42 protein-coding genes and 2 pseudogenes are annotated in these 46,559 nt (G+C 69.7%); 11 read left to right on the top strand and 33 right to left on the bottom strand.

The features are described from left to right. Positions 1-140: 140 nt before the first annotated feature. Positions 141-1,328 carry a transaldolase gene (gene tal, locus FNH04_RS04855; RefSeq protein ID WP_152780655.1) on the top strand — a complete coding sequence of 396 codons (1,188 nt, stop codon included), beginning with the start codon at positions 141-143 and terminating at the stop codon, positions 1,326-1,328. Positions 1,329-1,411: 83 nt separating this feature from the next. Here tal and FNH04_RS04850 read toward each other — a convergent pair whose 3' ends face one another. From FNH04_RS04850 to FNH04_RS04805, 10 genes are all read right to left on the bottom strand, one after another. After that, entirely contained in the window at positions 1,412-2,152 is a 741-nt protein-coding gene (locus tag FNH04_RS04850; protein WP_322722592.1) for a FadR/GntR family transcriptional regulator, read from the bottom strand. A gap of 22 nt (positions 2,153-2,174) precedes the next feature. Beyond that, entirely contained in the window at positions 2,175-3,221 is a 1,047-nt protein-coding gene (gene denD, locus FNH04_RS04845) for a D-erythronate dehydrogenase (RefSeq protein ID WP_152780649.1), read from the bottom strand. Further along, complete coding sequence (otnI, locus tag FNH04_RS04840; RefSeq protein WP_152780647.1) at positions 3,218-4,021, bottom strand: 2-oxo-tetronate isomerase; 804 nt, start codon at positions 4,019-4,021, stop codon at positions 3,218-3,220. The genes denD and otnI overlap by 4 nt, the downstream gene beginning before the upstream one ends. 33 nt (positions 4,022-4,054) lie before the next feature. Beyond that, positions 4,055-5,356: an MFS transporter gene (locus tag FNH04_RS04835; protein WP_228031140.1), complete on the bottom strand. Its 1,302-nt coding sequence runs from the start codon at positions 5,354-5,356 to the stop codon at positions 4,055-4,057. Positions 5,357-5,411: 55 nt separating this feature from the next. Beyond that, positions 5,412-6,146, bottom strand: coding sequence for a class II aldolase/adducin family protein (locus tag FNH04_RS04830; protein ID WP_152780644.1), 735 nt, complete (start codon positions 6,144-6,146; stop codon positions 5,412-5,414). Then, a complete protein-coding gene (gene otnK / locus FNH04_RS04825; protein ID WP_152780642.1) occupies positions 6,143-7,423 on the bottom strand; it encodes a 3-oxo-tetronate kinase in 1,281 nt (426 codons plus the stop codon). Before otnK ends, FNH04_RS04830 begins: the two co-directional genes overlap by 4 nt. 1 nt (position 7,424) lies before the next feature. Beyond that, positions 7,425-8,342 carry an L-threonate dehydrogenase gene (gene ltnD / locus FNH04_RS04820; RefSeq protein ID WP_152780640.1) on the bottom strand — a complete coding sequence of 306 codons (918 nt, stop codon included), beginning with the start codon at positions 8,340-8,342 and terminating at the stop codon, positions 7,425-7,427. Positions 8,343-8,572: 230 nt separating this feature from the next. After that, positions 8,573-9,340: a hypothetical protein gene (locus tag FNH04_RS04815; protein ID WP_152780638.1), complete on the bottom strand. Its 768-nt coding sequence runs from the start codon at positions 9,338-9,340 to the stop codon at positions 8,573-8,575. A gap of 253 nt (positions 9,341-9,593) precedes the next feature. Next, complete coding sequence (locus FNH04_RS04810) at positions 9,594-10,388, bottom strand: IclR family transcriptional regulator (protein ID WP_152780636.1); 795 nt, start codon at positions 10,386-10,388, stop codon at positions 9,594-9,596. 45 nt (positions 10,389-10,433) lie between these two features. Then, positions 10,434-10,703, bottom strand: coding sequence for a hypothetical protein (locus FNH04_RS04805; protein ID WP_228031139.1), 270 nt, complete (start codon positions 10,701-10,703; stop codon positions 10,434-10,436). A 918-nt stretch (positions 10,704-11,621) separates the two neighbouring features. Here FNH04_RS04805 and FNH04_RS04795 point away from each other — a divergent pair. Continuing rightward, a pseudogene (locus FNH04_RS04795) lies at positions 11,622-11,945 on the top strand (WCX domain-containing protein); the annotation flags it as partial. Between the two features lie 43 nt (positions 11,946-11,988). Here the strand turns inward: FNH04_RS04795 and FNH04_RS04790 are convergent. The 6 genes from FNH04_RS04790 to FNH04_RS04765 form a co-directional block, all read right to left on the bottom strand. After that, complete coding sequence (locus FNH04_RS04790; protein ID WP_152780634.1) at positions 11,989-12,855, bottom strand: bifunctional methylenetetrahydrofolate dehydrogenase/methenyltetrahydrofolate cyclohydrolase; 867 nt, start codon at positions 12,853-12,855, stop codon at positions 11,989-11,991. A gap of 87 nt (positions 12,856-12,942) precedes the next feature. Then, positions 12,943-13,797, bottom strand: coding sequence for a formyltetrahydrofolate deformylase (gene purU, locus FNH04_RS04785; RefSeq protein WP_152780632.1), 855 nt, complete (start codon positions 13,795-13,797; stop codon positions 12,943-12,945). 10 nt (positions 13,798-13,807) lie between these two features. After that, positions 13,808-15,187, bottom strand: a complete 1,380-nt coding sequence (locus FNH04_RS04780) for an L-serine ammonia-lyase (protein WP_152780630.1) — start codon at positions 15,185-15,187, stop codon at positions 13,808-13,810. Continuing rightward, on the bottom strand, positions 15,184-15,414 hold the full coding sequence (locus tag FNH04_RS04775; protein ID WP_152780627.1) for a sarcosine oxidase subunit delta: 231 nt from the start codon (positions 15,412-15,414) through the stop codon (positions 15,184-15,186). The genes FNH04_RS04780 and FNH04_RS04775 overlap by 4 nt, the downstream gene beginning before the upstream one ends. Before the next feature lie 289 nt (positions 15,415-15,703). Next, positions 15,704-17,032 (bottom strand): serine hydroxymethyltransferase, encoded by a 1,329-nt coding sequence (glyA, locus tag FNH04_RS04770; RefSeq protein ID WP_152780625.1) that lies wholly within the window; start codon positions 17,030-17,032, stop codon positions 15,704-15,706. Between the two features lie 151 nt (positions 17,033-17,183). Further along, positions 17,184-17,978 (bottom strand): FadR/GntR family transcriptional regulator, encoded by a 795-nt coding sequence (locus FNH04_RS04765; protein ID WP_152780624.1) that lies wholly within the window; start codon positions 17,976-17,978, stop codon positions 17,184-17,186. 173 nt (positions 17,979-18,151) lie between these two features. Here FNH04_RS04765 and FNH04_RS04760 point away from each other — a divergent pair, with 173 nt between their 5' ends. After that, a complete protein-coding gene (locus tag FNH04_RS04760; RefSeq protein WP_152780622.1) occupies positions 18,152-18,667 on the top strand; it encodes an aldehyde dehydrogenase family protein in 516 nt (171 codons plus the stop codon). 115 nt (positions 18,668-18,782) lie between these two features. Here the strand turns inward: FNH04_RS04760 and FNH04_RS04755 are convergent, their stop codons facing one another. The 4 genes and pseudogenes from FNH04_RS04755 to FNH04_RS04740 all read right to left on the bottom strand — a co-directional run bounded on the left by FNH04_RS04755 (position 18,783) and on the right by FNH04_RS04740 (position 21,739). Then, the gene (locus FNH04_RS04755) at positions 18,783-19,580 is read right to left on the bottom strand and encodes an IclR family transcriptional regulator (RefSeq protein WP_152780620.1); all 798 of its coding nucleotides are present in this window, start codon (positions 19,578-19,580) and stop codon (positions 18,783-18,785) included. 532 nt (positions 19,581-20,112) lie between these two features. Further along, positions 20,113-20,541: pseudogene (locus tag FNH04_RS04750) on the bottom strand (ATP-binding cassette domain-containing protein); the annotation flags it as partial. 101 nt (positions 20,542-20,642) lie between these two features. After that, positions 20,643-21,440, bottom strand: coding sequence for a maleylpyruvate isomerase family mycothiol-dependent enzyme (locus FNH04_RS04745; RefSeq protein ID WP_152780618.1), 798 nt, complete (start codon positions 21,438-21,440; stop codon positions 20,643-20,645). 65 nt (positions 21,441-21,505) lie between these two features. Continuing rightward, positions 21,506-21,739 carry a nuclear transport factor 2 family protein gene (locus FNH04_RS04740; RefSeq protein WP_152780616.1) on the bottom strand — a complete coding sequence of 78 codons (234 nt, stop codon included), beginning with the start codon at positions 21,737-21,739 and terminating at the stop codon, positions 21,506-21,508. A gap of 349 nt (positions 21,740-22,088) precedes the next feature. On the opposite strand from FNH04_RS04740, the gene FNH04_RS04735 reads away from it, so the two are divergent. After that, positions 22,089-22,670 (top strand): TetR/AcrR family transcriptional regulator, encoded by a 582-nt coding sequence (locus FNH04_RS04735; protein ID WP_152780614.1) that lies wholly within the window; start codon positions 22,089-22,091, stop codon positions 22,668-22,670. Positions 22,671-23,019: 349 nt separating this feature from the next. After that, positions 23,020-23,646, top strand: a complete 627-nt coding sequence (locus FNH04_RS04730) for an NAD(P)-dependent oxidoreductase (RefSeq protein WP_152780612.1) — start codon at positions 23,020-23,022, stop codon at positions 23,644-23,646. A gap of 249 nt (positions 23,647-23,895) precedes the next feature. Here the strand turns inward: FNH04_RS04730 and FNH04_RS04725 are convergent, their stop codons facing one another. The 5 genes from FNH04_RS04725 to FNH04_RS04710 all read right to left on the bottom strand — a co-directional run bounded on the left by FNH04_RS04725 (position 23,896) and on the right by FNH04_RS04710 (position 27,773). Continuing rightward, positions 23,896-24,693 carry an ABC transporter ATP-binding protein gene (locus FNH04_RS04725; protein WP_152780610.1) on the bottom strand — a complete coding sequence of 266 codons (798 nt, stop codon included), beginning with the start codon at positions 24,691-24,693 and terminating at the stop codon, positions 23,896-23,898. Positions 24,694-24,732: 39 nt separating this feature from the next. Beyond that, positions 24,733-25,839 (bottom strand): aliphatic sulfonate ABC transporter substrate-binding protein, encoded by a 1,107-nt coding sequence (locus FNH04_RS04720; RefSeq protein ID WP_322722591.1) that lies wholly within the window; start codon positions 25,837-25,839, stop codon positions 24,733-24,735. A 222-nt stretch (positions 25,840-26,061) separates the two neighbouring features. After that, the gene (locus FNH04_RS48925) at positions 26,062-26,163 is read right to left on the bottom strand and encodes a putative leader peptide (RefSeq protein ID WP_322722590.1); all 102 of its coding nucleotides are present in this window, start codon (positions 26,161-26,163) and stop codon (positions 26,062-26,064) included. A 138-nt stretch (positions 26,164-26,301) separates the two neighbouring features. Continuing rightward, complete coding sequence (locus FNH04_RS04715; RefSeq protein WP_152780607.1) at positions 26,302-26,760, bottom strand: RrF2 family transcriptional regulator; 459 nt, start codon at positions 26,758-26,760, stop codon at positions 26,302-26,304. 104 nt (positions 26,761-26,864) lie between these two features. After that, positions 26,865-27,773: a TauD/TfdA dioxygenase family protein gene (locus tag FNH04_RS04710; RefSeq protein ID WP_152780605.1), complete on the bottom strand. Its 909-nt coding sequence runs from the start codon at positions 27,771-27,773 to the stop codon at positions 26,865-26,867. A 287-nt stretch (positions 27,774-28,060) separates the two neighbouring features. Between FNH04_RS04710 and FNH04_RS04705 the strand changes: the two genes are divergently transcribed. Continuing rightward, a complete protein-coding gene (locus FNH04_RS04705; protein ID WP_152780603.1) occupies positions 28,061-29,599 on the top strand; it encodes a carboxylesterase/lipase family protein in 1,539 nt (512 codons plus the stop codon). A 447-nt stretch (positions 29,600-30,046) separates the two neighbouring features. Here FNH04_RS04705 and FNH04_RS04695 read toward each other — a convergent pair whose 3' ends face one another. From FNH04_RS04695 to FNH04_RS04675, 5 genes are read right to left on the bottom strand one after another with little or no spacing between them, the layout of a single operon-like run. Then, a complete protein-coding gene (locus FNH04_RS04695; RefSeq protein WP_152780601.1) occupies positions 30,047-30,703 on the bottom strand; it encodes a CoA transferase subunit B in 657 nt (218 codons plus the stop codon). After that, the gene (locus FNH04_RS04690) at positions 30,700-31,455 is read right to left on the bottom strand and encodes a CoA transferase subunit A (RefSeq protein WP_152780599.1); all 756 of its coding nucleotides are present in this window, start codon (positions 31,453-31,455) and stop codon (positions 30,700-30,702) included. Before FNH04_RS04690 ends, FNH04_RS04695 begins: the two co-directional genes overlap by 4 nt. Further along, the gene (gene fahA / locus FNH04_RS04685) at positions 31,455-32,651 is read right to left on the bottom strand and encodes a fumarylacetoacetase (RefSeq protein WP_152780597.1); all 1,197 of its coding nucleotides are present in this window, start codon (positions 32,649-32,651) and stop codon (positions 31,455-31,457) included. Before fahA ends, FNH04_RS04690 begins: the two co-directional genes overlap by 1 nt. Next, positions 32,648-33,547 carry a hypothetical protein gene (locus tag FNH04_RS04680; RefSeq protein WP_152780595.1) on the bottom strand — a complete coding sequence of 300 codons (900 nt, stop codon included), beginning with the start codon at positions 33,545-33,547 and terminating at the stop codon, positions 32,648-32,650. Before FNH04_RS04680 ends, fahA begins: the two co-directional genes overlap by 4 nt. Then, a complete protein-coding gene (locus FNH04_RS04675) occupies positions 33,544-34,725 on the bottom strand; it encodes a homogentisate 1,2-dioxygenase (RefSeq protein ID WP_152780593.1) in 1,182 nt (393 codons plus the stop codon). Before FNH04_RS04675 ends, FNH04_RS04680 begins: the two co-directional genes overlap by 4 nt. Before the next feature lie 272 nt (positions 34,726-34,997). On the opposite strand from FNH04_RS04675, the gene FNH04_RS04670 reads away from it, so the two are divergent. Then, positions 34,998-35,669, top strand: a complete 672-nt coding sequence (locus tag FNH04_RS04670; RefSeq protein WP_152780591.1) for an IclR family transcriptional regulator — start codon at positions 34,998-35,000, stop codon at positions 35,667-35,669. Positions 35,670-36,085: 416 nt separating this feature from the next. Here the strand turns inward: FNH04_RS04670 and FNH04_RS04665 are convergent, their stop codons facing one another. Further along, positions 36,086-36,601 (bottom strand): Lrp/AsnC family transcriptional regulator, encoded by a 516-nt coding sequence (locus FNH04_RS04665; protein ID WP_152780589.1) that lies wholly within the window; start codon positions 36,599-36,601, stop codon positions 36,086-36,088. Between the two features lie 166 nt (positions 36,602-36,767). Between FNH04_RS04665 and hppD the strand changes: the two genes are divergently transcribed. Next, positions 36,768-37,973: a 4-hydroxyphenylpyruvate dioxygenase gene (hppD, locus tag FNH04_RS04660; RefSeq protein WP_152780587.1), complete on the top strand. Its 1,206-nt coding sequence runs from the start codon at positions 36,768-36,770 to the stop codon at positions 37,971-37,973. A gap of 138 nt (positions 37,974-38,111) precedes the next feature. Here hppD and FNH04_RS04655 read toward each other — a convergent pair whose 3' ends face one another. After that, on the bottom strand, positions 38,112-39,728 hold the full coding sequence (locus FNH04_RS04655) for a PucR family transcriptional regulator (protein WP_152780585.1): 1,617 nt from the start codon (positions 39,726-39,728) through the stop codon (positions 38,112-38,114). Positions 39,729-39,881: 153 nt separating this feature from the next. Between FNH04_RS04655 and FNH04_RS04650 the strand changes: the two genes are divergently transcribed. The 3 genes from FNH04_RS04650 to FNH04_RS04640 all read left to right on the top strand — a co-directional run bounded on the left by FNH04_RS04650 (position 39,882) and on the right by FNH04_RS04640 (position 45,502). Continuing rightward, complete coding sequence (locus FNH04_RS04650; RefSeq protein WP_194236557.1) at positions 39,882-41,216, top strand: MFS transporter; 1,335 nt, start codon at positions 39,882-39,884, stop codon at positions 41,214-41,216. Between the two features lie 215 nt (positions 41,217-41,431). Continuing rightward, positions 41,432-44,356: an FAD-binding and (Fe-S)-binding domain-containing protein gene (locus FNH04_RS04645; RefSeq protein WP_152780581.1), complete on the top strand. Its 2,925-nt coding sequence runs from the start codon at positions 41,432-41,434 to the stop codon at positions 44,354-44,356. 132 nt (positions 44,357-44,488) lie between these two features. Further along, positions 44,489-45,502 carry an EcsC family protein gene (locus FNH04_RS04640; protein WP_152780578.1) on the top strand — a complete coding sequence of 338 codons (1,014 nt, stop codon included), beginning with the start codon at positions 44,489-44,491 and terminating at the stop codon, positions 45,500-45,502. 88 nt (positions 45,503-45,590) lie between these two features. Here FNH04_RS04640 and hpaD read toward each other — a convergent pair. Continuing rightward, positions 45,591-46,559 (bottom strand): 3,4-dihydroxyphenylacetate 2,3-dioxygenase (hpaD, locus tag FNH04_RS04635; RefSeq protein ID WP_152780576.1); only part of this gene is annotated, 969 nt, incomplete at its 5' end.

The following is a 46,559-nucleotide window of genomic DNA, read 5'->3' as shown; positions in this document are numbered from 1 at the left end:
ACGTCGGGGACGCGGGCCGCATCGTCTCGCTGGAGCACTTCGGTGCCTCGGCCGACGGCAAGGTCCTCTTCCGCGAGTACGGCTTCACTCCCGAGAACGTGGCCGCCGTTGCTCGGGAATCCATCGCCGCCGCCCAGGAGTTGGCCCTCGCTGGAGAAACAGGAACCGCACCATCAACGAACGGCGCCCCCCTCAGGCGCCTCTCCGAGGAAGGCGTGGCGATCTGGCTGGACGACCTGTCGCGCAAGCGGATCACGTCCGGCAACCTCGCCGGGCTGATCGACCAGCAGCACGTCGTGGGCGTCACCACCAACCCGACGATCTTCCAGCAGGCGATCGGCGACGGTGGCGACTACGCCGATCAGCTCCACGACCTGGCGCTGCGCGGGGCGACGGTCGCCGAGGCGGTCCGCGTGATCACCGCGGCGGACGTGCGTGACGCGGCCGACATCCTGCGCCCGGCATTCGACGCCACCGGCGGCCGGGACGGGTGGGTCTCCATCGAGGTCGATCCTCGGTTCGCACACGGCACGGACGCGACGATCGCCGAGGCCAGGCATCTCTCCTGGTTGATCGACCGCCCCAACGTCATGATCAAGATCCCGGCCACCCGGGCGGGCCTGCCGGCCATCACCGAGGTCATCGGCATGGGCATCAGCGTGAACGTGACGCTGATCTTCTCGCTGGAGCGCTACCACGAGGTCATGGACGCCTACCTGGCCGGTCTGGAGAAGGCCAAGGAGCGCGGCCTGGACCTGTCGAAGATCCACTCGGTCGCCTCCTTCTTCGTCTCCCGCGTCGACACCGAGATCGACAGGCGGCTGGACGCCGTGGGCACCCAGGAGGCCAAGGCACTGCGCGGCAGGGCAGCCATCGCCAACGCACGCCTCGCCTACCAGGCTTACGAGGAGGTGTTCGGCTCTGCCGACAGTTCGACCCGGTCGTCCGACCGCTGGAGCGCACTGGAGCGCGAGGGCGCCAACAAGCAGCGACCGCTGTGGGCCTCCACAGGCGTGAAGGACCCGGCGTACGAGGACACGATGTACGTCACCGAGTTGGTCGCACCGGGCACCGTCAACACCATGCCGGAGACCACCCTGCAAGCCGTAGCCGACCACGGTGAGATCACCGGCGACACCATCGCCGGCACCTACGCGCGGGCCCGCGCCGACCTCGACGCCGTCGAGGAAATGGGCATCCCGTACGCCGCTGTCGCCGACGCCCTCCAGACGGAGGGCATCCGCAAGTTCCAGCAGTCCTGGGAGGCCCTGTTGAGCACCGTGCGTGGCGCGCGGTCACCTCGTGGCGACTCCCGGCTGAACGGGTGACCGTGTAGCGGCGGTGCCGGCCAGGCCCATGGACCTGGCCGGCACCGGTCTGTCGTCCACATCGGCGCAGGCGCGCCCGCGCGTCAGGGAGCGGTGTCGAGATCCACGTCGAGGTCCTCGGTCTCGGTCCAGAATCCGTCGTCCGCGTCCCGGAGCCGAGCGGCGGCGTGTTTCATGTGGCGGCGTGCGGCGGTGCGTGCCGCTCTGGCGTCGCCTGCCTCGATGGCGGTGAGGATGGCCTGGTGCTCTTCCCGGACCGCTTCGATGAAGTCGTTCCGGCGTGCCTCGTTCGCGCGCGTGACGCGGATACCGCTGCGCAGCACCTCGCCCAGGTACCGCACCGTCGAGACCATCACCGTGTTCCCGGTCGACTCGGCGATGGACCGGTGGAAGGCGAGATCCTCGTCCACGCCGTCGCCGTCGGCCGCGACCGCCGAGTCGATCGTGTCCAGGGCCTGACGCATCCGCGCGAGGTCGTGGGGTGTGGCCCGGGTGGCGGCGAGGTAGGCTGCCTCGCCCTCCATGGCGCGGCGTACCTCCACGATCTGCAGCACCTTTGACTTGGTGTCGGCGGCCTCGGCTTCGAGGTCGAGCGGGCGTGTGCGTCGCGGCAGGACGAACACGCCGATCCCCTGGCGCGGTTCGACCAGGCCCGCGTTGCGGAGCCTTGAGAGGGCCTCGCGCACGACGGTGCGACTGACACCCAGCTGCCTGACCAGCTCCACCTCGGTCGGCAGCCGGTCGCCCTCAGCCAGCCGCCCCGACTCGATCTCCGCCGAGAGCGTCGCGGCGACCTGGTCCGCGAGCCGGATGGGACCGCTCACCTTAGAAAACATGGTTTTCAGTCTATAGACCCGGGTCCGGCCGTCCCGCTGCGTGCGGTGAGCCGACCAGGATCGCGTCGGGGTGGTCGGCGAGGTAGTCCCGTACCACCGACGCGAAGCTCGGGTCGGGCTCCAGCCCGAGCGTGGCGGCCCGCGTGTTGTCGAAGACGGAGGGCCACGAGCCCACAACGGCCTCGATGTCACGATCGGGGGCAATCGTCACCAGGTCGGCCACGGCGTCGCCGGCCACCTGCCGCAGCGTGGCCAGCATCTCGGCGACCGAGACCGTGAGTGCCGGAAGGTTGACCGGAAGTCCGCCGTCGAGCCGGCCCCTTCCGGTGCCGCGCTCGGCTTCCGCGATGCGGAGGATCGCCTCGACCGTGCGCCGTGGCGAGGCCAGGGCCACCCGCAGGTCGGGACGCACGGGGCAGACCGCGGGGAGGCCCGCGAGCGGCTCGCGGATGATGCCGGACAGGAAGCCGGAGGCGGCCGCGTTCGGCCTGCCGGGCCGCACCGACACGGTCATCAGGCGGGCGACGCGTCCGTCGACGAAACCCCGGCGGGTGTAGTCCGCGACCAGCTGCTCGCAGACGAGTTTCTGGATCCCGTAGCTCGACCGGGGCGTGGGCAGGGTCGACTCGCTGACCACCGACGGGAGGGGCAGCGCCGGGTCCGGACCGTAGACCGCCACGCTGCTGGAGAACACCAGGCGCGGTGTCGGCCCGCCGGTGGCCGACTGCGCCCGGGCGGCTTCGAGGAGCGCGCGGGTGGTGTCCAGGTTGGCGCCCATGCCGAGGTCGAAGTCGGCCTCGCACTCGGCCGAGACGGCGGCGGCGAGGTGGATCAGCACGTCCACCGGCTCTGCGAACACCTCGGCGAGGCTCTCGATCAGGTCACCCCGCACGATCCGCACGAGGGGGTCGGCCGCCTCCGGTGCCCCGGACGGCACGAACCGGTCGGCGAGCACCAGACGATCGATCGGTGCACCGCGATACGTCCGCGTCCTGAGCAGGGTGCTGGTGATCTCGCGTCCCAGGAAGCCGAAACCACCTGTGATGACGATCCTCATGCGCTGTCTCCCCGGTAGTCGTTCAGCCAGCCGAGGCCCTCGCTGGTGCCGGCGCGTGGTCGGTACTCGCAGCCGATCCACCCGTCGAAGCCCAGGTCGTCGACGACTCCGAACAGGTGGCTCACGTCGATCTCGCCGCGGTCGGGCTCGTGGCGGTCGGGCACGCCCGCTATCTGCAGATGACCTACCCGGCCGGTCGGCAGGTCGCGGCGCAGGGTCGTGGTGAGGTCGCCTTCGACGATCTGGCAGTGGTAGAGGTCGAGTTGCACCTTGAGATTCGGGGCTCCCGCATCCTGCACGACCGCGTGGGCCGCTGCCTGCCGGGACAGGAAGTAGCCCGGCATGTCGCGGCCGTTGATCGGCTCGATCAGGATGTCGACGCCCACCGCGGCGGCTCGCTCGGCGGCCCAGACGAGGTTGGCCAGGTAGGTGTCGCGGTGCTCGGCCAGGTCCTTCTCCGTCGCGTCCGGCGGCACGAGCCCGGCCATCACGTGCAACCGCGGGCAGTCCAGTGCGGCGGCGTACTCCAGAGCCCGGGCGATCCCGGAGCGGGCCTCCGCCTCGCGGCCGGGCAGCGCCGCGATCCCCCGTTCTCCGGACTCCCACGCTCCGGGAGGTGCGTTGAAGAGCACCTGCCGGAGACCGTGGTCGTCGAGTCGGTGGCGCAGCTCCGTGGCGCTGTAGTCATAGGGGAAGAGGAATTCGACGGCGGTGAAGCCGTCCGCCGAGGCCGCTGCGAAGCGGTCGAGGAAGTCGTGCTCGGTGTACATCATGGACAGGTTCGCGGCGAACCTCGGCATGCTGGCTCCTGTGTGGGGACCGGGAAGACCCGGTCAGCGGTTGACGACCTGCTTGTCGGTGGTGAGCACCGCGGCGGCGCCGACGACGAGGCTGAGCGCGAGGACGTACATCGGGAGCGACGTCGAGCCGGTGGCGTCCTTCAGCGCGCCGATCATGTAGGGACTGACGAAGCCGGCGAGGTTGCCGACCGAGTTGATCGCGGCGAGGCCGACCGCGGCGGCGGTTCCGCCGAGGAACGCGGTGGGCAGCGACCAGAACAGCGGCGCGCAGGTCAGCACGCCTGCCGCGGCGAAGGACAGCGCGGCCAGGGACAGCGCGGTGGACCCGGCCCAGCCGGCCGCCAGCGAGAAGCCGACGGCGCCCATGAGGCTCGGCACGACCAGGTGCCAGCGGCGCTCACGGCGCTTGTCCGCCGAACGCCCGAACAGGTTCATCGTGACCAGTGCGGCCAGGAACGGCACGGCGCTGAGCACCCCGATCGCGAGGTTGCCCTCGATGCCGGTGGACTCGATGAACGTGGGCATCCAGAAGGTCAGGGCGTACTGGCCCATCACGAAGCAGAAGTAGATGAGGCACATCAGCCACACCTTCGGCTCGCGGACGGCGTCCCAGACCCGGCCGTGCACGGTCTGGTGCGCGGCGTCCTCGGCGATCGCCCGTTCGACGACGGCCTTCTCCTCATCGGTGAGCCACTTCGCGGCGCGCACGCTGTCGTCGAGGTAGAACAGGGTGGCCACACCGATCAGGAAGGCGGGTATCGCCTCCAGCAGGAACATCCACTGCCAGCCCTGCCAGCCGTTCACGCCCTGGAACCGGTCCATGATCCAGCCGGAGAGCGGGTTGCCGAAGATGCCGGCCACCGGGATCGCGGACATGAAGAGCGCGATCACACGGGCACGGCGGTGGGAGGGGAACCAGTAGGTGCAGTACAGGATCACCCCCGGGTAGAACCCCGCCTCGGCGGCACCGAGGAGGAACCTGAGGACGTAGAACATCGCCTCGTTCTGGACGAACATGAACGACGCCGAGACGATGCCCCAGCTGATCATGATCCGGGCGATCCAGGTGCGGGCGCCGACGCGCTGCAGCATCAGGTTCGAGGGGACCTCGAAGAGGAAGTAGCCGATGAAGAACAGGCCGGCGCCGAGGCCGTATGCCGCCTCGCTGAACCCGAGGTCGTCGGACATCTGCAGCTTGGCGAAGCCGACGTTGACCCGGTCCAGGTAGGAGACGACGTAGCAGAGGACTAGGAAGGGGACGATACGCCGTACGACCTTGCGGAAGACGGCGTTCTCACGGGCGACGTCGGGGGCATCGGACGCCGTTATGGACATGGGCATGGCGATCCTTTGTGCGGCTCAGGGGAATTCTCTGACAGGTGAGGAGCGGTCACCACGCGGCGTTGAACGTGGACCTCAGTTCATCGAGCGCGTGATCGGGGAGCGGCTCGGGGCGACGGTCGGTCAGGAGCCAGAGACGTGCCGTCTCCTCGAGTTCTTCGAGGACGGCGAGGGCGGTGGCCGCGTCGGGCCCCCAGACCACAGGGCCCAGCCGGTCGAGCAGCACGGCCCTGATGGGCGTACGGCCCGCCGCGTGCTCGGCGATCCGGGCGGTCACCAGATCGGCCACGCGCGGGTCGCCGGGCCGGTGGTAGGGGATGAGCGGGACGTGCCCGACCTTCATCGCGTAGTACGGCGTGATGGGCGGAAGCACGTCGTCGTGGCTCCACACGCCGGCCAGCGTGAGCGCGACCAGATGCGTGGAGTGGGTGTGGACGACGAACCGGGCCGTGGGGTCGGCGGAACAGATACGTCGATGGAGCGTCAGGGTCTTGCTGGCGCGGTCGCCCGCCGTCTGTTCACCACGGGCGTCGACCAGCGCGAGGCGGCCGGGTTCGAGGAATCCCAGCGCGGCGTCGGTGGGAGTGATCAGATGGCAGTCGCCGACCTTGGCGCTGATGTTGCCGGCGCTTGCGTGGACGTAGCCCCGGGCGAACAGGCTGGTGCCCACGCGGACGATCTCGTTGCGTGCCGCGTCGACGGCCTCGTCGTGCGTGACGGCCTCGTCGTGCGTGACGGCCTCGTCGTGCGCTGCCCCGGCGGTGATGCCCGTCCGTGGGGTCATGCGGCCTCCTCGTCCAGGAGGGCGAACGAGGAGGTGAAGAAGTCGGGACCGCCGAAGTTGCCGGACTTGAGCGTGATGTGGAGGGTGTCTCCGTCGGGAAGGGCCGCCGCGCACCACGGCACACCGGGGTCGATCTGCGGTCCGATCCTCAGCCCGGTGATGCCGAGCGCCTGGACGACCGCTCCCGAGGTCTCACCGCCCGCGACGACGAGCTGGCGGACACCACGTTCCACGAGCCCCTGTGCGACGCGGGCCAGCGTCCGCTCCACGAGCTCACCGGCCTCGGCGGCACCGAGCCGGCCCTGGACGGTGCGCACCGTGTCGGCCGACTCGGTGGAGTAGACGAGGACGGGTCCGTCGTCCAGGTGCGACTCGGCGAAGACCAGGGCCTGCCCGACCACGTCCTCACCGGCCGCCACGCGCAGCGGATCCACGCTGAACGCGGGTCGACCGCTGCGCAGGTACTGAAGGACCTGACGGTTGGTGGCGACGGAGACCGATCCCGAGACGATGGCCCGGTGGCCGCCGGGAGGCGGCAGCTGCGCGGCGGCGCGGGACGGCTTGAACCCCCAGTTCGCGGGCAGGCCGATCGCCAGGCCCGAGCCGGCGGTCACCAGCGGGAGCCCCTGGACCGCCGCGCCCAGGCGCAGGAGGTCGTCGTTGGAGACGGCGTCGACGACGGCGATCTGGAAGCCGTCCTCGCGCAGGGCGTCGATGCGGGCTCGGATCGCCGCGGCACCGTCGGCCACGACCGTGTGATCGATGAGGCCGACCTCGCGCGCGGTCTGCGCGCCGAGGACGGAGACCAGGTTGGAGTCGGTCATCGGGGTGAGCGGGTGGTGGCGCATGCCGCTGTCGCTGAGCAGTGTGTCGCCGACGAAGAGATGGCCCTTGAAGACCGTGCGCCCGTTGTCGGGGAACGCGGGCGTCGCGACGGTGAAGTCGGCACCCAGTGCGTCCATCAGCGCCTCGGTGACCGGCCCGATGTTGCCGGCCGGTGTCGAGTCGAAGGTGGAGCAGTACTTGAAATAGACCTGCTCGGTGCCCATGGAGCGCAACCAGGCGAGTGCTCGAAGGGACACCTCGACGGCTTCGGCGGCCGGGACGGTCCGCGACTTGAGGGCGATGACCACGGCGTCCGCGTCCATCGCCTGCCGGGAGCGGAGCGGTGGTACGTCGATCAGCTGGACGACGCGCATGCCGACGCGCACCAGGTTGTTGGCCAGGTCCGTGGCACCGGTGAAGTCGTCGGCGATGCACCCGAGGCGGATTCCCATGTCAGGCCTCCACCGGCTCGGGCAGCTCGATCCCCGGGAAGATCTTGATGACCGCGCTGTCGTCCTCGGCCCCCAGTCCGGACGCCGACGCCTGGAGGAACATCTGGTGGGCGGTGGCGGCGAGGGGGAGCGGGAACCGTTCCGGCCTGGCGGAGTCCAGCACGAGCCCCAGGTCCTTGACGAAGATGTCGACGGCGGAAAGGGGCGTGTAGTCGCCCGCGAGAACGTGCGCCATGCGGTTCTCGAACATCCACGAGTTGCCGGCGCTGTGCGTGATGACCTCGTAGAGCGCCTCGGCGGGAACCCCGGCCCTGATGCCGAGAGCCATCGCCTCGGCCGCCGCGGCGATGTGCACGCCCGCGAGCAGCTGGTTCACGATCTTCACCTTCGAGCCGAGTCCGGCGCGGTCTCCCAGGCGGTAGACGGTGCTGCTCATGGCCTCGAGCACCGGGTCGGCGACGGAGTACGCCTCGGCGGAACCCGACGTCATCATGGTGAGCTCACCGGCCGCCGCACGCGCGGCGCCACCGGAGATGGGAGCGTCCAGGTAGAGCACCCCCTTCTCGGCCAGGCGTCCCTCGCATGCTGCGGACCAGCCCGGGTCGACCGTGGAGCACATCACGAAGACAGCGCCCGGGCGGAGCCGGTCGGCCGCCCCGTCGGCACCGAACAGCACCGACTCGACCTGCTTCGCGTTGACCACCACGCTGACCAGGACGTCCACCGAGGCTGCCAGCTCGCCGCAGGAGTCGAACGCCGTCCCGCCGTCGCGGGCGAATGCCGCGGCCATGTCCGGCCGCAGGTCGTGGACCCCGACGTCGTAGCCGGCGGTCCGCAGGCTGCGGGCCATCCCGAGGCCCATGGCTCCTAGTCCCACCACGCCCACGCGCGGTCGTGCGGGTTTGTTCTGGTCGCTCATGCCCATCCTCGTGTTGCCGTGTCGTCCAGAGCGGTCGGCTCAACTTCTCCGGAGGAGATCAGGTCATATGATGACCTGAGGACATCGAATGGTGTGCTGTGATGTCCGTCACACGAGGGGAGTGGGTTGTTCTGCTGCGGTTCAGATGGTTCGTGCGTTGTGCAAGGGCCGGATCATCGAGGAGGGCGTGATGACGTGGTGTGGCCGTGCATCGCGTTGTGAGGCCCCGTTCACCCGGAGGTCGGGGCCTCCTCGGCCGCGTCGGTGGAGCGCAGCAGGCGCAGGAACGCCTTCACGCCCGCGATGATCTCCTGGTTGTCGGTGAGGCGGTTCACCGTGGACTCGAACTCCCTGCCCAGCGCGGCGATCCTGCGGTCGGCCTCCTCGGCCCGCTCGTACGTGCTCATGGCCAGTGCGTCGACGGTGCGGCGCAGTTCGGCGAGGGCTCGGTACTGTTCCCCCGCCTTCTCCTCCAGGACCCGCGTTCCGGCCTCGGCGCGGTTCAGCCGGGCGTGCAGCTCGACGACGTCGTCTCGCGGATACGTGACGTCCTTGAGGAGGGTGCCCAGGCGCCGCCGGAGCTGGCCGAAGTAGGCGCCGGCCGGACGGAAGAAGGTGCTCAGCAGGAAGAACGCGGCGAACCAGTAACCCGTGAACTCGCCCGTCGCCCAGGTGACTGCGAGGACGACCGCCGCCGTCAGGACGTGACCCGCGATCGCCGCCCGGAGCATCGTGCGGGCGATGCGCACGGCCTCGGCATCCCGGGCCGGGGAGACCTCCATGCCCTTCTCGCGGCTCACCGCGATCTCGGCGAGCACCGCATGCGCGCGGAAGTACAGGTTCCAGGGCAGCGTGAGCAGGAGCAGCAGCCACAGAAGGCTCAGCACGCCCGCCCCGGCGGCGAACACCACCGTGGGCGGTGCCCCCGCCACGTATGCCAGGACCAGTGCCGCGGCCGCAGCCACGACGGCTGCGACCGCCCCCAGAAACCTGCCCATGCCCCCGCCTCTCGTCCGCACCCCGACACGGCCCATCGTCCCCGTCCCGGGGCGGGTCGGCATGAGTAGGCGTACTCACGAGTGCGCGCGCCGTTCCTCGCCGCAGGGAGGCAATCCAAGCGCACATGGCCTTCCTGACCCCGCCACCGGTCCCTCCACCGAGCAAGGAATTCCGCGTTCCCCCCCCCGACGAGGAATGGCAGGAGTCCCTCGGCGGCAGGGGTGTCTCTTCGCCACCCGCGCGTGGGGTCTCTCAGTCAGCCGCCGCATCCTGCCAGTACCCCTCGGTCAGGCGGTCGATGATCGTCTGCATCCGTTGGAGGGCTTCCGGGATCCGGTCCCGACTGAAGCGGTATCGGGGGCCGTTGAGGGTCAGGATGGCGACCAGGTTCCCGGATGTGTCGCGGACGGGACGGGACAGGGAGAGCAGTTCTTCCTCGAGTTCGTTGTCGATGATCCCGAAGCCCTGCTCACGGATCTGCTCGAGTTCCTTCAGGAGGGCCGTGCGGTCGGTGATGGTGCGCGATGCGTAGGCCTCGAGGTTCTCGGGCAGCAGGGTCAGCACCCTCTCCGTGGGCATCTCGGCGAGCAGTATCTTGCCGGTGGAACTGGCGTGCAACGGCCAGCGCTGCCCGATCATGTGCTGGGCTCTGATGCCGACCACTCGGGATCCGGTGGCCTCGACGACCAGGTCGAGTCCGCCGTTGGAGTCCGGCACCGACAGGGACACCGTTTCGTTGAACCTGTCCGACAGTTCCTGGAGCAGTGGCTGCGCCCGGGCTACCAGACCCGCGTACGGGTCCGCATGGCGGCCCAGCCGCGCGAGCTCCCAGCCGAGGACGTAGTTGTTGTCGACGCGGTCGACGAAGCCGTTCTTCTCCAGGGTGTACAGCAGGCGAAACGCGGTGGGGCGTGAGATGCCGGCGGCCTTGGCCAGAGTGCTGACTGTGGCACCGGTCCTGGGCTGGGTGGCCAGTTCGCGGAGCAGCCCCATGGCCTTGGTCACCGACTTGTTGCCCAGGTCCGGCGCTGCGGATACCTCGCTCATGCCGCCCCCTCTTCGTCGCTACGAGACGCTGCTGCGGCGCACGGCTCAACCTTGCGTCGGGTCATTGATCGGGAACTGGGCGGCGTCGCGCATGGCGGCGTCCGGGGAACCGCCGTAGACGTCGTGGTAGCCGACGGTGTCGGCGAAGAACAGGCCGTCGAACCTGGCCTCTTCGAGCATCTTGGCCGTGTCGGTCCAGTACGACACGTCGGTGTAGCGGAAGCCCTGGTCGGCGGCGTCGCGCCAGGAGCCCGCGGTCAGATGGGCGGGGGCGAAGACGTCGAACGCGAAGATCTTCAGGGGCTGGTTGCTCATGCTGTCCTCCCGGAGCAGAGGCATGGAGTTGTCCCACGGCTCCCGTACTGAACCGCGAGGTCTCTATGGCGTTCATTATCCGAACGTTATGTTCGTATTCTGAGTGCTGGTGGTCGGTGTCAAGAGAGGCCGCGAAGCGATTCCCCGTACGCGCGCCCGCCTGCCCCGGCGCACCTCCCCGTCCGGCCGACATCTGAAATGCTTAGTTCAGGGCACATTTCACGGCCGTGGGCCGACTTCCGGCGGCACTTGAGGTTCAGCGCTCTCATCCTGTGGGCGCCCTTGACCCGGCGGTCGGCTCGTACGAGCTGTCGATTGACCTCTGGACCACGCTTGACCGCAAAGCGAACACCGCGTTTGACTTACGGAGAGATCATCCGGGCTGAGCAGTCCGTCCAGGACTCGGCGACGAGCCCGGGGCAGCTCCGGTGGCGCTCAGAACATGGCGAAGCCAGGGCCACCTGTCCGTCGAAGCGGGCCACGAACCGGGCGCGCACTCACCGGTAGGCATCGTGCCCCCAGTTCAGCCGCAGTCTTCGCCGCTCGGTCTCCGCGTGGAAGGTGTGCCTCGACGAAGCCCGTGATGCAGTGCCACAGGCCCGCGTCGTGTCCGCGGTCTCGCTCATAGTGATCCCTCAGTCCTCGCCCGGGGGTCCTGGGGGCGAGGCACCCGGGGCGTCGGCGACGGCATGGCCGACCGTCTTTGTCGCCGTCGCCGGACGGGGCGCGTCGGCCAAAGGTGACACGGGGCTACACCCGGTGCGGGGCGGAGGTCTCGCTCAGGCACGAACCCGGTGCCGATGCCGCGGATCTCGGTGGGGAAGATCTCGCCGAGGTAGACATCGGTCAGGGCCATGTACATGGCGTTGGCGAAGGCGAAGACAAGGAAGCAGGTCAGCACCACGGCGCCCGGCGCCCCGGGTCTCGCGGGAACGCTGTGCGCAGTTCCTCTCCGGCGACCATATCGCCGTACTGGTACGGGTGAACCCTGAGCGGCGGGAGAACCTGCTGGGCACCGTAGCGGCCGTCCGCGCCGCAGAACCCGACGCAGACGGCTGGCTGCGGCTGGAGGTGACGTTCCAGGATCTGCGACACGCCGAGTGGGCGCTGTGGCAGCTCAGCACGGACGCGGAAGCCTTGGCCCCGGCCTCACTGCGCACTGCCCGTCGTAACCGCGCCGCCGCGATTGCCACCCGCTACGAGGCCACGGTCCTTGACGCGGCCATCGACGAGTCGCTGTGACCAACGTCCCCGGACAGCACACCTAGACGCACCTGGACGTCACCTAGACGCTCTCGGCGGCGGCCTGGCGTTCCGCGGCCTCGACGATGTTCGTGATCAGCATGGCGCGGGTCATCGGTCCCACGCCGCCGACCGGGGGAGCGAGGGTGCCGGCCACCCGGCCGACGTCGGGGTGGACGTCGCCGAGGATGCCCTCCACGGTCCGGGTGAGCCCGACGGACAACACCGTTGCGCCGGGCTTGATCCAGTCGGGTTGGACGAGGTGCGCCACACCGGCCGCGGCGACGACGACATCCGCGGCACGCGTGTGGGCGGCGACGTCGCGGGTGGCCTCATGGCAGAGGGTGACGGTGGCGTGTTCCGTGCGCCGGGTGAGCATCAGACCGAGCGGCCGACCGACGGTCACGCCGCAGCCGATCACGCAGAACTGGGCGCCGGTGATGGGGACATGGTGGCGTCGCAGCAGATCGAGAATGCCACGAGGAGTGCAGGGCAGAGGCGCGGGGATGCCCAGAACGAGGCGGCCGAGATTGGTCGGATGCAGCCCGTCGGCGTCCTTGGCCGGGTCGACGAGCTCCAGCACGGCGTGCATGTCGAGATGCTGGGGCAGGGGCAGCTGCACGATGAAGCCGGTACACGCCGGATCGGCGTTGAGCCGCAGGACGGCGGCCTCGACATCGGCCTGAGTGGCGGTGGCCGGCAGATCGACGCGCAGCGAGGCGATGCCGACCTCGGCGCAGTCCCGGTGCTTGCCGCCCACGTACGAGTGGCTGGCCGGGTCGTCGCCGACGAGGATCGTGCCCAGTCCGGGGACGATGCCGCGCTCGCGCAGTGCGGAGACGCGTCCGGTGAGTTCACGCTTGATGTCTGCGGCGGCTGCGGAGCCGGAGAGTACGGTCGCGGTGGACAAGGTGCACACGTTCCGTTTCGGTAGGGGCCTGGAAAGCTGTCTCTGCTCGGCTGAGCCGTCGTAGCGCAAAGCCGCTGGCGCGCCGGATCAGCTGAAGATGACCGTCCTGTTGCCGTGCAGCAGGATGCGGTTCTGGCAGTGCCAGTTGACCGCCCGGGCGAGGGCGGTGCGTTCGGCGTCCCGGCCGACGAGGACGAGCTGGGCCGCGGAGAGCCGGTGGTCGACGCGGATGACCTCCTGCTCGATGATCGGTCCTTCGTCCAGGTCGGCCGTGACGTAGTGCGCCGTCGCGCCGACGTGCTTCACACCGCGCTGGTAGGCCTGGTGGTAGGGCTTGGCGCCCACGAAGCTCGGCAGGAACGAGTGGTGGATGTTGATCGCGCGGCCTTCGAGGGTCTTGCACAGGTCGTCGGAGAGGATCTGCATGTAGCGGGCCAGCACCACGAGGTCGATGTCGTACTGGTCCACGAGTTCCAGCAGACGCGCTTCGGACCGCGGCTTGGTCGCGGCGGTGACCGGGACGTGTTCGAACGGGATGCCGGCCGCGTCCGCCATGGGCCGCAGATCGGCGTGGTTGGAGACGATGAGTGCGATGTCGGCGTCGAGCGTGCCGCTCCGCCAGCGGTAGAGCAGGTCCGCCAGGCAGTGGTCGAACTTCGACACCATCACGAGGACGCGGGACTTCACCGACGCGTCCCGCAGCTCCCACTGCATTCCATAGGTGTCCGCGATCGCCGCGAAGTCCTCTTTCAGGCCGCCGAGCACGATCGTCTCATCGGTGGTCCTGAACCCGGTGCGCAGGAAGACGCGTCCGTGGTCGGGGTCGTCGAACTGCTGGTGCTCGGTGATGTCGCAGCTGTGCCGGACGAGGAAGCTCGTCACGGCGTTGACGATGCCGGGGCGCTCGGGGCAGCTCAGGGTCAATACGAACTGGGTGCTCATGGCTGTCTCCTCAGCACTCGACCACGTTGAGAGCGAGACCGCCGCGTGCGGTCTCCTTGTACTTGTCCTTCATGTCGGCCCCGGTCTCCCGCATGGTCTTGATCGCCTTGTCGAGGGAGACGTGATGGGTGCCGTCCCCGTGGATGGCCATCCGCGCGGCGGTGATCGCCTTCAGGGAGGCGACGGCGTTGCGCTCGATGCAGGGGATCTGCACGAGCCCGCCGACGGGATCACAGGTGAGGCCGAGATTGTGCTCGATGCCGATCTCCGCGGCGTTCTCCACCTGTTCGGGAGTGCCGCCGATGACCTCGGCCAGCCCGGCGGCTGCCATGGAGCAGGCCGAGCCGACCTCGCCCTGGCAGCCGACCTCGGCCCCGGAGATCGAGGCGTTCTCCTTGAACAGCACGCCGATGGCCGCGGCGGTCAGCAGGAAGCGCACGATGCCGTCCTGGTTCGCGCCGCGCACGAACCGGTCGTAGTAGTGCAGTACGGCGGGGATGATCCCGGCGGCGCCGTTGGTCGGGGCGGTGACGATCCGTCCGCCCGCCGCGTTCTCCTCGTTCACGGCCAGCGCGTACAGCGTCACCCATTCCATCGCGTGCAGGGAGTCGGTTTCGGCCTCCTCGTCCGCGGTCAGGAGTCTGCGATGCAGCGCGGCGGCCCTGCGCCGTACCTTCAGACCGCCGGGAAGCACTCCGTCGGTGGCACATCCCCGCAGGACGCACTCCTGCATGACGGACCAGATGCGCAGCAGCCCGGCCCGGACCTCGGCCTCGGTACGCCAGGCCGTCTCGTTCGCCATCATGATCGAACTGATCGACAGGCCGGTGGCCTCGGCGTGCGCCAGCAGCTGCGCGCCGGTGGTGAACGGATACGGCACCGGCGTGGTGTCCGGGACGATCTGCGGGCCGTTCGCCTGGTCCTCGTCCAGGACGAAACCGCCGCCGACGGAGTAGTAGATCCGCCGCGACAGGCTCCGGCCGGCGGCGTCGACGGCTTCGAACGTCATGGCGTTGGAGTGGAAGGCCAGCCGTTTGCCGCGGTGCAGGACGACGTCGTCGTCGACGCGGAAGGCGACGGGATGCTTGTCGAGCAGGCGCAGGCTTCCTGTCGTACGGACCCTGTCCATGGTCGGTCCGGCCGACGCGGGGTCCACGTGTTCAGGAGCGTGGCCCTCCAGACCGAGCACGACCGCTTTGACGCTTCCGTGACCGTGTCCCGTGGCGCCCAGCGAGCCGAACAACTCGACGTGGACGCCGTGCGTGTCCTCCAGGAGTCCTTCCCGTTCCAAGGCGTGCGCGAAGGAGCCCGCGGCGCGCATCGGGCCGACCGTGTGCGAACTGGACGGTCCGATGCCCACCTTGAACATGTCGAAGACGCTGAGGGTCATCCCGGCCACCGCCGTACTCCGTGGCCGGGCCGACCAGCCACGCCGTCGTGCAGGGGGCGAAGGAGCGCCGGCTGGTCACCCATGCGGTGGACGGCGAGGAGCCGGTGGGTGACGGCGTCGCGCAGGGTGTTGAACCAACGGCGGCATCCCGCTGTGTGCGTCCACCGCTCCGCGAACGGTTCGGCTTCCTCGCGCTCGCCACACCAGGGGCGGGCTATGGGCTGCATCAGGGTCTCCTGAGGTGAGTCGAGGTCAGTGGGCCGCGGCGTTGGGCATCACGACCGTCGGGTGCACCGGCGCCACTCTTCCGGCTGCGATGCGGCCGCGGGTGGTCCGTACGCCCGTCACCCGGCCGTCCGTCATGTCGATGCCCGTACCCCCTCGCAGTTCTGGATCAGATCGATGCCGTTGAGCTGGTCGGCGTCGCCCCGGCGTCTGCTGTCCCGGATGTCCTGCGGGGTGCGCGCGCGGGGTTGCTCCGGAGGAAGTCCGGGTGGTCCGGAAGCGGCGTGCGGGTCATGCCGCGGGTCCGTTCAGCTGGGGGTACAGGGGGAACGCGGCGGCGAGCTTCGCGACCCGGCCCCGCAGCAGGTCGGCCTGTTCACCGCTGAGATGCTCGGGCTTCAGCGTCTGGGCGATGATGTCGGCGACCTCGCGGAACTCCACGTCGCCGAAGCCCCGGGTGGCCAGGGCCGGGGTGCCGATGCGCAGCCCCGAGGAGACCATGGGCGGCCGTGGGTCGAAGGGGACGGCGTTGCGGTTGACGGTGATGCCGACCGCGTGCAGCCGGTCCTCGGCCTGCCGGCCGTCGAGGGGGCTGTTGCGCAGGTCCACCAGGACGAGATGTACCTCCGTGCCCCCGGTCAGTACCGTGATGCCCGCCTCGGCCACGTCATCGGCCAGCAGCCGCCCGGCGAGGATCTTCGCCCCCTTGAGAGTGCGCTGCTGCCGCTCGCGGAACTCCTCGCTCGCGGCCATCTTGAAGGCGACCGCCTTGGCCGCGATCACATGCTCCAGGGGGCCGCCCTGCTGACCCGGGAACACCGCCGAGTTGATCTTCTTGGCCAGCTCCGCCCTGCTCAGGATCACACCACCGCGGGGACCGCCCAGGGTCTTGTGCGTGGTCGTCGTCACCACATCCGCGTATGGCACCGGACTCGGGTGCAGTCCCGCGGCCACCAGACCGGCGAAGTGCGCCATGTCCACCATCAGACGGGCCCCGACGCTGTCGGCGATCCGGCGGAAGGCGGCGAAGTCCAGCTGCCGGGGGTAGGCCGACCAGCCGGCCACGATCAGCTTCGGCCGGTGCGCCAGAGCGAGCTGTTCGACTTCGTCCATGTCGATGCGCAGGTCGGACTCGCGCACGTGGTACGGGATGACGTTGTACAGCTTGCCGGAGTAGTTCAGCCGCATGCCGTGGGTGAGGTGGCCGCCGTGTGCCAGGTCCAGGCCGAGGACGGTGTCACCGGGCTGGAGCAGGGCGAACATCGCCGCGGCGTTCGCCTGGGCGCCGGAGTGCGGCTGGACGTTGGCCGCCTCGGCGCCGAACAGGGCGGTGACCCGGTCGATGGCCAGCTGTTCGATCGTGTCGACGTGTTCGCAGCCGCCGTAATAGCGCTTTCCCGGGTAGCCCTCGGCGTACTTGTTGGTCAGTACCGAACCTTGCGTCTGCATCACCGCCAGCGGCGCGAAGTTCTCGCTCGCGATCATTTCCAGAGTCGACTGCTGGCGCTCGAGCTCCGCGTCGACCGCCGAGGCGACCTCCGGGTCGAACAGGGCCAGCGGTCGGGAGAGAGCGCTTGCGGTGCCCTCCGCCGAGCGTTCCTCCGTGACGTCGAGGCGCATGCGATCCCCTTGGAAGACTAGAAGCGTACGACTGGTATATCAGTTGTAGATGTGGCTGGGGCAAATCGTCAAGAGGCCCTGCTGGTAAACATTTAAAAACGTATGTTATGGTTTGGTGCAGGTGTGGACCGCTACGGACTGGCCGTTGCCCTCATCCGTCGGTCGGGTCCGCCAGGACCAGTTCCAGGTGGGCGTCGACGACGGCCTCGGCGTCCCGCTCGCTGTGTGCGATGGCGAGGGCCTGGGCGCGTTCGGCGTCGCCCGCGGCGATGGCGTCCACGATGCCCAGATGCTCGTCGGCGGCTGTTCCCGTGTGCGCGAGATGCGTGGCAGGAGCCCAGAGCAGGGGCGCGAACTCGCCCTGGACCTGTACGGTCGCCGCGGTGAGCCGGCGCGACTGCGCGGCGACGCCGAGACCGATGTGGAAGCGGCTGTCGGTCCGCCGCAGGGCGTCGAGGTCCGAGGCTTGGCGGAACTCCTCGGCAAGGCTGCGCAGGCGCTGGATGTCCTGGTCGTCCGCCCGCGTGGCGGCGAGCCGGGCCGAGGCGGATGCCACGGCGGCGGAGATGTCACCGAGGTCGCGCAGCTCTTCCGTGCTCATCGCGCGCAGGCGACGCGCGAGGTCCTGGGGTGACCGGACGGCGCCGTCGGAGACGATGCTTCCGCCGCCGCGACCGCGTTTGGTCGTGATGATGCCCCTGGAGCGCAACGAGGCCAGTGCCTGCCGCAGCGTGATGGTGGAGACTCCGAGCCGGCTCGCGAGCTCAGGTTCCGACGGCAGGCGTTCGCCGTCTCGGAACAGGCCGACGGTGATGGCCGTCTCCAGCTGATGCGCTGCCTGGTCGGCGCGGCTGAACCCCTCTGGTTCGGCAGAGCCCAGGAGCGCAGCGAACCTGATGGAGCCCGTGCTCGGAACGGTTTCCGCGTCTTCGGTCCCTTGTGCCACGCCCCAAGGTTACGGGGTGGAACGGTGCTTGACGGGGGGATGTGACGTCACAAACTATAAACAATTAAGTCTAAATCTTTTTCGGTGTGAAGACGCCTTCCCGCAGGTCATGGACACCGTTCCCCCGCCACCGCGGTGGCGATTCTCAGCAGAACTGGTCTCGGAGGCACGAGATGGCCCAGGCAGAATCCTCGATCCAGGCCCGGATCCGTCGTGGTGACGGCTCACCCCTCGTCACCGCGGGTGATCTGGCCCCCGCGGAACACTTCGTCGACGGTGGCTTCCGGCCCGGCAAGTCGGTTCGGACGATGGATGTCGTCAACCCCTGCGATGGCACGCTCTTCGCGCAGGTGCCCGAGGGCTCCGTGGAGGATGTGGACCTGGCTGTCACGGCCGCCCGCGCCGCCAGGGCGACCTGGGGCCGTACCGTCCCGAAGGAGCGCTCCGAGGTGCTCCATGACACGCCCTACGGTCTTTCGGCCTCGGTCTGGACGGAGAACTCCCGACGAGGCCTCGACCTTCCCGACCGTCTCGACTTCGGCACGGTCTGGGTCAACGCCCACCTCGTTCTCGCCAACGAGATGCCCTGGGCCGGATTCAAGGGCTCCGGCTACGGCCGCGACCTGTCCGTCTATGCCCTGGACGACTACTCGCGGACCAAGCACGTCATGCACAACCACTCGCGCTGAGGCCGTCGGCGGGCGGCCACCCCGACGAGCCGCGTGCCGGACCAGAGCAAGCACGCGATGAGGTCAAGGGCCGGAAACGACCCCTCGACGGCCACCGGGCCGGCCCACTACCCGCTCACTCGTCACCTGGGATGTCCTGCCAGAACACGTCGACGATGCGCTCGACGGTCGCCTGCATCTGCTGGAGGGCTTCGGGGATCCGGACTCGGCCGAATCGGTAGCGGGGTCCGTTGAGGGACAGTACCGCCACCAGAATCCCGGACGAGTCCCTGATGGGGCGCGAGAGCGAGAGCAGCCCTTCCTCGAGCTCGTTGTCGATGACACTGAAGCCCTGTTCACGAACCTGCTCGAGTTCCTTCAGCAGGGCCGCGCGATCGGTGATGGTGCTCGACGCGTATGCCTCCAGTTTCTCGGGCAACAGTGCCTTCACCTTCTCCACGGGCATTTCCGCGAGCAGCACCTTGCCGGTGGAACTGGCGTGCAGCGGCCAGCGCTGACCGATCATGTTCTGGGCCGAGAGGCCGATCAACTGCGATCCCGCGGCCTCGGCGACGAGGTCGAGTCCGTCCTGGAGGTTCGGTACCGACAGGGTCACCGTCTCGTTGCACTTGTCCGCCAGCTCTTGGAGCAGCGGCTGCACCCGGGCGACCAGACCCGAGTACGGGTCCGCGTAGCGCCCGAGCCGGGCCAGCTCCCAGCCGAGGACGTAGTTGTGGTCGACCCGGTCGACGAATCCGTTCCTCTCCAGACTGTTCAGCAGGCGGAACGCCGTGGGCCGTGAGAGTTCCGCAGCCTTCGCGAGGGCGCTGACGGTAGCGCCGGATCGCGGCTGGGCAGCCAGTTCGCGAAGCAGGCGGATGGCCTTCATCACCGACTTGTTGGTCAGCTCCACCGGTGAGGATGCGTCGGTCATGCGGCCCCTTGGTCTCTGTAGCGCTGCGCCGTAGGCAGCTCGACCTTGCGTCGACTTTACCGCCTGGGCGTTCAGATAGTGAACGCCTCGACGTGTGCGGTGCGCGATGGGGCCTGATACGGCTGCGGCTGCCCGGCTCTCGGCAGCCTCCGGGGGCGCCCCTGGTCGGAACATCGGGGGTGGTCCCTCCGGTGGTCGTCCGGAGCACCGGGGCAATGACGATGACGCGGTCGCCGCCACGACCGGACAGGTCTCGCCCCAGCCGACAAGCGCGTCACGGTGGCGCCCATATGGACGACCGCGGCGAAAGCGATGGAGGACCGGTCGTGTTCTGGCCCGCTCATCCTGAGTCCGGCGGCACGGCAGATGCCGCGGTGGCGGCGACCCGAGCCAGTCCGCCGGCCTGGGAGATCCGCAGCCCGATTCGGTCGGCCAGGTGCTGCGCCGCGATGAGTGCGACGTCCGCGTCGACGACGAAGAACCCGCCCTGCCCGCAGGGCTCGAAGCCGGGCGCGTCGACTTCCCGCCCGGTCCGCCCGTCGCGCATCATCGCGATTCTGTTCCCGAGGCGCATGGCCTCGTTCAGGTCGTGCGTGATGAAGAGGATGGTCTTGCCCAGCTTGTGCTGGAGCTCGATCAACTGGTCCTGCATCTGGCGCTTGATCAGGGGATCCAGGGCGCTGAACGCCTCGTCCATCAGCAAGATGCTGGTGCCTGCGGCAAGCGCTCTCGCCAGGCCGACGCGTTGCCGCATGCCCCCGGACAGCTGTCCCGGAAGTGAGTCCTCCCAGCCCTTCAGTCCCACCAGGCGCAGTGCTTCCTTGGCGCGCCGCTCCTGCTCGTCCTTCGGGATTCCCTGGACCGCCAGCCCGTAGGCGGCGTTCTCGCCCACGGTGCGGTGCGGAAACAAAGCGAAGTGCTGGAAGACCATGCTGACCTTTTCGCGGCGCATGCGTCGCAACTGCAGCTCAAGCGTTCCCTCTCTCGCCCCCCGGCAAGGAAGCCCGCGCCGACAAGACCGGGATCCCGGCAAAGAACCCCCGTCCGCAAGCCACCCCCTGCTCAGAACCCGGGGAAGACCCGCCGCAGGTCGTCCAGCGTCAGGGCGCCCCCGGTGAGGGTCACGCTCGTCGGCGTGTACGCGGGTGCGTGGCGGCCCGTCGTGAGGCGCAGCCACCACTCGGCGGGCGCGCTCAGCACCGCGTCCGGCTCGCCGACCGGCTCGTCGCCGAGCGTGACCGCCTCGCCGAGGTCGAGCCCGAAGGACCTCTCGGGTGCGGTGGTCCGTATCGCGAGGTGGACCGGACGGCCGTCCACGGCGTCGGCCTTGCCGAGGCGGCCGATGAGCAGGCCGGCCTGGTCGAGCAGTGGTCCGGTCGCGTCGGCCGCCAGGACGGCCGCCGGATCGAAGGCGACTTCGACGTCCCAGGTGTGGAAGGTGGACTCGCTGAGCCGCAGACCCGCCAACGTGGCCACGTCCACGGGCATCGGCAGGAAGCCGAGGTCGATCCGCAGTTCCTCGCGCGTCTGCGCGTCGAGGCTCTCGTAGCGGGCGACCAGCGCCTCGTCGGCGGACGCGAAGCCCGGGGCCCGCTCGTCCGGGGACATCGCGTCCCAGCGTGCCCACACCGACTTGTTGAAGTCCGCGTCCTTGGGGCCGGTGCCGTCCAGAGCGCCTTCGAGGACGGCCAGGGCGATCTCCGCACCGCTGCCCAGGTGGCTGAGCACCTGCGACACGTCCCACTCCGCCGCCCCGGACTTCCGGGTGAGGTCGACGGCGCCCATGTCGCGCACGAGCGAGGCGAGGTGGTCGTGTCCGCTGCGCAGGGCGGCGATGATCCGGTCGGCGCGTTCACTCATGAGTGTCTCCTTGTTCTCGAAGGGCCGGCGGTACTGCAGGCGTGTGTGACGAGGCAGCGGTGCGCTCAGAACATGGTGTTGTCGTTGGCCGAGGTCTCAGGTACTGCCTGGAGTACGTCCAAGTGCTCGACGATCTTGCCGTTCTCCAGCCGGAGGATGTCCGCCGCCGTGCCGTGGTCGGTCGCGGAGGTCGTCACGTGGCTGTGCAGCATCACGAGATCACCGTCGGTCAGCGCGGCCGCGGCGATGATGCCGGCGCTGAGGAACGTGGCACCGCGGCGGAGCACGGGGGTGTTCATGATTGTCTCCAGAGCTGTACCTGGCTGTTGGTCCGTGGTCTGTGGTCTGTGGTCTGTGGTCCGTGGTCTGTCGTGGTCCTGGACCGGCCTTCTGCCACGGATCGGAACGCGCCGGGGCGATCCGGCAGGCAGACGAATCAGGAGCGTGTCCGAGGACGGGGCAAGGCCGGGTAGCGCTGAGGCGGGATACGGGGGACGGACTCCGGTGGCCCACGCCACCGGCCCATGACGCCGAACGATTTCGCCCACTATGGTGAGACGCAAGCGGACAGCGGTCCGGTAGAGGGAACGTAGCGGACGAGTGTCCGGTTAGCAAGGGCTTCGGATGCGAGCCCGGGGAGGAGGGCATATGGAGCCGAGGAGCGATGGGCCCCAGCGGTCGGACGCGCAGCGCAACCGGGAGCGCATCCTGGAGGTGGCGCTGGTCGAGCTGTCGCGTTCCGTGGACGTCCCGATGAGCGTGATCGCCAAGAAGGCGGGCGTCGGGCAGGGCACGCTCTACCGCAACTTCCCCAATCGTGAGGCGCTCATCCTGGAGGTGTACCGCCATGAGGTGCAGCAACTCACCGACCGTGCGGCCGAGTTGCTGAAGACCAGGGAGCCCGACCAGGCCCTGCGTGCATGGATGGACCGCCTCGCCCGCTTCATCATGGCCAAGACCGGACTGGCCGACGCGCTGCGCCAGGCCGCCGTTGCGACGGGAGGGCCGGAGCCGTCGGGGTACTCACTGGTGGTCGAGTCGATCGAGCTCCTGCTCAACGCCAATCATGAGGCCGGCACCATTCGCCCGGGGGTGACCGCCGACGACTTCCTCCTCGCCATCGCCGGCATCTGGCAGATCGACATCCGCGGAGACTGGCACGCCCAGGTCACCCGGCTGCTGGACCTCATCATGGACGGCCTGCGCGCGGGGGCCCCGGGGCGGGGCTGAGGGGGCAGCCAGGCTCCTGTGGGAACGGTGAGCAGCGGCCGGAGGATTCCCTCCGGCCGCCCCGCACTGTTGCCTGCCCGCTCGATTCCACTACGTGACTCCATCCGCCCGGCCCTTCATTCCGCGCCCGGTGCCGGTGCCGGGGCCGGGGCCCGGCGGGTGCCGCCCGGTGCCTGCACTCGACTCGCACCCGGATCCGGCCTTGCTAACCGGACGACCGTCCGCTACTTTCCCAGTAGCGGACAGTTATCCGGTTCGGCTCTCTGCGATCGCGGCTCGTTTACGGCCGACGCCGCGGCAGACCTACGCCCATCCTTGCCCCCACACCCTCACGGAAGATTCCCTTGCCATGAAACTGCTCATCCTCGGTGCAACCGGTCCCACAGGTCGCCACGTCGTCGACCTGGCTCTGCGGGCCGGTGACTCGGTGACCACCTTCGTACGCAACCCGGCGGCTCTCGGTGACCTGGCGGAGAAGGTCACGGTGGTCGCCGGAGACGCCACATCGCATCGCGACGTCCTCGCCGGCGCGGCCGGGCACGACGCGATCGTCTCCGCCCTGGGCAGGGGCACCTCGGTGCGTGCCGACGGACTCTTCACACGATCCTCGGCGGCCGTGATCGGTGCGGCCAAGGAAGCGGGCGTCTCCCGGCTGGTGTGGCTGTCGTCGTTCGGCGTCGGTGAGACGCTCGACTGGTCGAGCACCACACAGAAGGCGATCTACCGCACGCTGCTGCGGTCGATCTACGCCGACAAGGAGATCGCGGACGAACGCATCCGCAACAGCGGGCTGGACTGGACCGTCGTCTACCCCACCCGGCTCACCCACGGCCCCGCGAACGGCACCTACAGCGCGGGGGACCGGCTGCCGATGAAGGGCAACCCGACGATCAGCCGCGCGGACGTGGCCGCCTTCATGTACCAGGCGGCCCACGGAAGCGAATGGATCCACCGCAGCCCCGTCATCACCGACTGACGACCTCCTTCCCGCCCTGACCGACCTCCGGCCGGCGAGGACTCCGCCCGATGGACGCTCTGTACGGCGCGGGAGTCCGCCCACCGCGACCGTGGGCGCCGTGTCCGCACAGCGGGCCACCCGGCGACGTGGTCGAAGTAGCTCCCACGTCGGTCTTCTCGCAGGGGTTCGGTGCCACAGCCGAGGCCGACAGAGCGTAGTCCCGACGGGCCGGTGCTGTGCGCGTCGGTCCTGACGCCGACGCCGTTGTCAGTGCCGGCCATGGCGGCGGATCTCCCCACGCAGTTCCTCGGTGATCTCGGCGGACAGTTCGGCGACCGCGCTGTCCTCGATGCGGCGCGGCTGTGGAATGCCGACGGTCCACTCCCGCGCGATACGGCCCGGGCGGGAGGACAGCAGCACCACCCGCTGCGCGAGCTTGACCGCCTCCCGCACGTTGTGCGTCACGAACAGCACCGACCGTCCCGTCTCCCGCCAGATGCGGGTCAGTTCGTCGTGCAGGACGTCACGGGTGATCGCGTCCAGCGCGGCGAACGGCTCGTCCATCAGCAGCAGCCGGCTGTCCTGGGCCAGCGCCCGGGCCAGTGCCACGCGCTGCCGCATACCGCCCGACAGTTCGTGCACCCGCTTGCGGTGCGCGCCCTGCAGCCGTACGAGGTCCAGCAGCCGTTCCGCCTCCGGCCGGCGCTCCGCCTTGGTGACCCCGCGCAGCTTCAGCGCGAGCTCGATGTTCCTGCCCGCGGTCAGCCAAGGGAACAGCGCGTGCTCCTGGAACATCAGGGCGGGCCGTCCGTCCGTGGTGATCGAGCCGGAGGACGGCAGGTCCAGCCCCGCGGCCAGGTTGAGCAGGGTGGACTTGCCGCAGCCGGAGGCCCCCAGGAGGGTGACGAACTCGCCGGGTGCGACATCGAGCGTGATGTCGTCCAGCACGAGCTGCCGTCCGCCGGGCGTGCCCGGTGCGGGGAAGGACTTGGAGACATGCTCGATGCGGGCGGCGTGCGTCACCGCCGTGGCGTCCTCGGCAGCCCTGGCGATCGTGGTCGCCATGGTCGTCACCTCCTGGGAGATCGTCGGGTCCGGTTGTCGTTACTCGGCGCCGAGACCGGCGTCGTCGACCTCGTCCTTGCCCTCGGCCCTGAGGACCTTGTTGAGCGGCGCGAGGTCGTAGATGCCCTTCAGGTCGGGCTTCTCCAGCAGACCGGCCTTCACCGCGTGCTCCGCCTCGGCGTCGAGGGTCCGGGCCAGCGGGTCGTCGAGGAAGGTGATGGACTTCCAGGCCGGGTCGATGACGTCGGCGGGCAGGGCCTTGCCGGAGAGCTCCTCCAGGGCCTTGTTCGCGGAGGCCTTGGCCTCCTCCGGGTTGGCGTTGATCCACTCATTGGTCTTCACCGAGCCGCGCAGCACGGCCTCGACGACGTCCGGGTGTTCCTTCAGGAAGCTCTGCGACACGATGATGTTCGTGATCACGAACTTCTTGTCCGGCCACAGGTCGGCCTCGTCGAGCAGTACCTTGGCGCCCTCGGAGACCAGCTTGGACGCGGTCGGCTCGGGTACCCAGGCGCCGTCGACGGAGCCGGACTTGTAGGCGTCCGGGGTGATCTTGTTGTCCGTGCGGACGACGGAGACGTCGCCCTTGCCGCTCTCGGCGTCGACCTTCCAGCCCTTCTCCGCGATCCAGTTGAGGAACGCCACGTCCTGGGTGTTGCCGAGCTGCGGGGTGGCGATCTTCTTGCCCTTGAGGTCGTCCAGGGTCTTGATCCTGTCCGGGTTGACGACGAGCTTCACGCCGCCGGAGGCGGAACCGCTGATGATGCGCAGGTTCTTGCCGTTCGACTTGGTGTAGCCGTTGATGGCGGGGGAGGGCCCGATCCAGCCGATGTCGATGGACCCGGCGTTGAGCGCCTCCATCTCGGAGGGGCCGGCGTTGAACGTCGAGGCCTTGATCCTGGTGCCGCCGAGCTCCTTCTGGAGCAGGCCCTCCTGGACGCCCACCAGGGCGGTGCCGTGCGTGAGGTTGGGGAAGTAGCCGATCTTCACCTCGTCGGCCGAGAGCTTCTCGGCGCCCGCCGCGACCTCGGTCTGCTTGTCGTCGTCGGTGGCGTTGGATCCGTAGCCGCAGGCGGTGAGCAGGAGCGGGAGCGCTGCTGTGACGGCGATGGTGCGCAGGGTGGTGAGCGGTCTTGCGGCAGACACGGAGGTGTCCTCTCAGGGATGGGTTGATCAGGGAGATGCCGAAGGTGCGAGGCGCGAAGCTCGTGAGCATGCGCCTGCACTCCACTCACCGGCCCTCGGCGGCGGGAATGCCGCCGCGGGCTCGGGAGCGGAGGTGGCGGAGGTGTATGGGGATGGGCGGCCGCGGGCGGTGCTGCCGGCCGAAGGATGTTCTGCGGACGGCTGCGGACGGCGCGGACGGCCTCAGACGGGCCGACAGATGGCGCTGGACGTGCGACGGAGGTCGATGTGGCGGCGCGAGGTCAGCAGGGGGAGCGACAGGTCTGCGCGATTGAGCGTTCGCATGACCACCCCACAGATCCCTAGTTTTCCTACCTGGTTGATAGGGATCGTGGCAGAAGGTGGCGCGCTCCCCAAGGGGGTGTTCATATGGCGGACGCCGCTATCTCGCTTTTTGGGAGCTTCGGTTGATGGCCCAGCGTGTCAGGGGTTTACCCAGGCCTTCGGAGTGTCGGTCAGCGCGGCTACGCCGGCGGGCAGTTGGGCCGATGCGACATCGGCGAGCGACACGCCCTCGAGGATCTCGCGCACGTTGGACCGCAACGCGATCCACAGGGGGAGCAGCGACTCGGCGGGGCCGGTGTAGGACAGCTCCGGCGGGCGGACCCCGCGTACCGAGACCAGGGGCCCCTCCACGACGCGGATGACATCGGCGATGCTGATCGACTCGGCGGGTTTGGCCAGCCGGTAGCCGCCGTTGCCGCCGCGCTGGCTGAGTACGAGGCCGCCCCGACGCATGTCGTTCAGGATGCTCTCGAGGAACTTGTGCGGGATGTCCTGGGCGTCGGCGATGGCCTCGGCCTTCAGCGGCCCGTCATCCCGTGAGGCGGCGAGCTGTAGCGCGGCACGTACCGCGTAGTCCGCCCTGGCTGAGATCCGCATGCACCCATTATCCCGCAAGGCTTCGGCCCGGCTCCACTCCCGGCAGACCGCCGGGCGGGAGCGGGGTGCCACTGCCCGGCGGCCGCGCGCGGCGGGTGCGGTGCTCAGACCGCGGCCGGGGTGTAGTGGGCGGCGTCATCGCCCTCGATGACGTGGCTGAGGGTGCCGTCGACACCTTCCGGGACGTCGCCCGCGACGGTCACCCGGTGCAGCAGGCGCGGCAGGTCGCCGTAGTCGTCGGGGGCGTAGTGCTGGGTGATGCGGTTGTCGAACAGGACGAGGTCGCCGGGCGTCCAGGCCACACGCACGATGTTCTCGGGACGCGTGACGTACGACTGGAAGATGCGCAGCAGGTCACGGGAGTCGGAGGGGCTGAGACCCACGATGCTCCGGGCGAAGCCGCCGATGAACAGCCCGCGCTCCCCGGTCTCGGGATGGACGCGGACGACCGGATGGGCGGTGCGGTACTTCCGGGAGACGAACCGCCTGCGGTGCTCGGCCGCCTTCTCGCTCTTCGGGGCGGGGTGGGCGGCATAGTCGAAGGCATTCGTGTGCACCGCCCACAGCTTGTCCGCCAGCTCCCGCAGCGGCTCGGGCAGATCCCGGTACGCGGCGGCCGAGTTGGCGATGAGCGTGTTGCCGCCGTAGGGCGGGACCACGATGCTGCGCAGCGTGGACGCCTTCGGGGGCGTACGGACGAAGGTGACGTCCGTGTGCCACTGGTTGGCGCGGATTCCCTCGTCGCCGTCGACGGGGAGGATGTGGGGCCGGCCGTCGACGGAGGGCACGGTCGGGTGCGCGGTGGTGAGCTCCCCGAAGAGGGAGGCGAAGCGGAGCTGACCCGCGTCGTCGAGGCGCTGGTCGCGGAAGACGAGTGCCTTGTGTTCCAGAAGTGCGGAGTTGATCTCGGTGACGACGGCGGGGCCGAGATCGGTGGAGAGATCCACGCCGAGGATCTCGGCGCCGATCCGGCCGCCGACCTTGCGGATGTCGAAGTCGGTGCTGGTGGTCATGTGTGGGTGTCCTTTCAGTAGGTCCTACGTTGTCGGTGGATGGTCCGGCACATCGGCCGCTACGTTCTGAACGGCACCCAGCCACCCCGGGCTTCATGCGTCACTTCGCTCAACTGAACGGCTGGCCCCTGGATGTGCGGGCGGATGCCCTGCTCCAGCAGTCCGAGTCATCCGTAAATCGCTGGCGCGGCATCCGACCGCGGTGGATGATCCGCAGGGTCTGGGGGCTGGAGGTCTGGGGGTCTGGGGCCCGCGAGCCCTCTCCTCCTGTCTGAGAGGAAGTTGTGATGACCGTTGGCGAGTCCAAGCCGTCCGGATCCCAGCCCGAAGTCCGCGCGGCGGCCGGAAGGCTGCGCGGCAGCCGGGAGGCGGGTGTGGCGGTCTTTCGTGGCATCCCGTTCGCCGAGCCCCCGGTCGGCGTGTTGCGCTTCGCCGCACCGCGACCGGTACGGGGCTGGAGCGGGGTGCGGGAGGCCCTCTCGTACGGCCCGCCGCCCCCGCAGGGTGGGCATTTCGGCATGGACGCGCTGTCGCAGGACGCGGCGGGCGACGACTGGCTGACGGTCAACGTCTGGTCGCCCGAACCCGACCCGGGCGCGAGGCTGCCGGTGATGGTGTGGATCCAGGGCGGCGCCTACGTGATCGGCATGTCCGGCCTCCCCGAGTACGACGGTGGCCGGCTCGCGCGGGACGGTGGCGTGGTCGTGGTGACGTTCAACTACCGCGTGGGTATCGAGGGCTTCGCGCAGATCGAGGGGGCTCCTCCCAACCGGGGTCTGCTCGACCAGGTCGCCGCTCTCGAGTGGGTGCGCGACAACATCCGGGCATTCGGCGGCGACCCTGACCGGGTCACGGTCTTCGGTCAGTCGGCGGGTGGGGGATCGGTCGCCGCGCTGCTGGCGATGGGCCGTGCGGCCGGGCTCTTCCGCCGGGCCGTCGCGCAGAGTGTGCCGGGCACGTTCTTCTCGCCGGATCTTGCCGCGGACATCACTGCCGCCTGTGCCGCCGAGCTGGGGCTGCGGCCCACGGTGGCCGACCTGTCCAGCGTCGCCCCACGCCAGTTGTCCGCCGCCGGTGACACGGTCGGCGCCAAGATGGACCAGTGGGCGCGACGCTGGGGCCGGCCCGCGCGCAGAACGATCCCCTTCTCGCCCGTCGTCGACGGCGAGGTCCTGGCCGTCACACCGTGGCAGGCCCTGACCGACGGCGCCGGCCGCGACATCGACCTCCTCGTCGGCCACACCCGCGACGAGCAGCGCCTGTTCACCGCCGTCAACGGTCTGCTCGGTGAGGTGGGCGAGGAGCAGGCGGCGAACGCCCTCCATGTCTTCGCACCCGGCCCGGACGGCGCGCGCCGCTACCGTGACGCCTTCCCGGCGGCGAGTCCGGACGAGCTGTACGAACTGGTCCACTCCGACTGGCTGTTCCGCATGCCGTCGCTCCACCTCGCCGAGGCCCAGACGGCTGCCGGCGGCCGCACGCACGTCTACGAGCTGGCCTGGTCGGCCCCGGGCATGGGCGGCGCCCTCGGCGCCTGCCACGGCCTTGACGTACCACTCGTCTTCGGCAACCTGAACCGCGGCCAGCCTGCCATGCTGATCGGTGAAACGCCCTCCCCGGAGGCAGAGGCCCTGTCCGCCCAAATGCGCGCCGCATGGACTTCGTTCGCCGCGCACGGCGACCCCGGCTGGCCCGCGTACGACATCGGTCAACGCCTCGTTCAGCTCTTCGACACCCGGTCGGCTGTCACGGCCTACCCGGAGGAGCCCTCCCGCCTGATCTGGCAGAGCCACACCTTCCCCGCGCTGCCGCTGATCAGCCGGTAGCGCAGACCGACCCGGCCGAGCGGGGCTACTGGTTCTGTTCGAGCGAGGACTTGAGGAGTGCCTCGGCCGTGTTGGCGTCCTGAGGCGTCTGCCCGGCGGCTTGCCGAGGCGTTTCCTCGGGTGCAGGTGCGCGACCGTCCTCGGTTCCGGGATCAGCGGTTCGCCGATCTCGCAGCCGAGGACCGCGCGGATCATGTCCAGGTCCGCGAGCTTGACGCTGATCGGCCGGCCGGACCGTCGGTCCGGCCAGGACCAGCGTGCCGGTGCCGTACCGGACGATGTCGTGGGCGGCCTCCTCCCCGCTCTGCCCGGCATCCGCGCGTCCGCGTCCGCGAAGGCCGTCGTCCGGGAAGGCCGTCGCCCTGGGTGCGGCACTGGCCGTCGCCGGCGCGAGTGTGGCGCCTGCCGGCCGTGCCGGGCCGCGGGACGGTTCTGTCGTGTTCCGGGTCAGCCCGTGACAGGAGCACCCGTTTTCTCACGCAGTTCGTCGAGGGTGACACCGGGGGCCAGTTCGACGAGTCGGCACCCCTCGGCCGTGATGTCGAGCACGGCGAGGTCGGTGATGATCCGCTGCACCACTCCCTGCCCCGTGAGCGGCAGGGTGCACTCCGCGACGATCTTGTGGGAGCCGTCCTTGGCGACGTGCTCCATGAGGACGATCACGCGCTTGGCGCCGTGGACCAGGTCCATCGCACCGCCCATTCCCTTGACCATCTTCGCGGGCACCATCCAGTTGGCCAGGTCGCCCGCGGCGGAGACCTGCATGCCTCCGAGTACGGCGGTGTCGATGTGGCCGCCGCGGATCATGCCGAAACTCTGGGAGGAGTCGAAGAACGACGCCCCGGGGCCGACCGTGACGGTCTCCTTGCCGGCGTTGATCACGTCGGCGTCGACCTCGTCGTCGGTCGGGTACGGGCCCGTTCCGAGGATGCCGTTCTCGCTGTGCAGCGTGACCCGGACCCCCTCCGGAAGGAAGTTCGGGATGAGCGTCGGCAGGCCGATACCGAGGTTGACGTACTCACCGTCACGAAGCTCGCGTGCGGCGCGCGCCGCCATCTGCGACCGGGACCAGCCGGTCCGCTGCTCGCTCGTGGCCTCGCTCATGCCGCACTCTCCCGGACGGTCCGCTTCTCGATGTGCTTGGCCTGGGCGCCCGTGTGGACGATCCGCTGGACGTAGATGCCGGGCAGGTGCACCTGGGCCGGGTCGATCTCACCGGGCTCCACGAGTTCCTCGACCTGCGCGACGCAGATCCGCCCCGCCATCGCGGCGAGCGGGTTGAAGTTCATCGTCGCCTTGTTGAAGACGAGGTTCCCGTCGGTGTCGCCGAGCCGGGCGTGGACGAGCGCGAAGTCGGCCACGATGCCCTCCTCCAGGACGTACCGGCGGCCGCGGAACTCGCGGACCTCCTTGGGCGGGGAGGCGACCAGGATGTTCCCCTCCTGGCCGTATCTCCAGGGCAGACCGCCCTGGGCGACCGGCGTGCCCACGCCCGCGGGGGTGTAGAACGCGGGGATGCCCGAGCCGCCCGCGCGCAGCCGCTCGGCCAGCGTGCCCTGTGGGGTGAGCTCCACCTCCAGTTCACCGGCGAGGTACTGGCGGGCGAACTCCTTGTTCTCCCCGACGTAGGACGCCGTGACCCGGCGGATCCGGCCGAGGTCGAGGAGGATGCCGAGCCCGATCCCGTCCACACCGCAGTTGTTGGAGAAGACCTCCAGGCCATCGGCTCCCTGCTCGGCCAGTGCCTGGATCAGGCGGTCCGGGATCCCGGAGAGCCCGAACCCGCCGACGGCGAGGGAGCTGCCCGGGGTGATGTCGGCGACCGCCTCAGCGACCGAGGCCACCGTCTTGCTCATCACGCCTCCCGACGCTTGCTGCTGGTGATCCGGCCGCGGGCCTCGCCGAAGCCGATCCGGGTTCCGTCGGCGCCCGGGGCCGTGGCGGTGAGGACGACCTCGTCCCCGTCCTCCAGGAACGTGCGCCGTCGGCCATTGACGGTGACGGGTTCCCTGCCGCCCCAGGTCAGTTCGATGAAGGCACCGCGCTGCTCCTTCTCCGGGCCGGAGACGGTGCCGGACGCGAACAGGTCACCGGTGCGCGAAGGAGCGCCGCCCACGGTCTGGTGGGCCAGCATCTGGGCGGGGGACCAGTACATCGCGGAGTACGGCGGCCGGGAGACGACCTGACCGTTCCAGGCGACCGTGAGGTCCACGTCGAGGCCCCATGGCCGCTCCATCCGCAGATACGGCAGCACGGCCGGTTCCTGGGGCGGGACCGGGACCCGGGCGGAGTCCAGGGCGAGCAGCGGCACCACCCACGGCGAGATCGTCGAGGCGAACGACTTGCCCAGGTTGGGGCCGAGCGGTACGTACTCCCAGGCCTGGATGTCGCGTGCGGACCAGTCGTTGAAGAGCACCACGCCGAAGATGTGCCGCTCCGCGTCCTCGGCGCCGATGGAGTCCCCCATGGCGTTGCCGGTCCCGAGGACGAAGCCGAGCTCGGCCTCGATGTCGAGCCGGGTCGAGGGCCCGAAGACCGGTGCCGGGTCCTTGGGGCCCTTGCGCTGCCCGGAGGGCCGGACGATGTCGGTGCCCGAGACGACGACGGAGGCCGCACGGCCGTGGTAGCCGACCGGAAGGTGCTTCCAGTTCGGCATCAGCGGGTCGGGATGGTCGGGCCGGAAGAGCCTGCCCAGATTGGAGGCGTGGTGCTCGGAGGCGTAGAAGTCGACGTAGTCGGCGACCTCGAACGGCAGGTGCAGCGTCACCGTGCCCAGGCCGTGGACCGCCTCCTCGGGGACCCGGCCCCGGAGCCGCTCGGAGATCTCGGCCCGGACCTCGACCCAGCGGGCGTGGCCCTGCGCCATGAAGGCGTTCAGGCTCGGCCGGGCGAAGACGTCGTCGTCCAGCAGCACGGCCAGATCGATGACGTGGTCGCCGTAGCGGGTCGCCATGCGCGGCCGCCGGCCAGGCGCCGAGTAGACGCCGTACGGCAGGTTGGTGAGGCCGAACAGCGAGTCGGCCGGGACGGTCAACCGGGTCGTGCTGGTCATGCGGGCACCTCGGTCAGGTCGGCGACGGTCGCGGCGGGCAGCAGCCCCAGCCCGACCGACTCTGCGGCGGGTTCGGCGACGGAGCAGGTGCCGAAGGAGCGGAACAGGTCACGGACTCGGGGCGACAGAGCGCGCACCCGCTCGGCGACCCGGTCGCCGTCGCGGTCGGCCAGCAGCCGGACCAGCTCCGCCTCCTCGGCGCCATCGAGGGCCGCTCCGGTGGCCACGAGCAGGTTGAGGAACCCGTGCTGCTCGAATCCGGTCTCCGGGTCGGTGTTGCGCAGCGCGTGGTGCAACCCCGCGGTCGCCTTGAACGCCACCCCGGCCCGCGCCGCGGCCAGGACGGCCGCCGCGAGTTCGCGCTCGTCCGGGTAGAGATCGGGACGTACGCCTCCGGTCCGGAACTTGGCCAGGTAAGGCGTCCCGGAGAGCGCGGCGAGCAGTGCGTCGCGCCGGGTGTCGCGCGGCACCTCGACATACGCGGTGACGGTGCTGCCGTCGCCGAGCACCTCGGCCAGGGCGGGTACGACCGCCTCGGCGGCGACCCCGTCCGGGACGGTGACCTCCAGCCCGACCAGCCGGATGGCCGGGACCCGGTGCGCCGCGGCGAGCGCGTCGGAGACATCCGGCAACGGCACGGTCACCGAGAGGTCGAAGGACCCCTCGGCGAGATCGGCGGTCGGCTCGGCGAGCCGGTCGATGTCCTTGGCGGCGAGGACGAACGGACCGACCAGCCCGGCGTGGGCACCGCGGGTGTGCCGCACGTGGGCGGGGACCGCCTCCTCGATCGGCAGGCTGCCGGGCGGGAAGACCGCAGCGTCGTCGAACAGGCCGGCGAGCACCTGCGGGATCTCCGGTGTCAGTGGCTCGCTCACCGGTGTCGGTGGCTCGCTCATCGGCTCGACTCCCAGGAGTAGACGTACATCGCGTCGTCCGTCGCGTGGGCGGCTTCACCGAGCAGGAGGGGACGGAAGGTGTCGACCATGACCGCGAGCTCGTCGAAGAACTCCGCCCCGATCGACCGCTCCATCGCACCCGGCTGGGGGCCGTGGGGATGGCCTCCCGGGTGCAGCGAGATCGAACCCTGTCCGATCCCGGAGCCCTTGCGCGCCTCGTAGTCCCCGCCGCAGTAGAACATCACCTCGTCGGAGTCGACGTTGGAGTGGTAGTACGGCACCGGAACGGACAGCGGGTGGTAGTCCACCTTGCGCGGAACGAAGTTGCAGATCACGAAGTTGTGGCCCTCGAAGACCTGGTGGGCCGGCGGCGGCTGGTGGACCCGGCCCGTGATGGGCTCGAAGTCACGGATGTTGAACACGTACGGGTACAGGCAGCCGTCCCAGCCGACGACGTCGAAGGGGTGGTTCGGCAGGGTGTGGACGGTCCCCGCGACGCCGCCCGGTCCGCGGTGCTTGATGTACACCTCGACGTTCTCGCCCTCGACGGTCCTCGGCCCGTCCGGGAGGCGGAGGTCGCGTTCGCAGTACGGCGCGTGTTCCAGGAGCTGGCCGTGCTGGGACAGGTACCGCCGCGCGGGCCCGATGTGCGAGTTCGCCTCGATCACGTAGATCCGTACGGCCCCGGCGGGCACGATCCGGTACGTGGTCGCCCGCGGGACGATCACATAGTCTCCGCCGGCGACCTCGAGGTCGCCGAAGACCGTCTCCACGCGTGCCCGCCCGTCCTCGATGTAGAGGCACTCGTCGCCGATCGCGTTGCGGTAGTGGGGGCTCACGGTGTCGGCCACGACATAGGCCAGCCGTACGTCCTCGTTGCCCAGCAGCAGGCGGCGGCCGGTGACCGCGTCGATGCCGGACTCACCTTCCTCGAACAGCTTGTGCGTGGAGAGGTGACGGGGCACCAGGGGATGGTTGGGCACCAGGGACTGGTCCCCGAGGTCCCACACCCGGAACTCCCGCACCGCCGACGGTATGTGCCGGTGGTAGAGCAGCGAGGAGTCCGAGGAGAAGCCCTCCTCACCCATCAGCTCCTCGTAGTAGAGGTTCCCGTCCGGGTCCCGGTGCTGGGTGTGACGTTTCGGCGGAACCGCGCCCGCCCGGTGGTAGTACGGCAAGTCCTTCTCCTCATGACTTGGGGTCGCGGTGCCCCGCAGCGTTGCTATGTGCGCTCAGCGCACATTTTTGTGCGGTGGCAGCAACAATGTGAAATTAGGTCCTGATGACAGCCCAGTCAAGGTCGCCCCCGCGCTCGACAGCCGTGCACGCTTCACGAGGCGTCGAGGGAGGCGGGGGAGGGGTGTGGCGTGACGTGCCCTAACGTGGCGCCCAAAGAGAATCTGTCGGTTTCTGTGGGTGCCGTGAGCAGCTGCGGGATCAGGAGGTGTCGATGGCCACCCTGCAAGGTCTGGATCGTGGGCTTCGGGCTCTGCATGCGATCTCCCTGGCGGCCGATGGCCTGACGGTGGCAGACCTGGCAGCGCAGCTTGAGATCGACCGGGCCATCGCGTACCGGATCGTGCAGACCCTGGAGGAGCATGCGCTGGTCTCCCGGCAGGGCAAGCGGGTGCGGCTCGGTGCCGGTGCCGCCACACTGGCGGGGCGGTTCCAGCATCAGCTGGTGCCGGCGGCCCAGCCGGTCCTGCAGGAGCTTGCCGACGCGACCGGTGCCTCCGCCTTTCTGACGGTGGCACACGGTGCGCGGGAGTGCGTTCCCGTAGCGGGAGCGGAGCCGACCGTCCATCACGACCCCGTCCAGGTGGGTTACCGCATCGGCGTGCGGCACGCACTGGAGAAGGGGGCGAACGGCATCGCCATCCTCGCGTTGCAGCCGCCCTGGCCGGATGAGCCCGAGGAGATCGTGCGGGCGCGGGAGCTGGGCCACAGCATCACCTCGGGACAGCTCCAGCAGGGTGCCACCGGGGTCGCGGCGGGGTTCGAAGTCCCGGGCACGGTGGGTGCCTCGGTCGGCGTGGTGGCCATGCACGAGTTCGACGACGAGCACGTTGCCGCTCAGGTGAAGGCGGCGGCCTCGCGACTGGCGTCGCTCAGCAGGGTCTGACCGTTCCGGGCGTCACCGTCCGGGCATTCCCGGACCCCGGGGCAGGGCCCTCGGGCGACGGCGGACTCGGGGCTTGGTAACGGCGTGTGCGACGACGGCTCGGGGCTTGGTAACGGCGTGTGCGACGCGGCCCTACGACGCGACGCGCGCCCGGCGGCGGAAGTCGGCGCGATGCCCTTGCCGCGCCTGACGGTCCCGAGCGGTCGCCGGACGGCGAGTGGGTGTACCTCACCACCGAGGTGTTCACGCCCGCCCCCGGACACCCGCAGATCGCGCGTCGAAGGCGGCGGATGCGCACCTGGAAGCATCCTCGCCGGCAGTGCGGTCGGCTGGTTACCGCACATCTCGCCGAACGGGCGTGCCTCCGCCGCGGTGCCGTCGGCCCGGCACCACCGCACCTCGCTGCTCTGCGGGTGTCACTGGGAGTCGCGGTAAGCAGGAGACCGCCCGGGCGCACGGTGCCGACGAGAGTGCAGCAGCGGCAGGACTCTGGGCGCCACGACCACCGACAGCACGATCACGCTCGTCGAACGTGCCACCGTGGGGGAGCGGTTCAGCGCGAGCAGGGTTTCCTGCAGGTCCTCGTGGGACGAGGCCGCCAGCTTGCACAGCACGTCGGAGGCTCCCGTCGTCGCGTACGCCTCCAGCACGGTGGGCAGGGCGGCAAGCTCGGCAGCCACGTCATCGAGCGCGCCTTGGGCGATCTCCAGGGTCACGAACGCCTGGACCGGAAATCCCGCCGCGACCACGTCCAACTCGGGACCGAACCCTACGAGGACCCCGCTGCGTTCCATCCGGTCCAGTCGTGCCTGGACGGTTCCGCGGGCCACCCCCAGCGTCCGCGACAGCTCGAGAACGCCGGCTCGCGGGTTGTCCCGCAGCGAGCGGAGCAAGTCGATGTCCAACGAGTCCAGCGGCTGCCCCTCAGCCATGACGATCACCCTCTCCCAGCTAGGCAGATTGCCCATCTACAGCGCCCATGAGGTGGGCAGACTGGGCAGCTTGAACAGCTTAGAAGGCAGCTCTTGTGCAGGTAAGGGGGCCCGGTGTGTCCTGACCGCCACGCGCTGGAGACAGGCACGCCCAGGAGGACGACGCATGACCATGGAACAGACCCTCACGAGTCAGGAACGGCTGGCGGAGCTCGACCTGAAGCAGCTCAGGCAGCTGGTCGGGCTCGTGGAGTACGACGCACAGGGCGACCCCTTCCCGGTGACCGGGTGGGACGCGGTGGTCTGGTCGGTGGGCAATGCGACGCAGGCGGCGTTGTACTTCCAGGTGGTCTTCGGGATGGAGCTGGTCGCCTACTCCGGGCCGGAGACCGGGAACCGCGACCACCACGCGTTCGTGCTCCGCTCCGGAGCGATCCGGTTCGTGATCAAGGGCGGCGTCGATCCGAACAGCCCGCTGCTCGACCACCACCGGCGCCACGGCGACGGCGTGATCGACATCGCTCTCGAGGTGCCCGATGTCGACAAGTGCGTCGCCCACGCCCGCGAGCAGGGCGCGACCGTGCTGGAGGAACCGCACGACGCCACCGACGAACACGGCACCGTCCGGACAGCGGCCATCGCCACCTACGGAGAGACCCGCCACACCCTGGTGGACCGCTCCCGCTACACCGGCCCCTACCTGCCGGGATATGTGGCCCGGAGCTCGGGATACGTGAAGCCCGGGAACGAGCCCAAGCGCCTCTTCCAGGCGCTCGACCACGTCGTGGGCAACGTGGAACTAGGGCACATGGACGAGTGGGTCGACTTCTACAACCGCGTCATGGGCTTCACCAACATGGCCGAGTTCATCGGCGACGACATCGCCACCGAGTACTCGGCGCTGATGAGCAAGGTCGTCGCCAGCGGGAACCACCGGGTGAAGTTCCCGCTCAACGAGCCGGCGATCGCGAAGAAGCGTTCGCAGATCGACGAGTACCTCGACTTCTACCGTGGCCCCGGCGCCCAGCACCTCGCCCTCGCCACCAACGACATCATCAGGACCGTCGACGTGCTGCGGGCCAAGGGCGTCGAGTTCCTCGCCACGCCGGAGAGCTACTACACCGACCCGGAACTGCGCGCCCGCATCGGCCATGTCCGCGTACCCATCGAGGAACTGGCCTCGCGCGGCATCCTCGTCGACCGCGACGAGGACGGTTACCTGCTGCAGATCTTCACCAAGCCGATCGGTGACCGGCCCACGCTGTTCTTCGAGTTCATCGAACGCCATGGCTCCCTGGGCTTCGGCAAGGGGAACTTCCAGGCACTGTTCGAGGCGATCGAGCGCGAGCAGGCCAAGCGCGGCAACTTCTAGCGGTCACTTCTAGCGGTCGCGATCCCCGAAGCGCCACAGACCACCGCCGAACCCGGCGGTGGTCTGTACTGCGTCCTCGCCAGTGGCGACAGCCGCTCCACCGCGACCCCGTCGGCCGCGGAGGACAGCCGCTCGCTGTCAGTGCTGGAGCCGAAGCCGGAGCCACAGCAGCAGTGCCTCGTCCGGGTCCTGCAGGTCGATGCCGAAGAGTTCACTCGCTCGCCTGATGCGGTAGCGCAGCGTGTTGGGGTGCACATACATCTCGGCCGCCGCTCGGGCGCTGTCACCCAGACACCGCAAGTAGGCGTAAACGGTGCGCGTGTACTCCGTGCCGTTCAGTCCGTCGTGTTCTCGCATCGCCTCCAGCCCGGCGAGCTTCACCTCGTCGAAAGCGTCGAGATCCGCGCGAAGCCGCAGGAAGAACGACTCCGCGCGCACCTCCTGGAAGTCCGCGACGGCGTGGTCCTGCCCACGGTGGGCCAGCACGCCGAGTGCGGCGTCGGCCTCCTGACGTGAGCGTTGCACCATGGACAGGGCGGGCGCGTGGCCGCCGATTCCGGCACGCAGCCGTACCCCCAGCATGACCCGGATGCGCTCCAGGACACTTCCTGCCAGTTCTCCCCCCACGGCGCCGGCCGTGGACGGGTCGGCCGGCAGCAGTGTGTAGACCACCCCGTCGAGCTGCACGGTACTCGCCCTGAAGTGCTGGACCTGTGCATAGCCGGTGATCAGCTCGATGATGTGTGCCATCTCGGGTTCGCTGACATCGCTCTCCATCTCGGCGTGCTCGAAGGCGACGACAACGAATCCGGGGCCCTGAGAACCGAGCGGGCCGGTGTGGGGCAGGTCCTGGCCCAGGAGGGCGCCGCGCAGTGCTTGTTCACGAGCCCTGCGGGCCATGTCACGAGAGTTGCGGTGACGCAGCAGACGCAGTGCCGCGAGGTCTGCGGCGTCCTGCAGAGTCCGCTCCCCCTCCGCCCCCAGACCGCCGTCGGCGTCGATGACCCAGAGGGAGCCCAGCACGGCGCGGCCGGCCAGGATGCCGACGGCGACGCGTGGCAGGGCTCCGTGCCCGGTGAACCGCACGGGTCGGGGCCTCTGCCGCAATCGGGGGTCGGCGTGCAGGGCCCGGAAGGCCTGGGGGACTTCCCGGCCGAGAATCCCCTGGCGCCTCGCTTCGTCGGTGGGCTGACCGGAGATCGTGGAGTACGCGATGATCCGGTAGCGATCGTCCATGATCGCCACCGCGCCGCGCAACTGGGCGGCGGTCGCGTTGGCGAGGTCGAACAGGTCGTCCCATTCCCCGTCGTCGCCGCCCGTCGAGCCCTGTCCGGAACGGGTGGAGAGAACTGCCGACAGGAGGCTGTCCAGATGGCGCCAGTTCATCTCGTCGTCCGCCGCCAGCAGAGCGATGCCCTGCTCCCGCGCGAGAACGCGCAACCCCGCCGGATCCTCCTCGTGGAGCTTGACCACCAGGGCGGTGCACCGAGCCCGGGCTGCCATGCGCACGGCTGCCTCCGCGTCCGGCGAGGCAGGGCGGATGCCGATTCCGAACAGCATCGTGTTCGGGGCCGTGCTGACAGCGTGGGGAGGATCGAGGATCTCCAGCTCGTCGACGGGGACGTCCAGGCCGAAAGGGGCCTCGAGCGGCCTCAGCACGGTGTCGCCGACCGCGTCCAACAAGGAGGCGAGCGTCGCGGAAGCCGGTGCTTCCACGACCGGCTTCTCCTCCATGCCTGTGTCTGCTCGGGCCATGCTCACTCCTGCGAGGGAGAGTGGTGTTTGTGCTTTTGCCTCACTGGACCCCCCGCTCTTGAGTGAACGCAACATAGCAGCGGTCAAGGGCTGCCTACACACTCATGGCATCGCATCCCGCCTCCCGTCCCCGAGGAGCACATGATGACCGCCGTGAGCAGCGTTGCCCGGCCAACCGTCGACAGAGCGACGAGAAACAAGATCGTCCTCGCGAGCAGCGTCGGCACCACGATCGAGATGTACGACTTCTTCATCTACGGGACAGCCGCGGCCCTGGTGTTCAGCGGCCAGTTCTTCCCCCAGGTGAGTCCCGTCATCGGAACCCTCCTGGCGTTCGCCACCTTCGGCGTCGGCTTCGTCGCCCGCCCTCTGGGGGGCGTGGTGATCGGTCACTACGGCGACCGGATCGGCCGTAAGAAGACCCTGGTCTTCACGCTCATCATGATGGGACTGGCGACCTTCTGCATCGGCCTGCTGCCCACGTACGACTCCGTCGGCCTCGCGGCCCCCGCCCTGCTGGTCACCCTGCGACTGATCCAGGGCTTCTGCGCGGGCGGTGAATGGGGCGGTGCCGTGCTGATCGCCACGGAGAACGCACCCGAGAACCGACGCGGTCTCTACGGCAGCTGGACGATGATGGGCTCACCCGCGGGGCTGGTCCTCGCCACGGGTGCCTTCGCGCTGGTCACCGCTCTTCCCACCGAGCAGTTCGAGTCCTGGGGCTGGCGGCTGCCGTTCCTCGCCAGCGGTGTGCTGCTCGCGCTGGGTCTGTTCCTGCGCGTCAGCCTCACCGAGACCCCCGAGTTCCTCGAGATGTCCAAGTCCCGGACCCGCGAGCGCAGCCCTCTGATGAAGGTGCTGCGGTCCAACCCGCGCTCCGTCCTGCTCGGTGCGGGTGTGAACCTGGGCTTCAACACCTTCATCTACCTGGTCTTCACCTTCTCCCTGGCCTACTCCATCGAGGAACTCGGTCTGGCCAAGAGCGTGATCATGACGGGCACCATCGTCGGAGCGCTGCTGCAGATCGGCGCGATCCCGGCCTTCGCCGTGCTGTCCGACCGAGTCGGCCGTCATGTCGTGCTGCTCGGTGGCGCGGCCTTCACGATCATCTGGACGGCGGTGTTCTTCGCCGTGCTGAACACCGCCCAGCCAGCGATGATCATCATCGCCACCGTGCTCGCCTTCGTCGGCTCGGCCGCCATGATCGGCCCGATGGGCGCGGGCCTGACCGAGTTGTTCGGCACCTCCGTCCGCTACACCGGAGCATCCCTGGGCTACCAGCTGGGCGCGGTGCTGGGCGGCGGGCTGGCACCGTTCATCGCCGCCTCGCTGTTCGCCGGGACCGGAACCACCTGGACCATCGTGGCCTACGGAGCGTCCGCGGGGGCGATCAGCGCCCTGAGCGTCGGGCTGCTGTGGCGCGACACCCGCCGTGCCGCGGCAGGGGACGAGCCCGCCCCCGCCCTCGCCCCTGCCCGGGTGGAATGACCACATCTCGCCCCACCCGCTCCAGGGCGGGGCAGTGACCACATGTGTCCGCCGGGCGTCCTGCGCGCCCGGCCACGGCATGGACGACGCAGCTGCCCGGCGGGCCCCCACGCAGGCCGGGCTCGTGAGGCCGACTCGGCGCTCAGCCGGTGCGCAAGCCCGCGAGCGCCGACCGCCGGCCGGGCGGTCGCCCCGCATATCTCAGGAGAAACGACATGCAGAGACTGGCCCGCCTACGCGCCGCGCTGCCCACCGGTCGAGAGGCCACGGGAGCGGACGACGCCCCCCTCGCCACCCCGCAGTGGCTGCGTGACGGGCTGGCCGCCCTGGTGGGCGCGGAGCAGGTGCTGTCCCGTCCCACCGACCTCGCCCGCTACGCCTCCGACGCGAGCCCCTATCGCTACGTGCCCCGCGTGGTCGTGACGGCGCGCGACGCGGCGGATGTCGCAGCCGTACTGGGCTTCGCCGGCCGCCACGACCTGCCGGTGACGTTCCGGGCCGCGGGGACCAGCCTCAACGGACAGTCCCAGGGGTCGGGCATCCTGGTAGACGTGCGCCGGCACTTCACCGGTGCCGTGGTCGAGGAGGACGGCCGGGTGCTGCGCGCCCGCCCGGGGACCGTGATCGCACGTGCCAACGCGCAACTCGCCCGGCACGGCCGGATGCTCGGCCCGGACCCCGCCAGCAGTGCCTCGGCCACCATCGGCGGTGTGGTCGCCAACAACGCCAGCGGGATGTCGTGCGGGGTGGTGCGCAACGCCTACCACACGGTGCGGTCCCTGCGCGTCGTCCTCGCTTCGGGCACCGTCGTGGACACCGCCGACCCAGCCGCCGACGAACACCTCGCGAGCGCCGAACCGGCCCTGGTCCGCGAGCTCATGGCCATCAAGAAGGAGCTCGAGGCCGACCCGGAGCTGTGTGACCGCATCAGGACCAAGTTCGCCATCAAGAACACCAACGGCTACCGCCTCGACGCCTTCCTGGACGCCGACACTCCCGCCGCGATCCTGCGCGGGCTCATGGTCGGCTCCCAGGGCACCCTCGGCTTCCTCGACGAGATCGTGTTCGACACCGTGCCCTTCGGGCGCCACCACTCCACCGCGCTGCTGCGCCTGCCGGGTCTGCAGGAGGCGGCTGCCCTCGTCCCCGCCCTGGTCGCGGTCGGCGCCCATGCCGTCGAGCTCCTGGACGCTCCGTCCCTGCGCTCCACCGCCGGCGTCTCGGGAGCGCCCGGCTGGCTCGGCGAACTCGCCGAGGACGCGGAGGACGCCGCACTGCTGGCGGAGTTCCGGGCCGCCGATCTCGATGACCTGAGAGCCCAGGAGGAGCGCGCCGAGGAAGTGCTGGCCGCCTCACCCGTCCCCGTGGTGGGGGAGTTCACCCGCGACTCGGCCACCGCCGGCGCGTACTGGCGGGTCCGCAAGGGCCTCCTGGCCGCCGTCGGCGGCAGCCGTCCCCCGGGCACCGTACTGCTGGTGGAGGATGTCTGCGTTCCCCCGGACCGGGTCGCCGACGCCGCCCGCGATCTGTTCCTGCTCCTTGAGTCCCACGGCTTCGCCTCACCCATCGCCGGGCACGCCTCTGCCGGAAACCTGCACTTCCCGCTCATGCTCGACCCCTCCTCGCCCGAGGACGTGAGCCGCTACCGCACCTGTATGCAGGATCTCGCCGACCTGGTGCTGAACGCCTACCAAGGCTCGCTGAAGGGCGAGCACGGCACCGGACGCAACATGGCGCCGTTCGTGACCCAGGAGTGGGGAGGCGTCGCCGTCGGGCTCATGTGGCGGCTCAAGACCGCCCTCGACCCGCATGGCATCCTCAACCCCGGCGTGATCCTGGACGACGACCCGGACGCCAACGTCCGCAACCTCAAGACGCTGCCCCCGGTCGACGCGGCCCTGGACCCGTGCATCGAGTGCGGCTTCTGCGAACCGGCCTGCCCCAGCCATGACCTGACCACCACGCCCCGCCAACGCATCGTGCTCCAGCGGGAGATGGCCCGCCACCGGGCTGACTCCCCACTCGTGCTCTCCCTCACCCAGGACTACGCCTACGACGCCGTGGACACCTGCGCCGGGGATTCGAGCTGCGCCGTGAGCTGCCCCGTCGACATCGACACCGGCGCCGCGATGAAGAAGCTGCGGCACGCCGGGCACAGCCCCTTCGCCGAACGCGCCGCCACCTGGGCCGCACGGCACTTCGCAGGTCTGGAAGGGGCTGCCCGCCTCGCCGTCGGCGTCGCCCGGCGCACCGCGGACGTCGCCGGTGACGCGCCGTTGCGCGCCGTCACCTCCGCGGCTCGCGGCGTGCTGGGCGCCGAGCAGATCCCCGCCTGGCTGCCCGAAGTGCCGCAGGCCGCCCCGAAACGGCTGCCCGCCACCCGACGGGTGAAGGCGTCCGCCGTCTACGTACCCGCCTGTGTCAACCGGATCTTCGGCGTGCCCTCGGGCGAGAGCGGGCCGACGGTGGTCCAGGCCCTCGTCACGCTCGCGGAGCGGGCCGGCAGGCCGGTGTGGATCCCCGACGACGTGGCAGGCACCTGCTGCGGCACCATCTGGCACAGCAAGGGCTACGAGAAGGGGCACGCCACCATGGCTGCGGTGCTCGTGGACCGGCTGTGGCGGTGGAGCGACGAGGGACGGCTGCCGGTCGTCATGGACGCCTCCTCCTGCTCACTCGGTGCCCTGCGCGACGTGGTGCCCCACCTGAGCCCGGCCGACCGGGACCGCCACAGCCGCCTGACCATCCATGACGCCGTCGACTGGGCCCAGCAGGAACTGCTGCCGCACCTCACCGTCACCGACCGCGTCCCCACCGCGGTGGTGCACACCACCTGCTCGATGCACCAGACCGACAACGGCTCGGCCCTGCGGGCCGTGGCGCAGGCAGTCGCCGACACCGTCGTCCAGCCGATCGACGAGTCGTGCTGCGGGTTCGCCGGCGACCGGGGCTTCCTGCACCGGGAACTGACGGAGAGCGCCACCGCGCCCGAGGCGGAAGAGGTCAGGCAACTCGACGCACAGGCCCACCTCAGTGCGAACCGCACCTGCGAAATCGGCCTCCACCATGCCACGGGGGCGGCGTACACCTCGGTCATCCAGCAGTTGGAGCGAGCCACACGGCCGGCTGTGACGCGGTGAAGCCGACTCTGTCGGGCAGCACATGTTCTGTGCAGTCGATTTCGGACACCGACCCCCGCACTGCGGCTTCACCACGTGTCGGCCGGTAGGGCATCGTGGACCCAGCGATCACAGTCGAAACGGAGAACCTCGATGAGCACTTACGCCGGCCCACTCGTCGACGGTGCAACCCCGATGAGCGCGTACGAGGGGCAGGTATGGGACACGCTCAACGAGCACTGGCAGCGCCGCAACAACCGCCGTGGCCTGCCGAACTGGGCGAGCACCACCCTCGGTCGCACCGGTGAGGTCGCGGGAAACGCCGCGAGACGGGTTACGGACGCTGTGCCAGAAGCGGTCAAGGAACCGATCCGTCGCGCAGGCGACGCCGTCGCCGACAAGGCCATGCAACCGGCGCTCGCAGGCGCGGCAGCGTTGCTCGAGCTGGTCAACGACTGGGCCATGGAACTCAACGACCCGAAGAACGTCGAGAAGCTCGCCCGCAAGCGAGGCTTCGACATCGACAGTTTCACCGAACTGCGGCAGCAGGACCTCAAGGTCTGCGACCGGCTGCTGACCCGCAACACCCTCAAGTGGCGGACGACCGGCGCATTCGAAGGCGGCGCCATGGGCTTGCTGGCCATGTTCCCCGTCGCCGGTATCCCCGCCGCGATGACGGCGGACATCCTGGTCGTCCAGGTCCTGAGCACGTCGATAGCAGCGCGCATCGCGTACTCCTACGGCTACGACGCCAAAGACCCGAAGGAGCAGGACTTCATCCAACGCCTGGTACAGCGGTCCTTCATGGCGCAGGCGGCCAAAGCCAAGCCGTTGCATGAGACCGCACGGGCGGCGAACGCGGTCAAGGGACGCATGAACTGGTCACAGAAGCTCCGCCAGGACCACCGCCTCCTCGCTGCCCTTGAGAAGCTGATGCAGCAGCTGGGCCCGGCCGGCTCCAGGGTGCCGGTCAAGAACGTCGCCAAGGTCGTGCCGTTCGTGGGTGTCCTCATCGGCGCCGGCATGAATTCCGCGGTCCTCGGCAGGGTGGCCGCCGACGCCCAGCGGTACTGCCAGACCCGATTCCTGTGCGACAAGTACGGGCTGCCGCTGCCGGCCGCACTGGCGACCGACGGGGACGACGACCCCCAGACCGACGCCACGTAAGCGATGGCCGCTGGGCCCACGATGCAGCCTCTGCGGCGCCGGCCCGGTGGGGCAGCAGGCGGGAGGCGCTGCCCCGTCGGGCCGGCGATCAGCCGAGGCCGTCCGCGCCGACCTGCACGGCCGACTCGTCCAGCAGGGTCTCGGTCACCGGCTGCGGATTCCCGTCGAGGTCGAGGACCTCGGTGGCCTCCTTGTACCAGGACTCGATGACGGCGTTGCCCCAGAAGTCACGGCGGCGGTCGTCGTGGACGTTCCAGCGGTAGGTCTCGTGGTCGGGGTCGCCGGTGTAGTAGTCGGAGGTGTAGATCTCCACGCGGTGGCCGTCGGGGTCGCGCAGGTAGAGGTAGAAGGCGTTGGAGACGCCGTGCCGGCCGGGGCCGCGTTCGATGTGGTGTTCCTTGCGGATCGAGCCGAACAGGTCGGCCGCGCGCAGGACTTGGTGGGACTCGTGGGTCGCGACGCCCAGGTGGTGCAGGCGGGGGCCGACGCCACCCGTGAAGGCGACGTCGTGGACGGTCTGCTTGCGGTACATCCAGGCCGCGTACAGCTCGTGCTCGTCGCCCTCGATGGTCTCGGAGCAGCCGAAGCCGAGGGACTGGTAGTGGGCGTAGGCGGCGGGGATGTCGGGGGTGCAGATGTTGAAGTGGTCCAGGCGGGCGATCTCGGCGCCGTGGCGCAGGTCGTAGCGCTGGATGAGGCGTTCGGCGCGTTCGATGTCGTAGAAGAACTCGACGGGGAAGCCCAGCGGATCGATGACGCGGACGGCGTCGCCGACGCCCGGGGTGCCCTGGCCCTTCGGTACGCGCCTGACCGGGCGGCCGAGTTCGGTGAAGAACTTCTCGGCCTTGTCCACGTCGTCGGGGGTGCGGACCCGGTAGGCGATGTGGTCCAGGGCAGCCTGCTCGCCGCTCCTCAACACCAGGGAGTGGTGGGTGAGTTCGTCGCTGCCGCGCAGGCAGAGGGTGCCGGCGTCCTCGTGCTGGACGTGGAAGCCGAGCATGTCGACCCAGAACCAGCGGGAGGCGGCGAGGTCGGTGACGCCGAGCTGGGCGTAGGC

The organism is Streptomyces phyllanthi (assembly GCF_009377205.1).
GTDB classification, from domain to species: Bacteria; Actinomycetota; Actinomycetes; order Streptomycetales; family Streptomycetaceae; genus Streptomyces; species Streptomyces phyllanthi.
The sequence above is the reverse complement of the archived record's forward strand: the minus strand, read 5'-3'. Positions and strand labels throughout refer to the sequence as shown.

What these genes read in the sequence shown, in the direction of transcription:
- FNH04_RS04735 (WP_152780614.1), top strand. Translation starts at nt 22,089, where the DNA reads ATGGAGCCGAGGAGCGATGGGCCCCAGCGGTCGGACGCGCAGCGCAAC.
- fahA (WP_152780597.1), bottom strand. Translation starts at nt 32,651, where the DNA reads ATGACCAGCACGACCCGGTTGACCGTCCCGGCCGACTCGCTGTTCGGC.
- FNH04_RS04760 (WP_152780622.1), top strand. Translation starts at nt 18,152, where the DNA reads ATGGCCCAGGCAGAATCCTCGATCCAGGCCCGGATCCGTCGTGGTGAC.
- FNH04_RS04805 (WP_228031139.1), bottom strand. Translation starts at nt 10,703, where the DNA reads ATGAGCAACCAGCCCCTGAAGATCTTCGCGTTCGACGTCTTCGCCCCC.
- FNH04_RS04705 (WP_152780603.1), top strand. Translation starts at nt 28,061, where the DNA reads ATGACCGTTGGCGAGTCCAAGCCGTCCGGATCCCAGCCCGAAGTCCGC.
- FNH04_RS04815 (WP_152780638.1), bottom strand. Translation starts at nt 9,340, where the DNA reads ATGGGCAGGTTTCTGGGGGCGGTCGCAGCCGTCGTGGCTGCGGCCGCG.
- FNH04_RS04665 (WP_152780589.1), bottom strand. Translation starts at nt 36,601, where the DNA reads ATGGCTGAGGGGCAGCCGCTGGACTCGTTGGACATCGACTTGCTCCGC.
- FNH04_RS04810 (WP_152780636.1), bottom strand. Translation starts at nt 10,388, where the DNA reads ATGAGCGAGGTATCCGCAGCGCCGGACCTGGGCAACAAGTCGGTGACC.
- otnK (WP_152780642.1), bottom strand. Translation starts at nt 7,423, where the DNA reads ATGGGAATCCGCCTCGGGTGCATCGCCGACGACTTCACCGGTGCCACG.
- ltnD (WP_152780640.1), bottom strand. Translation starts at nt 8,342, where the DNA reads ATGAGCGACCAGAACAAACCCGCACGACCGCGCGTGGGCGTGGTGGGA.
- FNH04_RS04835 (WP_228031140.1), bottom strand. Translation starts at nt 5,356, where the DNA reads ATGTCCATAACGGCGTCCGATGCCCCCGACGTCGCCCGTGAGAACGCC.
- FNH04_RS04680 (WP_152780595.1), bottom strand. Translation starts at nt 33,547, where the DNA reads ATGAGCGAGCCACCGACACCGGTGAGCGAGCCACTGACACCGGAGATC.
- FNH04_RS04745 (WP_152780618.1), bottom strand. Translation starts at nt 21,440, where the DNA reads ATGAGTGAACGCGCCGACCGGATCATCGCCGCCCTGCGCAGCGGACAC.
- FNH04_RS04730 (WP_152780612.1), top strand. Translation starts at nt 23,020, where the DNA reads ATGAAACTGCTCATCCTCGGTGCAACCGGTCCCACAGGTCGCCACGTC.
- otnI (WP_152780647.1), bottom strand. Translation starts at nt 4,021, where the DNA reads ATGCCGAGGTTCGCCGCGAACCTGTCCATGATGTACACCGAGCACGAC.
- denD (WP_152780649.1), bottom strand. Translation starts at nt 3,221, where the DNA reads ATGAGGATCGTCATCACAGGTGGTTTCGGCTTCCTGGGACGCGAGATC.
- FNH04_RS04715 (WP_152780607.1), bottom strand. Translation starts at nt 26,760, where the DNA reads ATGCGGATCTCAGCCAGGGCGGACTACGCGGTACGTGCCGCGCTACAG.
- FNH04_RS04710 (WP_152780605.1), bottom strand. Translation starts at nt 27,773, where the DNA reads ATGACCACCAGCACCGACTTCGACATCCGCAAGGTCGGCGGCCGGATC.
- FNH04_RS04755 (WP_152780620.1), bottom strand. Translation starts at nt 19,580, where the DNA reads ATGACCGACGCATCCTCACCGGTGGAGCTGACCAACAAGTCGGTGATG.
- FNH04_RS04740 (WP_152780616.1), bottom strand. Translation starts at nt 21,739, where the DNA reads ATGAACACCCCCGTGCTCCGCCGCGGTGCCACGTTCCTCAGCGCCGGC.
- FNH04_RS04725 (WP_152780610.1), bottom strand. Translation starts at nt 24,693, where the DNA reads ATGGCGACCACGATCGCCAGGGCTGCCGAGGACGCCACGGCGGTGACG.
- FNH04_RS04640 (WP_152780578.1), top strand. Translation starts at nt 44,489, where the DNA reads ATGAGCACTTACGCCGGCCCACTCGTCGACGGTGCAACCCCGATGAGC.
- hppD (WP_152780587.1), top strand. Translation starts at nt 36,768, where the DNA reads ATGACCATGGAACAGACCCTCACGAGTCAGGAACGGCTGGCGGAGCTC.
- purU (WP_152780632.1), bottom strand. Translation starts at nt 13,797, where the DNA reads ATGAGCACCCAGTTCGTATTGACCCTGAGCTGCCCCGAGCGCCCCGGC.
- FNH04_RS04655 (WP_152780585.1), bottom strand. Translation starts at nt 39,728, where the DNA reads ATGGCCCGAGCAGACACAGGCATGGAGGAGAAGCCGGTCGTGGAAGCA.
- FNH04_RS04645 (WP_152780581.1), top strand. Translation starts at nt 41,432, where the DNA reads ATGCAGAGACTGGCCCGCCTACGCGCCGCGCTGCCCACCGGTCGAGAG.
- FNH04_RS04830 (WP_152780644.1), bottom strand. Translation starts at nt 6,146, where the DNA reads ATGACCCCACGGACGGGCATCACCGCCGGGGCAGCGCACGACGAGGCC.
- FNH04_RS04775 (WP_152780627.1), bottom strand. Translation starts at nt 15,414, where the DNA reads ATGCAGCCCATAGCCCGCCCCTGGTGTGGCGAGCGCGAGGAAGCCGAA.
- FNH04_RS04670 (WP_152780591.1), top strand. Translation starts at nt 34,998, where the DNA reads ATGGCCACCCTGCAAGGTCTGGATCGTGGGCTTCGGGCTCTGCATGCG.
- FNH04_RS04695 (WP_152780601.1), bottom strand. Translation starts at nt 30,703, where the DNA reads ATGAGCGAGGCCACGAGCGAGCAGCGGACCGGCTGGTCCCGGTCGCAG.
- FNH04_RS04690 (WP_152780599.1), bottom strand. Translation starts at nt 31,455, where the DNA reads ATGAGCAAGACGGTGGCCTCGGTCGCTGAGGCGGTCGCCGACATCACC.
- FNH04_RS04780 (WP_152780630.1), bottom strand. Translation starts at nt 15,187, where the DNA reads ATGACCCTCAGCGTCTTCGACATGTTCAAGGTGGGCATCGGACCGTCC.
- FNH04_RS48925 (WP_322722590.1), bottom strand. Translation starts at nt 26,163, where the DNA reads ATGCGAACGCTCAATCGCGCAGACCTGTCGCTCCCCCTGCTGACCTCG.
- glyA (WP_152780625.1), bottom strand. Translation starts at nt 17,032, where the DNA reads ATGCGCCTCGACGTCACGGAGGAACGCTCGGCGGAGGGCACCGCAAGC.